General features: G+C 51.7%; 52 protein-coding genes and 1 pseudogene (1 of these 53 cut by a window edge). 43 read left to right on the top strand and 10 right to left on the bottom strand.

The genetic code is table 11. From position 1 onward, the window contains the following. The first annotated feature begins 47 nt into the window (after positions 1-47). The 10 genes from ACR64Q_RS13580 (at position 48) to ACR64Q_RS13535 (ending at position 9,972) form a co-directional block, all read left to right on the top strand. A complete protein-coding gene (locus ACR64Q_RS13580; RefSeq protein WP_313732187.1) occupies positions 48-758 on the top strand; it encodes a hypothetical protein in 711 nt (236 codons plus the stop codon). 74 nt (positions 759-832) lie between these two features. Further along, positions 833-1,177 (top strand): hypothetical protein, encoded by a 345-nt coding sequence (locus ACR64Q_RS13575; protein ID WP_313732188.1) that lies wholly within the window; start codon positions 833-835, stop codon positions 1,175-1,177. Continuing rightward, entirely contained in the window at positions 1,170-1,457 is a 288-nt protein-coding gene (locus ACR64Q_RS13570; RefSeq protein ID WP_313732189.1) for a type II toxin-antitoxin system RelE/ParE family toxin, read from the top strand. The genes ACR64Q_RS13575 and ACR64Q_RS13570 overlap by 8 nt, the downstream gene beginning before the upstream one ends. A gap of 353 nt (positions 1,458-1,810) precedes the next feature. Further along, the gene (locus tag ACR64Q_RS13565) at positions 1,811-3,274 is read left to right on the top strand and encodes an NAD(P)H-hydrate dehydratase (protein WP_313732190.1); all 1,464 of its coding nucleotides are present in this window, start codon (positions 1,811-1,813) and stop codon (positions 3,272-3,274) included. Continuing rightward, entirely contained in the window at positions 3,274-3,744 is a 471-nt protein-coding gene (tsaE, locus tag ACR64Q_RS13560) for a tRNA (adenosine(37)-N6)-threonylcarbamoyltransferase complex ATPase subunit type 1 TsaE (RefSeq protein ID WP_313732191.1), read from the top strand. The genes ACR64Q_RS13565 and tsaE overlap by 1 nt, the downstream gene beginning before the upstream one ends. 44 nt (positions 3,745-3,788) lie before the next feature. Further along, on the top strand, positions 3,789-5,339 hold the full coding sequence (locus ACR64Q_RS13555) for an N-acetylmuramoyl-L-alanine amidase (RefSeq protein ID WP_313732192.1): 1,551 nt from the start codon (positions 3,789-3,791) through the stop codon (positions 5,337-5,339). An 85-nt stretch (positions 5,340-5,424) separates the two neighbouring features. Beyond that, on the top strand, positions 5,425-7,305 hold the full coding sequence (gene mutL, locus ACR64Q_RS13550) for a DNA mismatch repair endonuclease MutL (RefSeq protein WP_313732193.1): 1,881 nt from the start codon (positions 5,425-5,427) through the stop codon (positions 7,303-7,305). Continuing rightward, a complete protein-coding gene (miaA, locus tag ACR64Q_RS13545) occupies positions 7,306-8,244 on the top strand; it encodes a tRNA (adenosine(37)-N6)-dimethylallyltransferase MiaA (protein ID WP_313732194.1) in 939 nt (312 codons plus the stop codon). Beyond that, positions 8,237-8,836 (top strand): 5-formyltetrahydrofolate cyclo-ligase, encoded by a 600-nt coding sequence (locus ACR64Q_RS13540; RefSeq protein WP_313732195.1) that lies wholly within the window; start codon positions 8,237-8,239, stop codon positions 8,834-8,836. The genes miaA and ACR64Q_RS13540 overlap by 8 nt, the downstream gene beginning before the upstream one ends. After that, entirely contained in the window at positions 8,833-9,972 is a 1,140-nt protein-coding gene (locus ACR64Q_RS13535; protein WP_313732196.1) for a type III PLP-dependent enzyme domain-containing protein, read from the top strand. Before ACR64Q_RS13540 ends, ACR64Q_RS13535 begins: the two co-directional genes overlap by 4 nt. Positions 9,973-9,994: 22 nt before the next feature. Here the strand turns inward: ACR64Q_RS13535 and ACR64Q_RS13530 are convergent, their stop codons facing one another. The 5 genes from ACR64Q_RS13530 to ACR64Q_RS13510 are packed head-to-tail and all read right to left on the bottom strand — an operon-like array spanning position 9,995 to position 13,228. Then, the gene (locus ACR64Q_RS13530) at positions 9,995-10,405 is read right to left on the bottom strand and encodes a hypothetical protein (protein WP_313732197.1); all 411 of its coding nucleotides are present in this window, start codon (positions 10,403-10,405) and stop codon (positions 9,995-9,997) included. A gap of 5 nt (positions 10,406-10,410) precedes the next feature. Then, the gene (locus tag ACR64Q_RS13525; protein WP_313732198.1) at positions 10,411-11,328 is read right to left on the bottom strand and encodes a class I SAM-dependent methyltransferase; all 918 of its coding nucleotides are present in this window, start codon (positions 11,326-11,328) and stop codon (positions 10,411-10,413) included. A 56-nt stretch (positions 11,329-11,384) separates the two neighbouring features. Continuing rightward, positions 11,385-11,786 carry a hypothetical protein gene (locus ACR64Q_RS13520; RefSeq protein WP_313732199.1) on the bottom strand — a complete coding sequence of 134 codons (402 nt, stop codon included), beginning with the start codon at positions 11,784-11,786 and terminating at the stop codon, positions 11,385-11,387. Beyond that, positions 11,779-12,534 carry a tRNA threonylcarbamoyladenosine dehydratase gene (locus ACR64Q_RS13515; RefSeq protein WP_026601336.1) on the bottom strand — a complete coding sequence of 252 codons (756 nt, stop codon included), beginning with the start codon at positions 12,532-12,534 and terminating at the stop codon, positions 11,779-11,781. The genes ACR64Q_RS13520 and ACR64Q_RS13515 overlap by 8 nt, the downstream gene beginning before the upstream one ends. Then, a complete protein-coding gene (locus ACR64Q_RS13510; protein ID WP_483823336.1) occupies positions 12,527-13,228 on the bottom strand; it encodes a TatD family hydrolase in 702 nt (233 codons plus the stop codon). Before ACR64Q_RS13510 ends, ACR64Q_RS13515 begins: the two co-directional genes overlap by 8 nt. Positions 13,229-13,321: 93 nt before the next feature. On the opposite strand from ACR64Q_RS13510, the gene ettA reads away from it, so the two are divergent. The 7 genes from ettA (at position 13,322) to ACR64Q_RS13475 (ending at position 21,503) form a co-directional block, all read left to right on the top strand. Then, positions 13,322-14,986, top strand: coding sequence for an energy-dependent translational throttle protein EttA (gene ettA, locus ACR64Q_RS13505; RefSeq protein ID WP_020482488.1), 1,665 nt, complete (start codon positions 13,322-13,324; stop codon positions 14,984-14,986). Between the two features lie 191 nt (positions 14,987-15,177). Further along, complete coding sequence (gene hfq, locus ACR64Q_RS13500; protein WP_020482487.1) at positions 15,178-15,420, top strand: RNA chaperone Hfq; 243 nt, start codon at positions 15,178-15,180, stop codon at positions 15,418-15,420. An 11-nt stretch (positions 15,421-15,431) separates the two neighbouring features. After that, positions 15,432-16,697 (top strand): ribosome rescue GTPase HflX, encoded by a 1,266-nt coding sequence (hflX, locus tag ACR64Q_RS13495; protein WP_313732201.1) that lies wholly within the window; start codon positions 15,432-15,434, stop codon positions 16,695-16,697. A gap of 168 nt (positions 16,698-16,865) precedes the next feature. Continuing rightward, positions 16,866-18,059 (top strand): FtsH protease activity modulator HflK, encoded by a 1,194-nt coding sequence (gene hflK / locus ACR64Q_RS13490; protein ID WP_020482485.1) that lies wholly within the window; start codon positions 16,866-16,868, stop codon positions 18,057-18,059. 1 nt (position 18,060) lies between these two features. Then, positions 18,061-18,915, top strand: a complete 855-nt coding sequence (gene hflC, locus ACR64Q_RS13485) for a protease modulator HflC (protein WP_026146907.1) — start codon at positions 18,061-18,063, stop codon at positions 18,913-18,915. A gap of 71 nt (positions 18,916-18,986) precedes the next feature. After that, complete coding sequence (locus tag ACR64Q_RS13480; protein ID WP_026601332.1) at positions 18,987-20,183, top strand: ATP phosphoribosyltransferase regulatory subunit; 1,197 nt, start codon at positions 18,987-18,989, stop codon at positions 20,181-20,183. Positions 20,184-20,207: 24 nt separating this feature from the next. Next, complete coding sequence (locus ACR64Q_RS13475) at positions 20,208-21,503, top strand: adenylosuccinate synthase (protein WP_026601331.1); 1,296 nt, start codon at positions 20,208-20,210, stop codon at positions 21,501-21,503. 121 nt (positions 21,504-21,624) lie between these two features. Here the strand turns inward: ACR64Q_RS13475 and ACR64Q_RS13470 are convergent, their stop codons facing one another. Both ACR64Q_RS13470 and ACR64Q_RS13465 read right to left on the bottom strand, forming a co-directional pair. Continuing rightward, positions 21,625-22,470: a sulfurtransferase gene (locus ACR64Q_RS13470; protein ID WP_026601330.1), complete on the bottom strand. Its 846-nt coding sequence runs from the start codon at positions 22,468-22,470 to the stop codon at positions 21,625-21,627. Positions 22,471-22,472: 2 nt separating this feature from the next. Continuing rightward, positions 22,473-23,450: an NAD(P)H-quinone oxidoreductase gene (locus tag ACR64Q_RS13465; RefSeq protein WP_313732202.1), complete on the bottom strand. Its 978-nt coding sequence runs from the start codon at positions 23,448-23,450 to the stop codon at positions 22,473-22,475. Between the two features lie 78 nt (positions 23,451-23,528). Here ACR64Q_RS13465 and argC point away from each other — a divergent pair, with 78 nt between their 5' ends. Continuing rightward, a complete protein-coding gene (gene argC / locus ACR64Q_RS13460; RefSeq protein WP_313732203.1) occupies positions 23,529-24,557 on the top strand; it encodes an N-acetyl-gamma-glutamyl-phosphate reductase in 1,029 nt (342 codons plus the stop codon). A gap of 83 nt (positions 24,558-24,640) precedes the next feature. On the opposite strand, the gene xdp1 is transcribed toward argC, so the two are convergent. After that, complete coding sequence (gene xdp1, locus ACR64Q_RS13455; RefSeq protein WP_313732204.1) at positions 24,641-25,486, bottom strand: exosortase-dependent surface protein XDP1; 846 nt, start codon at positions 25,484-25,486, stop codon at positions 24,641-24,643. A gap of 153 nt (positions 25,487-25,639) precedes the next feature. Beyond that, positions 25,640-28,441, bottom strand: coding sequence for an XrtA/PEP-CTERM system TPR-repeat protein PrsT (gene prsT, locus ACR64Q_RS13450; RefSeq protein WP_313732205.1), 2,802 nt, complete (start codon positions 28,439-28,441; stop codon positions 25,640-25,642). Positions 28,442-28,648: 207 nt separating this feature from the next. On the opposite strand from prsT, the gene ACR64Q_RS13445 reads away from it, so the two are divergent. The 24 genes and pseudogenes from ACR64Q_RS13445 (at position 28,649) to ACR64Q_RS13330 (ending at position 53,139) form a co-directional block, all read left to right on the top strand. After that, positions 28,649-29,854, top strand: a complete 1,206-nt coding sequence (locus tag ACR64Q_RS13445; protein ID WP_313732206.1) for a sensor histidine kinase — start codon at positions 28,649-28,651, stop codon at positions 29,852-29,854. Continuing rightward, entirely contained in the window at positions 29,841-31,223 is a 1,383-nt protein-coding gene (locus ACR64Q_RS13440) for a sigma-54-dependent transcriptional regulator (RefSeq protein ID WP_313732207.1), read from the top strand. The genes ACR64Q_RS13445 and ACR64Q_RS13440 overlap by 14 nt, the downstream gene beginning before the upstream one ends. Before the next feature lie 55 nt (positions 31,224-31,278). Further along, positions 31,279-31,590 (top strand): flagellar hook-basal body complex protein FliE, encoded by a 312-nt coding sequence (gene fliE, locus ACR64Q_RS13435; RefSeq protein ID WP_026146905.1) that lies wholly within the window; start codon positions 31,279-31,281, stop codon positions 31,588-31,590. An 18-nt stretch (positions 31,591-31,608) separates the two neighbouring features. Next, positions 31,609-33,360, top strand: coding sequence for a flagellar basal-body MS-ring/collar protein FliF (gene fliF, locus ACR64Q_RS13430; protein WP_313732208.1), 1,752 nt, complete (start codon positions 31,609-31,611; stop codon positions 33,358-33,360). Then, a complete protein-coding gene (gene fliG, locus ACR64Q_RS13425) occupies positions 33,353-34,363 on the top strand; it encodes a flagellar motor switch protein FliG (RefSeq protein ID WP_313732209.1) in 1,011 nt (336 codons plus the stop codon). The genes fliF and fliG overlap by 8 nt, the downstream gene beginning before the upstream one ends. Continuing rightward, the gene (locus ACR64Q_RS13420) at positions 34,350-35,054 is read left to right on the top strand and encodes a flagellar assembly protein FliH (protein WP_313732210.1); all 705 of its coding nucleotides are present in this window, start codon (positions 34,350-34,352) and stop codon (positions 35,052-35,054) included. The genes fliG and ACR64Q_RS13420 overlap by 14 nt, the downstream gene beginning before the upstream one ends. Next, a complete protein-coding gene (fliI, locus tag ACR64Q_RS13415) occupies positions 35,051-36,400 on the top strand; it encodes a flagellar protein export ATPase FliI (RefSeq protein WP_313732211.1) in 1,350 nt (449 codons plus the stop codon). The genes ACR64Q_RS13420 and fliI overlap by 4 nt, the downstream gene beginning before the upstream one ends. Further along, the gene (gene fliJ / locus ACR64Q_RS13410; RefSeq protein ID WP_313732212.1) at positions 36,400-36,852 is read left to right on the top strand and encodes a flagellar export protein FliJ; all 453 of its coding nucleotides are present in this window, start codon (positions 36,400-36,402) and stop codon (positions 36,850-36,852) included. Before fliI ends, fliJ begins: the two co-directional genes overlap by 1 nt. A 27-nt stretch (positions 36,853-36,879) precedes the next feature. Further along, positions 36,880-38,244 carry a flagellar hook-length control protein FliK gene (locus tag ACR64Q_RS13405; RefSeq protein WP_026601318.1) on the top strand — a complete coding sequence of 455 codons (1,365 nt, stop codon included), beginning with the start codon at positions 36,880-36,882 and terminating at the stop codon, positions 38,242-38,244. A 141-nt stretch (positions 38,245-38,385) separates the two neighbouring features. Beyond that, a complete protein-coding gene (rpsF, locus tag ACR64Q_RS13400; RefSeq protein WP_020482465.1) occupies positions 38,386-38,811 on the top strand; it encodes a 30S ribosomal protein S6 in 426 nt (141 codons plus the stop codon). A 25-nt stretch (positions 38,812-38,836) separates the two neighbouring features. After that, the gene (gene rpsR, locus ACR64Q_RS13395; RefSeq protein WP_020482464.1) at positions 38,837-39,067 is read left to right on the top strand and encodes a 30S ribosomal protein S18; all 231 of its coding nucleotides are present in this window, start codon (positions 38,837-38,839) and stop codon (positions 39,065-39,067) included. Between the two features lie 65 nt (positions 39,068-39,132). Continuing rightward, complete coding sequence (locus ACR64Q_RS13390; protein WP_231499591.1) at positions 39,133-39,996, top strand: hypothetical protein; 864 nt, start codon at positions 39,133-39,135, stop codon at positions 39,994-39,996. A 46-nt stretch (positions 39,997-40,042) separates the two neighbouring features. Next, positions 40,043-40,489, top strand: coding sequence for a 50S ribosomal protein L9 (gene rplI, locus ACR64Q_RS13385; RefSeq protein WP_020482462.1), 447 nt, complete (start codon positions 40,043-40,045; stop codon positions 40,487-40,489). A 4-nt stretch (positions 40,490-40,493) separates the two neighbouring features. Continuing rightward, complete coding sequence (gene rfaD, locus ACR64Q_RS13380; protein WP_026601316.1) at positions 40,494-41,435, top strand: ADP-glyceromanno-heptose 6-epimerase; 942 nt, start codon at positions 40,494-40,496, stop codon at positions 41,433-41,435. 136 nt (positions 41,436-41,571) lie between these two features. Further along, complete coding sequence (gene nosP / locus ACR64Q_RS13375; RefSeq protein ID WP_026601315.1) at positions 41,572-42,732, top strand: nitric oxide-sensing protein NosP; 1,161 nt, start codon at positions 41,572-41,574, stop codon at positions 42,730-42,732. Then, positions 42,725-43,861 (top strand): sensor domain-containing diguanylate cyclase, encoded by a 1,137-nt coding sequence (locus ACR64Q_RS13370; RefSeq protein ID WP_026601314.1) that lies wholly within the window; start codon positions 42,725-42,727, stop codon positions 43,859-43,861. The genes nosP and ACR64Q_RS13370 overlap by 8 nt, the downstream gene beginning before the upstream one ends. A 309-nt stretch (positions 43,862-44,170) precedes the next feature. Then, positions 44,171-44,608: an RNA polymerase sigma factor gene (locus tag ACR64Q_RS13365; protein ID WP_483823335.1), complete on the top strand. Its 438-nt coding sequence runs from the start codon at positions 44,171-44,173 to the stop codon at positions 44,606-44,608. Between the two features lie 12 nt (positions 44,609-44,620). Next, positions 44,621-44,725, top strand: a pseudogene (locus tag ACR64Q_RS13360) (sigma factor-like helix-turn-helix DNA-binding protein); the annotation flags it as partial. 86 nt (positions 44,726-44,811) lie between these two features. Then, complete coding sequence (locus tag ACR64Q_RS13355; protein ID WP_036276984.1) at positions 44,812-45,777, top strand: FecR family protein; 966 nt, start codon at positions 44,812-44,814, stop codon at positions 45,775-45,777. 95 nt (positions 45,778-45,872) lie between these two features. After that, on the top strand, positions 45,873-48,314 hold the full coding sequence (locus ACR64Q_RS13350) for a TonB-dependent siderophore receptor (protein ID WP_483823334.1): 2,442 nt from the start codon (positions 45,873-45,875) through the stop codon (positions 48,312-48,314). Between the two features lie 476 nt (positions 48,315-48,790). Further along, a complete protein-coding gene (locus ACR64Q_RS13345) occupies positions 48,791-49,000 on the top strand; it encodes a ribbon-helix-helix domain-containing protein (RefSeq protein WP_026601309.1) in 210 nt (69 codons plus the stop codon). After that, positions 48,997-49,239, top strand: a complete 243-nt coding sequence (locus ACR64Q_RS13340) for a hypothetical protein (RefSeq protein ID WP_020482454.1) — start codon at positions 48,997-48,999, stop codon at positions 49,237-49,239. The genes ACR64Q_RS13345 and ACR64Q_RS13340 overlap by 4 nt, the downstream gene beginning before the upstream one ends. Positions 49,240-49,447: 208 nt before the next feature. Continuing rightward, positions 49,448-51,841, top strand: a complete 2,394-nt coding sequence (gene ppsA / locus ACR64Q_RS13335) for a phosphoenolpyruvate synthase (RefSeq protein ID WP_026601308.1) — start codon at positions 49,448-49,450, stop codon at positions 51,839-51,841. 389 nt (positions 51,842-52,230) lie between these two features. Further along, positions 52,231-53,139 (top strand): hypothetical protein, encoded by a 909-nt coding sequence (locus ACR64Q_RS13330; RefSeq protein WP_020482452.1) that lies wholly within the window; start codon positions 52,231-52,233, stop codon positions 53,137-53,139. 485 nt (positions 53,140-53,624) lie between these two features. Here ACR64Q_RS13330 and ACR64Q_RS13325 read toward each other — a convergent pair whose 3' ends face one another. Then, the gene (locus tag ACR64Q_RS13325; RefSeq protein ID WP_313732214.1) at positions 53,625-56,399 is read right to left on the bottom strand and encodes a methyl-accepting chemotaxis protein; all 2,775 of its coding nucleotides are present in this window, start codon (positions 56,397-56,399) and stop codon (positions 53,625-53,627) included. Positions 56,400-57,036: 637 nt separating this feature from the next. Here ACR64Q_RS13325 and waaA point away from each other — a divergent pair. After that, positions 57,037-57,671, top strand: partial view of a lipid IV(A) 3-deoxy-D-manno-octulosonic acid transferase gene (gene waaA, locus ACR64Q_RS13320; protein WP_313732215.1) — the 5' portion only. 625 nt of this gene lie beyond the right edge of the window; only the first 635 of its 1,260 coding nucleotides appear in the window; the start codon lies at positions 57,037-57,039; the stop codon falls past the right edge of the window.

Below are 57,671 nucleotides of genomic sequence, written 5' to 3'. Positions count from 1 at the left end.
ATGCTCCGACTAAATCGGCGAACAGCCGACGGGAGCCAGAAACCTGCATGACGTTACAATATAAGAAACGATTAAATGAGCTTGCCAAAGTAGGCCAGGCTTTTGGTCCTTACCGCTTCAATCGAATTGATCTTTACGAGGCGCAACAGGTAACTGATTCAACTGATACTACTGGAAACACTGAAGGTTTTTTCACTAAACACGCTGCCTATCCACAGATAGACAATGTCGAGTCCGCAGAAGCATTAGCTTGGAATAAGCAACAAGTTACCGTTTTGCCTAAAGGGGGTGACTGCGAAAGCGATGGAGATTACGATGCTGATTATGAAATCGGCTACGCCAACAAACAAATTATCAGCAAGCTACAGACTTGGAGTCAATATTGCCATGGCACCCCGCATGGTTTGTTCAGCTCGGAAAGCCAAAATCTCATTGTTTCCCCCGAACAACGAACGCTGAAAGCTGAAGATATATTTATAGCGGACGGCCAATGGCAGAACAAATTGCAGATTCTGTTTGGGGAAGCCCTTACTGCCCAGGGTTGGATGCCGCTAGAAAATCAATTACAAAAGGTGGATTCCGAGATCAAAAATATCGTAATCCGCCCAGAAAGGTGGCTATTTACCGACCAAGGCATCAAGATTCAGTTCGACGCTTATGAAGGGGGTTGTTACGCTTGTACCCCGCAACCGGTCTTGGTAAGTTGGTCTAATCTGAAATCGATCTTACGCCCGAATTCAATAATGCCATCACTCTGAGCAGGACGGGATTTGTAAACCCGTCCTGAACGTTTCAATAATGTGTGAAAGTTTGGTAAAACGTTTGGAGCGGGTTGAACAACCCGCCCCGTCTCTCTGCCGAATTGGCTATGCAATGGTTTGGCGTTATGCTTTACAAAATCTTTACCGGCTGGGACGTCATGGGCCTGGAGAATTATGCCGCAACTAAATCTTTGGATTTCATTATGTTAAACATCGAAATCGATAACCCTGAGCTGGAAGCCAGTTTGCAGCAGTTGTTTGGCAATAATCAGCAGTCTATTGCCAGTGCCTTCGCCGAGTTTGTACAGCATCGCAAAATCAAGCAGGACATCGGCGTGTCGATTACTCAATTGGCTGCTGGCGAAGGCCTGCCGCTGCAAGAGGTGATGCAGGACATTCGCCGGAAATATGAGTGAGTACCGCATTGTCTTTTCGCCGCGCGCCGGACAGCGCTTGGCGGAAATAGCCGACTATCTTTATCGGCAAAACCTATCGCAGCGCTTTGTGCTGGATTATCTGCAACGCTTTGAAGATTGGCTGAATACCTTGCTGGTGCAGTTTCCCGAGTCGGGTACACCGATGCCGGAGTTTGGTGACAACATTCGCCGTGTGGTCTATCAGCAATACAGCTTTGTTTACCGTCTAAACGGCGACGTCATCGAGATATTAACCGTGTACCGCGAAAATCAACCGTGAACGCCGAGTCGATTTTATCCAAACGGTAGTACATTGGACTTTAGGTAGATTTGCCGGCAGGCAATCCATCCAGTTTGAGTGAAACCAGGATATGCACCTGACCGGATTATGAATGCTTTCCGTTCTTAACCTTTTCGCATCATGATATTTGCTTGCCAGGTTGTGCAAAACGCTCTCAGACATTGAAGTCAATTACTTTGGCTAAACTGAAAAGCCGGTATGTATTCTATGGTGGTCTGCCAAGGTCAAAATTTCGTTAGCCGAAATTGGCCGATAGGTGTTGGCGCAACCCCTTTAAGTAATCCCGATAAGATTGGTAACAAAAACCCTATCGACTTTCCCAAGGTCACCCCATGCAAACACCCGCAAGCAAGCTCTACTGCACCGCCCAAATCCGCGAAGTCGAGCGCTATGCGATCGACGAATTGGGGATTCCGGGCCGGGAATTGATGCGCCGGGCTGCTTACGCACTATTCGAGCAGTTAAGACAGAGCTGGCCGGAACAACAAGCAGTCACAGTGTTTTGCGGCGCCGGCAATAACGGCGGCGACGGTTACGATGTTGCGACCCTTGCCTTGCAGGCCAATTTTCAGGTAAGCGTTTATGCCTTGGCCGATCCAGACGGTTTGCCGGGTGACGCTCTGAGTGCCTATCAAGATTTTTTACAGGCTGGTGGACGTGTCAGCGACTTCGAAGCCGGGCAATCCAAGCTGCAAGGTGTAATAGTCGATGCTTTGTTCGGGATCGGTTTGAGCCGTGAGGTCGGGCAAGATTACGCGTTAGCCATTGCGGCGATCAATGCCTCCGGCTGTCCGGTGATTGCGGTGGATGTGCCGTCCGGCTTGCACGCCTACACCGGCTCGGTACTTGGGTGCGCAGTCAAGGCTGATGTGACGGTGACCTTCATCGGTTTGAAGTGCGGCTTGTTTACCGGCGAAGCAGCCGAATATTGCGGCAAGATTATTTGCAGCTCCTTGGATATCGACGCAGCTGTGTTGGCGGCGATGCCGCCGTTTGCGCTGTTGCTGGAAAAGTTAGATTTGCCGCGCCGCGCACGGGTTGCTCACAAAGGTCGTTTCGGGCATGTGTTGTTGATTGGCGGCAATCTGGGTTATACCGGGGCGATACGTTTGGCGGGCGAGGCGGCCTTGCGTTCCGGCGCCGGTCTGGTTAGCATCGCCACCCGCGCATCGCATAGCGGGTTGATCAACATCGGTAGGTCGGAGTTAATGTGCCACGGCGTGGAATGCGGCGAAGCGCTACATGCCTTGCTGGAGAAGGCCAGCGTCATCGTGATCGGGCCCGGTCTGGGCCAGGACGATTGGGCCAGGGAGATGTTCGGCGCGGCGCTGGCCATTGACAAGCAGTGCGTGATCGATGCCGACGCCTTGAATCTGTTGTCCTTGCAACCCAAGCGGCGCGCGAATTGGATATTAACGCCACACCCCGGCGAAGCCGCGCGCTTGCTGGGTTGTAGCGCCGGGCAAATCTCCGCTGACCGCTTTGCGGCGTTGGCGGATTTGCACAGTCAATACGGCGGCACTTGTTTGTTAAAGGGCGCCGGGACCTTGATTACCTGCGACGACACGGTCTATGTCGGCACTACCGGCAACCCCGGCATGGCTAGCGGCGGTATGGGCGATGTGTTGTCAGGTTTGATCGGCGGCTTGCTGGCGCAGGGTTTGAGCTTGGATGAAGCGACGCGGCTGGGTGTCTATGTGCATGGCGAAGCGGCTGACAGTTTGGCTTTGGAATTTGGTGAGCGTGGCTTGCTGGCCGGCGATTTGCCGGCACGAATCAGGAAATTATTGAATTAATGAACATTACTCTGGAAACCCCTGAAGATACCGAAGCGCTGGCGGCCGCGCTCTGGCACGCCCTGCCGGAAAAATGTCTGCTGTTTTTGTACGGCGAATTGGGTGCCGGCAAAACCACGCTGGTGCGCGGCTTATTGCGCGCAGCCGGTCATCAAGGCGCGGTGAAAAGCCCGACTTACACCTTGGTTGAAGAATACGAAGTCAACGGCCGGCGCTTGTTTCATTTTGATTTGTATCGGTTGAGGGATCCGGAAGAGCTGGAATGGATGGGCATGGACGATTATCTGAATCAAAACGCGTTGTGCTGCATCGAATGGCCGCAGATGGGCGCGGGATTTTTGCCTACGGCCGATCTGGAAGTAAGGTTGAATTATTTTCAGCAACAACGTACCGCTGAAATCAATGTGTTAGCAAAAAATCGGCTAAGCGATATAAAACTAAACTGGAAAAACAATAACCTACTGCTATAATTTCAACGAAGTTGTCACTAGTGGAAATGTGGGGTATGCAGCAGATGTCTAAAATTTTCTGGATATGGGGTTTGTTATTGCCCACGTTTTCCGCATTCGCGGCTCAGACTGAACTGGGTGCGGTCACTTATTCATCGGCCAATCAACTGCTGGTCAATTTGCCGAGCACGGTCAAGCATCATGCGTTTGTGTTGAAAAGTCCTAACCGGTTGGTCGTGGATTTTGTCGATGCCAAAATGGCGCAGGGTTTGAATCAACCTGCCGCGGATCATCCTTTGTTCGGCTTTGCCCGCAGCGCGATGCGGAACAACAAAGATTTGCGTATCGTCGTTGAATTGAAAGCCGATGCGGACGCCAAGGTGGCGATGGTCGGCAAGAATTTGCAGATCGATTTAGCGGCAAAAGACCAGCCGGTGCAACCTCAGTTGGCAGCCAAGCCAGCGGAAAGAGCGTTTACTCCGGTTGCGGCGCTTAAAACTGAAAAGCCGGCAGCTACCCCAGTGGTTGCCGTTGCCGAAAAAGTCGATAAACCCAGCAAGAAATCCGAGACCATTGCCAAACCTGTCGCGGTTAAATCCGTCCCCAAAGCCAAAGGTCGTAACATCATCGTCGCCATCGATGCCGGCCACGGCGGTAAGGATGTCGGTGCTCAGGGCGCAAACGGCACTCAGGAAAAAGATGTGGTGTTTGCGATTGCCAAGAGTTTACAAGGGATGGTTAACAGCCAGCCGGGCATGAAAGCGGTGATGATTCGCGACGGCGATTATTTTGTGAAATTAAACGAGCGTCGCCGCATTGCCCGGGCCGCCAAAGCCGATTTGTTCGTGTCCATCCACGCCGATGCATTTAGCGACAGTCAGGCCCATGGCGCATCTGTCTATACCTTGGCCAGCAATGGCGCTTCCAGCGCTGGCGCGGGATGGTTGGCAGCCAGCGAAAACGCAGTCGATGGCGGCGGTGCCGGCGAGGACAGGGATGACACCTTGACCTCGGTATTGATGGACTTATCTAACAAGGCCGCAAAAGAAGCGAGTCAGAATGTCGGTAACAAGGTGCTGAAAAGCGTGAAAAGCGTCGGCCATCTGCACAGAAGCGCGGTGCAAAAAGCCGGCTTTGTGGTGTTGAAGTCTGCGGAGATCCCGTCGATTTTGGTGGAAACCGCCTTCATTTCCAATCCGGAAGAAGAGCGTCGTTTGAACACCAAGGCCTATCAAAACAAAATGGCTTCTGCTGTGTTTAGCGGGATAGTGGGCCACTTTAAACAATATGCGCCGGCCGATACGATGATGGCGCAGCTGAATCGTTCCGGCAAATCCAAAGCCGTGCAACTGGCTGCGTTGGATGTGGATGACAAAGAACCGGTGGCGAAAGCGAAAACAGAGCAAAAACCGGTATTGGCGGCTAGAGAGCAGGATGCTGCCCCGACCATGGTGGCGAGCAATGCCGGGACTCATCATGTGATCAACCGCGGCGAAACGCTGTCCGGCATAGCCCAGCAATACGGCATCAGCATGCGGGCGTTGCGTATGGCCAATGCGATGAACGACGGCAACGTACGTATCGGCCAAGTATTGCAGATTCCGCGAGACAGCTAATCCAACTATCTTAAAGCGGGGCGAATCATTTCGCCCCGTTTCATTTTCATCCGCTAAAATACGCGCTTTTGTTTGAGCGCGGTCGATGCGGATTCATGCTTTACCTACCCAATTAGTCAATCAAATCGCCGCCGGCGAGGTGGTCGAGCGGCCGGCGTCCGTAGTCAAAGAACTGGTGGAAAATTGTTTCGATGCTGGCGCCACTCAGATTCAAATCGATGTCGAGCAGGGCGGGGCGCGGCAAATCAGGATTCGCGACAACGGTTGCGGTATCGTCAAAGATGACTTGGCGTTGGCTTTGTCCCGGCATGCGACCAGCAAGATTGCCTCGTTGGATGATTTGGAACATGTGATTAGCATGGGCTTTCGCGGTGAGGCCTTGCCCAGCATCAGCTCGGTGGCGCGTTTGACCTTGATTTCCCGCACCTCTGACGCCGAATGTGCCTGGCAAGTCAGTGCCGACGGCACCGAGCAAAACTTCGACCCGCAACCCGACCCGCATCCGCCCGGCACGACTGTGGATGTGCGCGATTTGTTTTACAACACCCCGGCCCGCCGCAAGTTTTTAAAGGCTGAGAAAACCGAGTTTGTCCATATCGAGAGTTTGATCCAGAAACTGGCGTTGGCGCGTTTCGATGTGGGTTTTGTCTTAAATCACAATCAACGCGAAGTGATCAATCTGAAACCGGCGGTGACGCAGGAAGCCCAGGAAAAACGCATCGCTGCAATTTGCGGCTCAGCGTTTGTCGAAAACAGTGTGAAGATCGACTTTGCCGCCTCCGGTTTACATCTGCACGGCTGGGTCGGCTTGCCGACCTTTTCCCGCAGCCAGCAGGATATGCAGTTTTTTTACGTCAATGGCCGATTGATCAAGGATAGGCTAGTCGCCCATGCGGTGAAACAGGCTTATCAGGATGTGCTCTACCACGGCCGGCATTCGGTGTTTGTCCTGTATCTGGAACTCGATCCGGCCTTGGTTGACGTCAATGCCCACCCGACCAAACTGGAAGTGCGTTTTAGGGAAGGGCGCATGGTGCACGATTTTCTGTTTCAGGCGTTGCATCGTAGCTTGGCGGATCAGCGACCGGGCGGCGCTGGCGCGGCGCAACAGATTGAATCAGTCGCTGATTTTTCAGAAACGCAAACCAATGTAACGCCGGTGCGGATGCCGTTAAATCAGCAAACTTCCTTGCCGCTGACTTTGCCTGAACCCGGTTTGGATAGTGTTCAACAACGATCCGCACCCGAGGCGTTCGGTGCGTATCGCTACCCGTCCGAACGAGCGAATTTGTCCGATGTCGCTGAACAAATTAAAGCTTACGGAAAACTGTATCCGCAATCGGACCGCGTCAACCCAACCCAGCCAACCATCGAATCAGCGATCCCTCCCTTGGGTTTTGCGCTGGCGCATATTCACAATATTTACATCCTGGCGGAAACCGCCAACGGCATTATTTTGGTCGATGCCCACGCCGCCCATGAACGAGTGACCTATGAACGGTTGAAACAGCATTATCACCATCGGGCCATTGTCTCCCAGCCCTTATTGCTGCCGATCAAATTACAGGTGACCGCTGCCGAGGCCGACTTGGCGGAGCAAGAGCATGAATTTTTTACGGGTTTGGGTTTTGAAATAAATCGCTCCGGCCCGGAAACCGTGGTGCTGAGAGCCACGCCGGCCTTGCTGGCAAAAGCCGATTTCGATCAGTTGGTGCGCGATATTTTGGCCGATCTGGCCACCCACGGCGTCAGTCATAAAGCCCAGGAAAGTCTTAATGCGATTTTGGCGACCATGGCTTGCCATAGCTCGGTGCGCGCCAAACGCAAACTCAGCATCGAGGAAATGAACGCCTTGTTGCGCGATATGGAACAGACCGAGCGTATCGGTCAATGCAACCATGGCCGGCCGACCTGGGTGGCGCTGAGTCATCAGGATTTGGACCGGTTTTTCATGCGCGGCCAATAAATGACTGGCATAAACAAACCCACGGCCATCTTATTGATGGGGCCGACTGCATCCGGCAAGACCGCGCTGGGCGTGGCGATGGCGCAAGCCTTGAACGCCGAGATTATTAGCGTCGATTCGGCCTTGGTCTACAAAGGCATGGACATCGGCACCGCCAAGCCCACGCTGGCGGAGCGAGCTGGAGTGCCGCATCATTTGATCGATATTCTCGATCCCCGCGAAGCGTTTTCCACCGGCCAATTCCGCAACCGCGCTTTGGAGTTGATGGCAGATATTACGGAGCGCGGCAAATTGCCCTTGTTAGTCGGCGGCACCATGTTGTACTTCAGTGCCTTGACGCAGGGCTTGGCGCAATTGCCTGAAGCCGATCCGGAGATACGCCAGCGATTAGATCAGGAATTGCAAGACTTGGGTAAGGAGGTGTTGCATGCCCGCTTGGCGCAAGTTGATCCGCAAGCGGCGGCGCGGATTCATGTCAACGATCCGCAACGCATTCAGCGGGCCTTGGAAGTTTATGAAATCAGCGGCCGGCCGTTATCCAGTTTTTTCGATGCTGATCAGCAGGCTGAGCATCCCTTTCGGTTTATCAAACTCATCGTCGCGCCGGAGCAGCGCAGTACCTTACACGCCAAAATCGCCGAACGCTTCGATCAGATGCTGACGCTGGGCTTTCTCGATGAGGTCCAGGCGTTATGGCAGCGCGGCGATCTGGATGAAAGCATGCCGTCGATTCGCTGCGTCGGTTACCGGCAGGCTTGGTCCTATCTGAGCGGCGAATACGACCTGACTACAATGCGGGACAAAGCCATTATCGCCACCCGGCAACTGGCGAAGCGCCAATTTACCTGGTTGCGCAAGGAGCAGGATGCCCATCATTTGATCACTGGCTCTAAAGACCTAGTCGAACAAGCCTTGGCCTATTGCAGCGCCTATGAATAAAGCCGAACAGCGCCAAATCGCCTACGCGGCGCGTAATGCTCAGGCCGATAAGGATGCGATCAGCGCCGAAATTTGCCGGCGTGTCGTCGAGCAGCCATGGTATCGCGCCGCGCGAACGGTCATGTGGTATCTGCATTGTCGTTCCGAAGTAAGGACCCTGCCAGCCGTTGCTACGGAATTAAAAAGCGGCAAGCTCATTGTCATCCCTTATTGTACGGTCGATAACGAGGGCCATAAGCAACTGGGTTTGTGGCAGTTGGAAGCTATCGACGAATTGCAACCGGGCATGTGGAATATTCTCGAGCCGCCGCGGGCACGTTGGCTGGAGCCCGCAAAGCAAGTTGGCGCGGATGAGCTAGATGTGGTCATTGTGCCCGGCGTGGCCTTCGACCGGCAAGGCGGGCGCTTGGGCAACGGTGCCGGCTATTACGACAGGCTGCTTGAAAAGGTGCGTGCCGATGCGGTGCTGGCGGCGGTGTGCTACGAAGCGCAATTAATGCCGCACGTCGCGACGGCTGCTCATGATGTGTTTATGGACTATGTGGTTACCGAGCGCGCGATTTATGCGGGCAACAGGCATGCTCGGCGATGAAGTGGGACGAGTTAAAACGACAGATTCCCACCAGCCCTGCCTTGGTGTTGGACGAAGCGCGAATTCTTGCCAATCTAAAACCTCTGAAAACGATAAGGCAAGCAAGCGGCTGCAAAATTTTGTATTCGATGAAGGCGTTGCCTCTGGCGGCATTGCTGGCGCTGATAAAAGATCAAGTCGACGGCTTTTCGGTCAGCTCCCTGTTCGAGGCGCGATTGGCGAACGAGGTGTTGGCAGATGCGGGGGCTAGTATCCATTTGACCACGCCCGGCATGCGTCCTGACGAATTTCCTGAGCTGAGCAAGCTTTGCAGTCACATCAGCTTCAATTCGCTGTCGCAGTATCAACGTTTGCACGGGTTGGCTGACGGCTATTCGAAAGGCTTGCGAGTCAATCCCAAGCTGTCGTTTGCCAACGATCAACGCTACGATCCGTGCCGGCTTCATTCCAAATTGGGTGTCGATATTGAGTTACTACAAACCGGTTTGCCGGCGGGTATCGAAGGGCTGCATTTTCACACGGTGTTCGCTTGTCTGGATTTCGCACCGTTGCAACAAACCCTGGAAAAACTGCTGCCGATTCTGAAACGCAGCCAGCTTAAATGGTTGAATCTGGGCGGCGGTTATTTGTATCACGACATCGCGAACCAGGCGCAAATCGTCGAATTGATTAAGAGGCTGAAGGCTGAGTTTGGTGTGGATGTGTATGTGGAGCCGGGTAAGGGGGTGGTCGGTAATGCCGGTTATTTGTTGACCACTGTGTTGGATCGGTTTGTCAGTGACGGCAGGGATGTGTTGATTTTGGATACCTCGGTGAATCATCACCCGGAGGTGTTCGAATATCAGATGAAACCGCGGTTGCTGGAAGAAGATGGTGCCGGTGAACAGTCGGCAATTTTGGCGGGCTCGACCTGCCTGGCCGGCGATGTGTTCGGCGAATATCGGTTTGGTCGGATTCCCGAGGTTGGCGAGCTTTTAGTGTTTGCCGATGTGGGGGCGTATTCGCTGATTAAGGCCAACCGGTTCAACGGTTATAAGCTGCCGGATGTTTATGGCGTCAATCCGGCCCGCTGGGTGCTGCAAAAGCGTGATAGTTATGCCGATTATCGCCGGCAATGGACGAACAGCGACGACTAGCGTTTCGCTGCCGGTTTGACGTTTAAGGGTGGGCGTGCGGGGGCGCTGGCTCTTGGTCCAGGCCGGTCATTAGCGCTTCCATCTTCTGAATGCTGGCATCGCAGCCTTCGATGCTGGCTTGCACTTTGGCCTTAAAGCGCAAGCCCATGTGTTCGCCATCGCTTTCCCGTTCCGCGTATTCGTTCAACAGATGACAGGCATCGTGCATGGCTTGTTCGGTATTTTCGAAGGCCTCGTTATCCGGCAATTGCTCGGCTTCACTGAGCATCATGAGTCGACTTAATACCGTGCTCTGGTGACGGAATACCGATTCGGCGTAGTCGGCAAAGCTGTCATGCTGGCTATTGGCTGGTACGCTGGCGCAACCGATTACGCCGCAGCTAACCAGTGTAAACAGAGTCAGAAACTTCAAACGTGGTAAGACCGTCGGCATCGTGTTTAAGCCTTTTGCGCAGTAAAAATGCAATATTCGGTGAGTTTTTCGGTAAACAACTGATGTTGGGCCAAGCCGACCAAATAGTTGGCGGTTTGTGCCTTGGAACGCAGTCCCAGCCATTGGCTGATAGTCTGTACCGGTTTCAAGCGTTTGGCTACTTTGTACATATGCTCCACCGAGGCATGGGTTTGCGCGGTGATGTCGTGGCAAATGATGTCTTGAAAACCTTGTTGTGCCAACAAGCCGCTGAATTCATCCCGCGCACACAGATTCGGCACGGCCCAACCGTTCAAACAGGTGACTACCGCCTGCCATTGCTGTTCGTTAAATTGCCGCTGCAATACAAAGCCGTCGCAGACCACAATCCGGCCGCCGGGACGCAATACCCGCCAAGCCTCGCGCAAAAAGTCGCCTTTGTACAGCGCATGACATGAGCTTTCCAAAGCCCAGACTACATCAAATGACGCGTCGGGGAAGGGGGTGGCGCAAAAGTCGGCGATTTCGAAATCGACCCGTTCCGCAACGCCGTGGCGTTTAGCGTGTTGGCGGGCATAATCGGCTTGTTTGGCGCTGATGGTGATGCCGGTTACCCGGTTGCCATGCTGTTTGGCCATCCAGATCGTGCTGCCGCCGATACCGCAGCCAGCGTCCAGAACTTTATCGCCGGCTTGAATGCCGGCCTTTTCATAAAGAATCTGATTTTTGTTCAGCAAGGCTTGATGCTGATCATAGGGCTTGGTCTCGTCCCAATAGCCGTAATGTAAGGCCAAATTGTCACGGTTGCACCAGGCCACCAGATAATCGTTGTAGCAATCGTCGTAGTGTTTCGCGGCGTCCGCTTGCAGTTCGGTGCTGGATAATTCGGCGTTATCGCGCAGGCTTTGGTCGCGGTAATCTTGATTGGGTTCTAGGTTGTACATCGTAGCGGGAATCGAGGAACGGGACGACTGAGCGTAAGGCAAGGTAAACGGCCGGATTAGTTGGGTTGCCGGCCATTATAATTCAGATCGGCGATTCGCTTCATGCTAGCCGACAGATTGTTTAGTTGCGGGTGATTGATTTCCAGCGCGGCGAATATCTGTTTTATGGCTAACTCTTTGATTTTCTCGGGTTCCATGCCAAAGCGAATCTTGAACAAGCGCCGCTGTTTGCCGACCGGTAGTGTTGCCAGAATTTCGCTTAAACGTTGATCGATCAATTGACGAGCTAGAGCAAGTTCGGGACTTAAACCTTCGTCCTTGGCTTGGAAAGCGGGTTGGGTGGGCACGGGGATTGGCTGATTTGCCGTGGCCGCGCGCTGGCGCATCTCCTGCAAACGTGAGCTTTTGCCTGGATTGACCAGCAGCGAATCCGCTGGACGGGTGGGTGATTTATCCATGATGTTTGTTGTGGGTTGAATGCGCGGGATCGTGAATCAAATTGCGTATCACCACCGAGGCGCAGACGCCGCCGAAAGCCGCCGGCAAATAAGAAATGGTGCCGTATGCTGACTTTTTATAATTGCTGCCGTCGGTAAACATTAACGAATCCTTGTTGACCACTTCCGGGGAAAACACCACCTTCACACCGCGGCTGATGCCGTGTTTGCGCAAACGTGTGCGAATGAATTGCGCAAACGGGCAGTTATACGTTTTGGAGATGTCCACGACCTTGAGATGCGTCGGATCCATCTTGCCGCCGGCGCCCATCGAGCTGACGATTTTCATGTTGCGGGCCTTGGCGGCGCGGATCAGCGTGATTTTTGGCGTCAAGCTGTCGATGGCATCGACCACATAGTCGTAATGCTGGCTCAATAGCTCGTCGGCAGTATCGGGTGTGATGAATTCGTGCTTGATGGTCAGTTTTAAGTCCGGATTGATCGCCAGTAAGCGTTCACCCATGATGTCAGCCTTTGACTGGCCGTGGGTGGTCGATAGCGCCGGCAACTGCCGATTGCGATTGCTGGGATCGACTACATCGCCATCGACGATAGTCATCTCGCCAACCCCGGCCCGGCAGATAAATTCAGCGGCAAACGAGCCCACGCCGCCCATGCCTACTACCAGCACATGAGATTGCTGGAGCTTATCCAGTTTGGGCTTGCCTATCAGCAGTTCGGTGCGGGAGAGCCAGCTTGTATCAGTCATTCAGAAATACTCGTTTGAAATTGCTCAGGATTTGTTGGCGCAAGGTCGCGATGTCTAAGCCAAGCATTTTAGCCGCAGCGGCGTATATTGCGTCAATGGATACGTTTGCGGCGTCGGTTTCTAGGAACAAGTGATCAGCGGGCGTGCAGCTGAGCGCTTTGCCGGCATGGCTGCGAGGATTCAGCAACGCCGCGCCAAAGGAAAGATAAACCCCGTGTCTTAGTAATTGTTCAGCCAAGGCAGGTTTGCCGCTAAAGCCGTGGATGATCCAGGGTGTCTCGGTGTTTGGTGTGGATTTTTTAATCTGAATCAGCTCGTTGAAGGCGCGCACACAATGGATGATTAGCGGTTTGCCGAGTTGGTTCGAGAGTTCGATCTGGCTGACGAATGCTGCGGTTTGTAGCGTCAAAGGCGCAGCAATCGCATTATCCAGTCCGCATTCGCCGATTGCCAGTAGGTGTGGATCCTGGCTTGCCGCACGGATTTTCCCTAAAGCTGTTTCGGCGTCTTCTTCGCCGAGGTGCCAGGGATGTAAACCCAAGCTGTAAAAAACGTTGTGTGTTGCAGTGACGTCGAAATCCTGGGTGGTGATGCTGAGTATTTCAACGGTCTGAAGGGCGCCGGTTTGGTGGCAATGGATGTCAATGTAGGCATCGGCCAAGCTCAGCGCCTGGTTAGCTGTTTCAATTTTCACTGAATTACCATCTGTTACTCGATAAAAATTAACACCCTTAAAAAACCGTTATCGCACGGTATAATGCTATTTTATTTCTTCAGCAGAAAAACAATGGCGCAATATATTTTTTCGATGAACCGGGTCGGCAAGATCGTACCGCCCAAAAAGTACATCCTTAAAGACATTTCTTTATCGTTTTTTCCTGGCGCCAAAATTGGTGTGCTCGGTTTGAACGGCTCCGGTAAATCCACGCTGCTGCGCATCATGGCCGGCATCGACAAGGAAATCGAAGGCGAAGCGATTCCGCTGAAAGGCACCAAGATCGGCTATCTGCCGCAAGAACCGCAACTGGATCCGAATAAAACCGTGCGCGGCAATATCGAAGAAGCTGTCGCGGAAATAAAGGATGTATTGGCCAGATTGGATGCGGTCTACGCCGCTTACGCCGATGCCGACGCCGATTTCGATGCGCTAGCCGCCGAGCAGGCCAAGCTGGAAGATATTATCAACGCTTGCGACGGGCATAACCTGGATCGCACGCTGGAAGTTGCGGCTGACGCCTTGCGATTGCCGGATTGGGATGCCGACGTTACCAAATTATCCGGTGGTGAAAAACGCCGGGTGGCGTTGTGCCGTTTGTTGCTGTCCAAGCCTGACATGCTGCTGCTGGACGAGCCGACCAACCACTTGGATGCCGAATCGGTGGCGTGGTTGGAGCGCTTTCTGCATGACTATCCAGGCACGGTGGTAGCGGTAACCCACGATCGATACTTCCTGGATAACGTTGCCGGTTGGATTTTGGAGCTGGACCGCGGCATGGGCATTCCGTGGGAAGGCAACTATTCGTCTTGGCTGGAACAAAAGGAAAAACGCTTGGAACTGGAGGAGAAACAGGAATCTTCTCGGCAAAAAGCCATGAAAGCCGAGTTGGAGTGGGTGCGTTCAAACCAAAAAGGCCGGCACGCGAAGAGCAAGGCGCGTTTGGCGCGCTTTGAAGAATTGTCGTCAGTCGAAACGCAAAAACGTAACGAGACCCAGGAAATTTATATTCCACCCGGTCCACGTCTGGGCGATGTGGTGATCGACGTTGAGAACATCAGTAAGGGATTTGGCGACAGACTTTTGATCAATAATTTGAGCTTCAAATTGCCGCCGGGCGGGATTGTAGGCATCATCGGTCCTAACGGTGCCGGTAAAACCACCTTGTTCAGGATGATGGCTGGTTTTGAAAAACCGGATGCCGGCGACATCAAATTTGGTCAAACCGTGCAGATGGCCTATGTCGATCAGTTGCGCGACGACATGGACAACAACAAAACGGTTTGGGAAGAAATCTCCGACGGTCTGGACATGATTACAGTCGGCAAATATGAGACGCCGTCCCGGGCGTATATCGGCCGCTTTAACTTTAAGGGTGGCGATCAACAAAAACGCATCGGCGAATTATCGGGCGGCGAACGCAATCGTGTGCATTTGGCCAAGCTGTTGAAAAGCGGCGGCAACGTGTTATTACTTGACGAACCGACCAACGATTTGGATGTGGAAACCTTGCGGGCACTGGAAGAGGCTTTATTGGCTTTCCCCGGTTGCGCAGTGGTGATCTCGCATGATCGCTGGTTCCTGGATCGTATCGCCACGCACATGCTGGCATTCGAAGGCGATAGCGAAGTGGTCTGGTTTGAAGGTAACTATGCCGACTACGAAGCCGATAGGCATCGCCGCTTGGGTACGGATGCGGATAACCCGCATCGTCTCAAATATAAAAAAATCGGCTAAGCTGAACTTAAGCGGCCGTTGTTATTTTCGCAACGGCTTTGCTAATAAAGATCTGATTGAACTTGAAATAGCGCAAACCAGTCCCAAAGTCATTAACAGTTTTTTATTGATCCGCAGCCCGCGTGTTGAAATTGGTGGGTGTAGCGGGTAATGTATTAATAGCGCACCGAACAATAATAAGGAGAAATAGGATGTCGAAAGCACAAAACTTGCAGGACAACTTTTTGAATGCCCTCAGAAAAGAACACACCCCAGTGTCGATTTTTTTGGTTAACGGTATCAAACTGCAAGGCCGCGTCGATTCTTTCGACCAATACGTGGTGATGCTGAAAAACACTGTGAATCAAATGGTTTACAAGCATGCCATATCCACTATCGTTCCCGGCAAAAATGTCACGATGCACCGTGATCCCGACGTTAGCGATGAAAGCTAAGAGGTTATTTTTTGTTTGAACGTCCCGATGCGGGTGAACGAGCTATTCTCGTTCACCTCAATTTGCAAGCTGGTCAGGAAGACCTCGACGAGCTGAAAGAACTAACCAAATCCGCAGGCGCTCAGCCCACCCATGTAGTTACCGGAAGCCGTTATCGGCCAGATCCGAAATATTTCGTTGGTACTGGCAAGGTAGAAGAAATCAGGTCGGCGATTATCGAGCACGAAGCCAATATCGTTATCGTCAATCATCCGCTAACACCCAGCCAAGAGCGCAATTTGGAAAAAGCGCTGGAAGTCAGGGTGGTGGATCGTAACGGTCTGATCCTGGATATTTTTGCGCAGCGGGCGCAAACCTTTGAAGGTAAATTGCAGGTCGAACTAGCGCAGCTCAAACATCTGTCTACCCGCTTGATTCGCGGCTGGACGCATTTGGAGCGGCAAAAGGGCGGTATTGGTTTGCGTGGTCCCGGCGAAACCCAGTTGGAAACTGACAGGCGGTTGTTGGCGGTGCGTATAAAGCAAATTCAACAGCGCTTGGGGAAGGTTGAAAAGCAGCGTCATCAAGGTCGTAGCAAGCGCAAAAAAGCCGAAATTCCTACCGTATCTTTAGTTGGCTACACCAACGCCGGTAAGTCGACGCTGTTCAACACCTTAACCGGTGCCGGTATTTATGCGGCTGATCAATTGTTTGCTACGCTGGATCCTACCTTGCGGCAATTGTCGCTCAGTAATGGCGGCGAAATCATTTTGGCGGATACCGTCGGCTTTATCCGGCATTTGCCGCATGAATTGGTGGCAGCATTTCGTTCCACTTTGCAGGAAGCCAGCGAAGCGGATTTGTTGTTGCATGTGATCGATGCGGCTGCCGAAGATCGTGAAGACACGATCTATCAGGTAAACCAAGTCTTGAGCGACATCGACGCCGCTAAAATCCCCCAGTTGATGGTGTTCAACAAAATTGATTTGCTCGAGGATGTGGCGCCGCATATTGATTACGATGCTGACGGGAAACCCGTCAGCGTCTGGATTTCCGCGCAAAACGGGGTAGGCTGTGATTTGTTGCAGCAAGCTTTGTCCGAGTTATTTGCTAGCAGCAAGGTGATTCGAAAATGCTATTTGCCAGCCGGCCAAGCGGGATTAAAAGCAAAGTTATTCACTTTCGTGAAAATAATCGACGAAGTCAATAACGATAGCGGCGATTGCGAATTGACGATAGAAATCGACAAAAAGCATTTGGGCTTGTTGAAGGGTATTGATGTCCATGAGCAGGTTTGATCGGCCGATTGCCGGAACAATCACCTAGTTATTTGCTCGGAAATGGCTAACTTACGATAGAATGGCGGTTTTTTCGGATAGACAAGCCAACGCTTCGAGTCATCGAACAGGCTGTCCATACGAGATGCAGCTTTAGAGTTTTCAAATCCAATTTTTGGAGTGTTTGGTATGTCTTGGAATGAACCCGGCGGTGGTAAAAAAGACCCCTGGAGTGGTCGTAATGATAAGAATGATCCACCCGATTTGGACGAGGTAATTCGTTCGCTACAGGACAAACTCGGCGGTATTTTCGGCGGCGGTTCCAAAGGCGGTCTCGGCAGCGGGCCGTCAATGAAAGGCGTGGGTTTACTGGCTGCAGGCGCCGTTATTCTCTGGGGTTTGAGCGGGTTTTATACCGTGGACGAAGGTACGCGTGGCGTGGTCACCCGTTTCGGTGCCTATGTCAATACCACTCAGCCGGGTCTGAACTGGCATATCCCGTCACCTGTAGAGCAGGTAGCCGTCATCAATGTCGAGCAACAACGCTTTATCGAAGTGGGTTACCGTTCCGGCGGCGGGCAGGGTATGGGCTCAGTGCCGAAAGAAGCGATGATGCTGACCAAAGACGAAAATATCGTCGACGTCCGTCTGGCTGTCCAATACCAAGTCAAGGATGCCAAGGATTATGCGTTTAACGTGCTGGATCCCGCCTCAACTCTGAAACAAGTCACCGAAAGTGTGCAGCGTGGCGTGATCGGTCGTAGCGACATGGATTTTGTGCTGACCGAAGGCCGTAGCGACATCGTGCTGGCGATCAAATCGGAAATTCAGTCGGTAATGGATGCTTACAAAACCGGCATATTGATCACTAGCGTCAACTTGCAAGACGCTCAGCCGCCCGAACAAGTGCAAGGTTCTTTCGAAGATGCCATCAAGGCGCGGGAAGACAAACAGCGCTTGATTAACGAAGCGGAAGCGTATTCGAATGACGTGGTGCCTAAAGCCCGCGGTGCGGCTTCGCGTATCGTGCAAGAATCCGAAGGTTACAAAGAAAAAGTCATTGCCCGCGCGAACGGTGATGTCAGCCGCTTCTCGCAATTGCTAACCGAATACAAAAAAGCGCCGGCGGTAACCAAGCAGCGGATGTATATTGAAGCGATGGAGTTGGTTTTGGGTCGCTCCAACAACGTACTGGTTGATGTGAAAGGCGGCAATAACATTATGTATCTGCCGCTGGAGAAGTTGGCGAATAAGGCCGTCGAGGACGCCGCGCCGGCACCAGTAATCAGCCATGAACCGGTTTCTTTGCCTTCGCAGCCTGTGAAAGAAATTAAAACCGATGTGCGCGCGTCAAGCCGTGAACGCGATGTGAGAGGACGCTAAGATGGGAAATAAGATTTTAGTCGCCGTTGGCGCAGTAGTAGTCTTGCTCTCGATGTCGGTATTTACCGTGGCCGAAACCGAGCGGGTAATTAAATTTCAGTTGGGCGAGATCGTGGGAGCCGATTTCCAACCGGGCATGCATTTTAAATTGCCTTTCATTAACAACGTTAAAAAATTCGACGCCCGAATCCTGACCATGGATTCGACGCCTGAGCGCTTTTTGACAGCGGAAAAGAAAAACGTTATTGTCGATTCTTTCGTGAAATGGCGGATTGGCGATGTTAAAACCTTTTATACCACCGTTGCCGGCGATGTGAATCAGGCCAATATCCGTCTCGATCAAATCATCAAAGATTCCGCGCGTAGCGAGTTCAGTAAACGCGAGATCAAACAATTGGTTTCCACAGATCGTAGCGCGATTCGTGATGCGTTGATTACCAATGTGTCGCCGCATGCCGCGAAACTGGGTATCACTATCGTCGACGTGCAAGTAAAACGCATCGATTTGCCTGCTGAAGTCAGCACCTCGGTTTATCAAAGAATGGAAGCCGAACGGGCCCGGGTTGCTCGCGAGTTTCGTTCGCAAGGTTCTGAAGCCGCCGAGCGGATTCGCGCGGATGCCGATAAACAGCGGGAGATCATTTTGGCGAATGCTTACCGCGATTCCGAAGTGATGCGCGGCGAAGGCGACGCTAAAGCAGCCGATATTTTCGCTAAGGCCTACAGCGAGGACAGCGATTTCTTTGCTTTCTATCGCAGCCTGATAGCTTATAAGGAAAGTTTGGGTAAATCCGGCAACATCATGGTGCTGGAACCCAATTCCGACTTCTTCAAATATTTCAAGAATCAGAAATAAACTCCTTTTGGATTATGTATAGTCAAACGCCCCGCCTCGCGGGGCGTTTGCTGTGTTTGAGATAGACAAAAATGCAAAAAAAAGACACCTGGCTGTTGCCGGAAGGGATTAGCGAAGTATTGCCGGAACAGGCAGCGCACCTCGAGACCTTGCGTAGAAAACTTTTGGATACTTTTGCCTGCTGGGGCTACCAGTTGGTTATTCCACCGTTCGTAGACTTTCTGCAATCCTTGCTCATCGGTTCCGGGCACGATCTGGATTTGCAGACTTTTAAGCTGACCGATCAGTTGAGTGGAGAAATGTTGGGCGTGCGGGCGGATATGACGCCGCAAGTTGCCAGAATCGATGCACATCACTTTCAGCACGATGGCCCGACCCGGCTGTGCTATGCCGGTACCGTGTTGCACACCTTGGGTGATCCGTTGGAAAAGAGCCGTAGCCCGATGCAGATCGGCGCTGAACTATACGGTCATGCAGGCCTGGAAAGCGATTACGAAGTCATCCAACTGATGCTGGAAATGTTGGCAATTAGCGGTCTGCAGAATGTGCACCTGGATTTAGGGCATGTCGCTATTTACCGGGCCTTGGCTGAGCATGCCGGTCTCAATCCGCAGCAGGAAGCCGAATTGTTCGATGTTCTGCAGCGTAAGGCCAGAACCGAATTGGCGGAATTGCTTGCCGAGTTTGAGATTGACGCACGTTACAAAGACATATTCAATGCCTTGCCGAAGCTGAATGGCGGTAGGGATATACTGGACAAAGCCAAAGCATTATTAACCGGTTTTGCCGGTGCCGATGAGATTGTCGGCGCTTTGGCCGATTTACAAGGTATATCCGATAAATTGCGCCGCGATTTTCCGGCGTTGACGGTGAGTTTCGATTTGGCCGAGTTACGTGGTTATCACTATCACACCGGCATGGTGTTCGCGGCTTTTGTGCCTGCTCTGGGCAAAGAAATCGCCCGTGGCGGCCGTTACGATAACATCGGCGAAGTGTTCGGCCGAGCGCGAGCCGCTACGGGTTTCAGTGCGGACTTAAAAGTATTGGCCAGTATGTTTAAAGTTGATGATGAAGCGGCTCAGGTGGTGTTTGCGCCCTTTGCGGAAGACGCCGATTTGCGGGAAGCGGTCAGAGATTTACGCGCGCAAGGCGTGGCGGTGATTCAACATCTGCCGGAACAACAAGGCGGCGCCGAACAGCAGGGCTGCAACGCTATTTTAGAAAAACACAATCAACAGTGGGTCGTTAGATCAATAAGCTGTCGTTAAACCACTAGTTTAAGGTTAGATAATATGGGAAAGAATGTTGTTGTTATTGGCACGCAATGGGGCGATGAAGGTAAAGGTAAGCTGGTCGATCTTTTAACCGAACAAGCTGCTGCGGTGGTGCGCTTTCAAGGCGGTCACAATGCCGGTCACACCTTGGTGATTAATGGCGAAAAAACGGTGTTGCATCTGATTCCTTCCGGGGTTTTGCGCGAAGGCGTGCAGTGCATGATCGGCAACGGCGTGGTGCTCTGTCCGGAAGCTTTGTTGAAGGAAATCGAGATTCTGGAAAAATCTGGAGTGCCGGTTCGGCATAGGTTGCAAATTAGCGAAGCCTGTGCCTTGATTCTGCCGATACACGTCGCTATCGATCAGGCCCGCGAAAAAGCCAGGGGTAGCAAAGCTATCGGTACTACCGGGCGCGGCATTGGGCCTGCTTACGAAGATAAGGTAGCCAGACGTGGCCTGCGAGCGGGCGATTTGCGCAATAGCGAGGAATTTGCCGCGCGCTTAAAAGAGCTGGTTGAATATCACAACTTCATGTTGACTAATTATTATCATGCCGAGCCTGTGGATTATGACGCGGTGCTGGCGAATACCTTGCGCTTGGGCGAGATCATCAAGCCGATGCTGACCGATGTTGGGGAGGCTATCTACAGCTATCAAAACCAAGGTGAGAACGTGCTGTTCGAAGGTGCGCAGGGCGCACTGCTGGACATTGACCACGGTACTTATCCCTATGTCACTTCGTCCAATACGACGGCAGGCGGCGCTGCCACCGGTACCGGCGTGGGACCTTTGGCGCTGGATTACGTGTTGGGTATTACCAAAGCCTATTCCACCCGAGTGGGTAATGGCCCGTTCCCGACCGAATTGCTGGATAACTATGGTGAACATCTTGGTGTGAAAGGCCACGAGTTTGGTGCCACGACAGGGCGTAAGCGCCGTTGTGGCTGGTTCGATGCGGTATCAATGCGCAAATCAGCCCAATTAAATAGCTTGAGCGGTATTTGTCTGACCAAGCTGGATGTGCTGGATGGCCTGGACAAAATAGGTATCTGCACCGCTTACAAGATTAACGGTCAAATTACGGAAACCGCGCCGTTGGGTGCTGATCAATACGCTGCGTGTGAAGCGGTGATTGAGGAAATGCCGGGTTGGACCGGTACTACGGCCGGCGTCACCGATTTTGCGCAATTGCCGGAAAATGCCAAAGCCTATATTGCGAGGCTGGAACAACTGGTCGGTGTAAAAGTAACGATTTTGTCCACGGGCCCGGACCGGAACGAAACTATAGTCTTGGAAAATCCATTCCAGGCCTAACGCTTAAGTATTAAACCTTCGTTTAAGACGCTGAATTTATTCAGCGTCTTGTCTTTCCGCTCAATTAATAACTGGTTTAGAGAAATCCTTTAAACACGTTTGTTGTCTTTGATGGCGCCACTCAATCGGTTGCGACCGGTCTATTTCGGTTGGTAATCCATTCGCTCCATGAGCCGGCGTAAAGTTTCGAGCCGCTTAATCCTGCAATTTCCATCGCTAACAGGTTGTGACAGGCGGTCACACCGGATCCGCACATATGTACTACGTGCTCGGCAGGATAAGGAGTAACTAGCGCGCTAAGTTGTTGGCGCAACTGGTCGGCGGGTAAAAATAATCCCGATTTGTCCAGATTAGTTTGCAGCGGCCTATTTAGCGCTTTGGGTACATGGCCGCCTACTGGGTCTATGGGCTCTTGCCAGCCATAAAAGCGTTCAGGTGTTCTGGCATCTATCAAGGTGATTTTTCGTGTCGCCAAACCGTTTGCTACTTGTTCGGCGTCCAGCCATTCTTTGTTGTCCAGATAGACGCGGAATTGGCTGGCTGTAATTTTCGGAAGCGCGGTAGTGACCGGCAAGTCTTGCTTTTGCCAGCGCGCAAATCCGCCATCCAACACAGCGACCTGAGTATGACCCATCGTGCGTAGCAGCCACCACATCCGGCCGGCAAACGCGCCGCCGGCATCGTCATAAACCACGATTTGACTACGATTGTTAACGCCCCACTCGCCCAGCTTTTTGCCTAATAATGCAAAGTCCGGTAACGGGTGGCGGCCGGTGTAGGATCGCACAGGCGAAGACAAATCCTGGTTTAAATCAGCATAGCGGGCGCCGGGAATATGGCCTTGTCGATAGGCTTTATGCCCAGCTGTCACCTCAGCTAGCGAGAATCGGCAGTCGAATATTCGCCAATCCGGATTGTTCAGGTTAGCAGCTAAAATGTCTGTGGAAACCAGCGTGGTGTAGGACATGCTTATACCTCCAAAATAATTTTACCGATATGTTGGCTGCTTTCCATGCGCTCGTGGGCCTGGGAGGCCTGATCTAGCGGAAAAACCGAATCGATGATGGGTTTGAGTTGGCCGGATTCCAGTAGCGGCCAAACCTTTGCAAAAAGTTGTTGGGCTATTTTAGCCTTGAACTCGTCGTTGCGGGGGCGCAAGGTCGTGCCGGCAATGGTAAGGCGTTTCATCAGCACGGATGCTAGATTGATTTCGCTCTTGCCGCCGTTCTGGATGGCAATCTGTTGTAGTCGGCCGTCCATAGCCAGGCATTTCAAGTTACGGGGCAAGTAGTCGCCGCCGATTATGTCTAAAACGACATTAACGCCTTTGCCGCCGGTGTGATGCATAACGGCTTCGACAAAGTCTTGTTGCCGATAATTGATCGCAAGGTCTGCGCCCAATTTTTGGCAATGCCGGCATTTTTCTTCGTTACCCGCCGTGACGATGACTCGGCCGCCGAAGGCTCTGCCGAGTTGAATCGCGGTCGTGCCGATGCCGCTGGTGCCTCCATGTACCAATAAGCTTTCACCGACTTGCAGTTTTGCACGGTCGAAAATATTGCTCCAGACCGTAAAAAAAGTTTCCGGCAACGCGGCGGCTTGAATAAAACTCAAGCCTTTCGGTAATGGTAGGCAGCAACAGGCGCTTGCCAAGCAATATTCAGCATAACCTCCGCCGGTTAGTAAGGCGCAAACCGGGTCACCAATATTATATTCGCTTACTTCGTTGCCGAGTGCGACGATAGTGCCAGCGACTTCCAATCCGAGAACGGTGGATGCGGCAGGTGGCGGCGGATACAATCCTTTACGTTGCATGAGGTCGGGTCGATTTACTCCGGCGGCCACAACTTTTATCAGCACTTGATGGGCGGCGGGAGTGGGTTGCTGCTGATCAACGACAATTAAATTGTTGAACTCGGCGGAGCGATAAATCTCGATGGCGCGCATGGTGTTAAGCTTTGCGGAGAGAGTGTCGTATTATATGCGCCGCATTTGACTAACAGTATTTTTTCAACGAGAGCATTCATGATACGTGCAGGCATTGTCGGCGGTACCGGGTATACCGGCGTCGAATTATTAAGAATTTTGGTATTGCATCCTCAGGTCGAGGTTAGCGTAGTGACTTCTCGAGCTGATGCCGGCTTGCGAGTGGATCAGCTATATCCAAGCTTAAGAGGCTACTGTGATGTGAAATTTACGTTGCCGGAGTTGGATAATTTAAAAGACTGCGATGTAGTGTTTTTCGCCACGCCAAACGGCACCGCAATGTTGATGGCTGAGGCGGCGCTGGCACTCGGTATCAAGGTTATCGATTTATCTGCCGATTTCCGGATTAAAGACCGGCAGGAATGGGAAAAATGGTATGGCATGCAACACGCCAGTCCGGATTTGATCGGCGAAGCCGTCTACGGTTTGCCGGAAGTTAATCGCGAGCAAATCAAGCAAGCGCGTTTAATCGCTTGTCCTGGATGCTATCCGACTGCCGTGCAACTCGGCTTTTTGCCGTTATTAGAGTCCGGAGCGATAGATAAGCAGCACTTAATCGCCGATGTAAAATCCGGTGTCAGCGGCGCCGGGCGCAAGGCGGAGATTTCTTCTTTGATGAGCGAGGCGGGAGAGAGTTTTAAGGCCTACGCGGTTGCCGGGCATAGACATTTGCCGGAAATTACTCAGGGTTTGCAAAATATCGCCAAGCAGGCTGTTGAGCTAACTTTTGTGCCGCATCTGACGCCTATGATTCGGGGGATTCACGCCACGCTCTATGCGCGTTTAAAACGAAAGCTGGATTTGCAAAGTCTGTTTGAAGAGAGGTATCGGGAAGAAAGATTTGTGGACGTGTTACCGACTGGCAGTCATGCCGACACACGCAACGTACGCGGCAGTAATCGCTGTCAAATTGCGATACATCAGCCGCAAGGCGGCGATACGGTGGTGATTTTGTCCGTGATTGATAACTTGGTGAAGGGCGCGTCGGGGCAGGCAGTGCAAAATATGAATCTGATGTTCGGGTTGCCTGAGCATGAGTCGTTAGAGACCGTTGCTTTATATCCTTAAGTTGCATTAAAACGTGTGACATAAAAAAACCGCCTTCCGGTTTTATTCGGTAGGCGGTTTTTTATTCTGGATCCTAAGTCGTTTTATGCAGCCAAAGCCTGATTTTTGCGGTTTATTCTCCAGCCCAAAATGCCGCTAGCCAATAACAACAAGCTGGTTGGCTCTGGAACGCTGCCGACGCCACCGCCACCGCCTGGAGTTCCTGCTGTGCCGACAAGCTGGGTAAGCTTGAAGTAGTCGTTGCTGTTATTCAACTGGCTGGAAGGATCACCTTTACCTGAACCCCAGCTGCTGCTGTACGCGCTAATCAACCAAAGACTTGAAGACAGGTTGCTCGGGTTGATGTCTTCAGCCACGTCTCCGACTGTATTGTAACTACCTACGAATTCCCAGCTGTTGCTAAGGAGACCGGAAATACTTTTTCCGGAAATATCTGCTGCGCCAGTAAGTGGACCGCTAGCTGGTACTGCACCGGTATACCTAAGAACCGAAATATCCGAATCGTAGGCCGTGGTATCCGGCCAGCCGACAGTTAGCTTGTCTAAAATGGTGCTGCCATCAAACCGAAATAGTACGGCTTCGATTCTGCCGTTGTTATCAACCGCATGGTCCGGAAAGCTGCTCGTCGTCTCTGAGCCGCTTAATACACCCAGGCCGTTAGCACTACCGTACCAAGCCAGTGTGGCTGTAGAAAAAGTTGAAGTACTTGTAGTCCCGACTGAGTATGCTCCCATACTCTGAATGCCCGCCGGTGTCACTGAACTAGTACTGTTTATAGTCCATACCGTGGCGTTAACCGACCATGGGGCCAGCAATAGAGTTGCTATAGCCAAGAATTTTGGGGTCATAATGTCCTCACATTTTTTTCGAATTTTACCTTCCGCTATTGTCTTCGCCGGTCTGGAAATAACCATTGTACTATTGGTCATAAACAAAGAATTACGGTCTGTTTATTTGTAAGCACTTAATGGGCCATAGTAAAATTATTATTTGAATACAATGGTTTAATTGCTCATTTGTGAATAAATAAGATCGGCAGTTGTGCGCGGTGTAAAAAATTACGACATATTTTAAAAAATCGACTACCTGCTGAGCTTTTCAAGCAGTACTTTGGCTTGTTCACGGCCATTGAAAATAGCGTCGCCTTTTAGCGCTTCTTGCAATTCTTGCTTAGCCTCTTCCTGGCGTTGCAACTGATTGAGGGCAACAGCGATATGGTAGCGTATCTCAGGATCTTGCGAGAGTAGTGAGTGTGCGTTTCGTAAGTAATGAAGCCCCTGTTCTATTTGTCCTGTGTTAACGAGAATCCAGCCCAAGGTGTCGTTCGTTGCCGGCTGGTCAGGGGCCAATTTATGGGCCTTTTCGGCAATGGATAAGGCTTTGTTGTTGCCGGTATTGAGATACACATAAGCAAGGTTGTTCAGAAACTGTGGTTCGTTGGGGAACTGTTTCAATAGCTCGACGTAGTATTTTTCTGCCTCTTTAAACTTTCCGCTTTTCAGTAATTCGTTCGCAAAGGCAGCCATCGGTAGTTGGTCTTGAGGATGCTTTTTGACCCACTGATCCAGTAAATTAAAGGCTTTGTCCGACTGATCGATTTTTTTCAAGTTTTCATAGAGCAGCATCAATGATGTTGTATCCGGCTCCAGGTCGAAAGCCGCTTGGTAATGGCTATTGGCCAAACTAAGGTTTTTGTCATGATCGGCAATGTTTCCCAACAGTCGGTGGGGAAAGGCGCGTTTTGGATATTGTTTTAGCAGGCTTTCTGCGCGGTTCAATGCAAATACTGGTTTCCCATGGATCAGTTCCATTTCCACCAAGGCAATTTGCGAAGGTATATGATTTTCGTCAACCAATACTGCTTTTTTCAAGGTCTTTATTGCTTCAAAATAATCGCCTGCATCTATTTGGTAACGAGCTGCTTTGTAAAGTTGTTTGACATTAAACCGTGCTTGGTCGGCCATGCGGATAAATACACCTAAGGCTTTGTCCTTATTGTTGTTAGCTAAGTAGCTTCGAGCCAGGGCGTCGATAACCTGGGGGTTGTTCTTATCGATCATTTCCGCCGCTTGTGCTGCGGCATTAGCCTCTGCAGCTTTGCCCATCTTCAGATTCAGCTCAACCAAAGCCAAAAGTGTCGGTAATGATTTTTGGTCTATCATCTTCGCTTTTGCTAGCCAATCATTGGCTGCCTGATAGCGCCCGGCGCTTTGTTCGACTTTGGCCAACTCAATAAGAATATCTATGTCACCCGGGTGACTTTGCTGCAAGGTTTGTAGGCGCTGTCTGGCTTGATCAAATTTGTTCTCGCCAACGTCCAGTTTACTTAGGTTAATTTGCGCGTCGAGAAAATTGGGGTTGAGTTCAATCGCCTTCTCGAAACTTTGCCGCGCCTGTTTATACTGCCCAGTGCTAACTTGGGCCGTCCCCAGTAAATTTAATAGTGTAAAGTTTTTCGACGCTTTCTCATGTAGCGCTTGCGCGGTTTTTAACGCTTTTTCCGGTTCACCACGGCTCATGTAAAGTGCCACGAGAGGAATACCTGCTTGGATAGCATCCGGGTTTTTTTTGAATGCCACTTCAAGGTCTTGAACTGCCGCCTGTTCCTGGCCCATTGCTAATCTGTTAAGTCCTATTTCGGTTTGCAGGCTAGCGCTGTCACTGCCTAACGCAGCGGCTTTTCCAAACATATTATTGGCCATATCGTGTTTGCCGGCCTTCATGAAAGCGCTTCCCAATAAAAATGCCAAACGCTGATCCTGGGGATTGCGGATTTGCATAGGGCGGAGCAAATCAATAGCTTGTTCGGGTTCGTTTTTCTCTAAAAGTATGGTGGCTAGCAATTTATAGGTACCTGATTGTTCCGGGTATTGCTTAACATACAGACGCAAATACTCTGCTGCCAAGTCGAATCTTTGCAGGCTGTAGTTAACCAAGCCGGAGAGCATTAAAGTCGGACCATGTGCCGATAAATATTCCGGTTTGATACCGGTGATGATGTCGGCTGCCACTTCCAATTCTTTGGTCGCCGCTTCTTTCTGGTTATTGCGCTCGAGTAAAACCGCATGTAGATAGGCTGCTTTCGGTTCAAAAGGATAAGCCCTGCGTACATATTCCAAATCTTGCTGTGCCCGCTCGTCTTGTTTTAAGTCCATTAAAAGGCCCGCTCTGGCAAGTCGTGTGTCTACATGATCGGGGTTAAGCTCTATCGCCTTGTCGTAAAATTTTAGAGCTTCGTCCAGTTCCATGTTGGCATGCTTGATCGAGCCTTTTGCATACCAAACGCCGGCATCGTTGGCTTGCATTTGTATAGCTTTCTCGGCGGCTTGATCGGCGCCTTTAATGTCACCACGTTTTAACAGTGCATTCGCGCGCCCAATTGCGGCATTAACCTGGTTGGGAGCAATTTGCAAGGCAATGTCGAATTCATTCAGCGCTTCGCTGATTAAATTGAGTTGCAGATATGCGTTACCCCGGTAAACATGCAAAATCGGGCGCAAACCAGTGTTGAACTGCGCGGGATCGATTTCCTTCAGCAGGTCGTTGTAGCGGATTTGGTAGGTATAGAGCTTGGCCAAGTTTTCAGCTATTAAAGATGGATCCGCGCCTAATTGTTTGGCTAAGCCAAGTTGGACTTCTGCTTCCGTCAACGATTTCTGTTGCAAGTAAATTTCACCAAGCAGCATGTGAGCCGAAACATACCTTTCATTTTGCTGTAGCGCATTCTTTAACTGGATGATGGCTTCGGCGTTATTTTGATTTCTGTAGGACTGTAACGCGGCTTCGTAAAACTTGCCGGCCTGAATGTCATCGGCAACGCTTATCTGCACGGGGTTAAGCGCCAGAATCAGCAGTAGTTTATTTAATGGGAAATTGGGTTTCATCGGATTTTTGCGCATAGCGAAGATGGGGTTGCTCAAGTGTGCACATAGCATAGTCGCAAAGCCAATTCGTCACCAGTCCGGAGCTAACAGCCTGCCTCTTTTCGTCAAAAACTTGACAACTCTTATTTAAGCATCTGTTTTTAAATAAAAATTTAAATGGTCTAAATTTTGCTTCTAGCGTCTAGACAATCAATTAGGCGACTAAATATGGGTACTTTAGAGCTGCATCAACAACAAAAAACCGAGCGCTTGACCGATGCATTCCGGATCTTTAACGAACTTTCGGAGAATCTGGCGCATTCCTATCAGGGCTTGGAAGAGCAAGTAGCCAAGCTCAATCGCGAGTTGCAGGCCGCGCGCAGCGAACGGTTGAACACGCTGATCGAGAAGGAGAAGCTCGCCAGTCGCTTGCAACAGATTCTGGCAGCTTTGCCGGCGGCGGTGGTGGTGCTGAATGCGCACGGCATGATCGTCGATTGCAATGTTCATTCCGTGGACTTTTTGGGCGAACCCTTGCTAGGCCAATTGTGGTCGAATGTAGCGGCGCGCAGTCTGCAACCAGTGTTCGAATCGCCGCATGAACGCCAACTCAGAGACGGCCGTAAAGTGAATATTACCCACAGCTCGTTGGGTAACGATGCCGAACAAATCATTCTGTTGTCGGATGTCAGCGAACTGCGTTCCTTGCAAGATACGCTGGCGCAGCACAAACAACTGAGCGCTATGGGGGAAATGGTGGCCGGTCTGGCGCATCAGGTCCGTACACCGCTGGCGACCGCGATTTTGTATGCGTCACAAATGAGCAAACCCTCGATTCCCGACGAAAAGCGCCAACAGTTCTCCGAGAAAATTTTAGAACGTCTGCATTACCTGGAGCGCCAAGTTAACGACATGCTGATCTTTGCCAAGCAGGGTCGGATGGCGATGCAAAGTTTTTCATTACAACGGCTGCTAATACATCTCGCCGAAGCAGCCGATAGTTTTGTGGGCGAATTCAGCATCGAAAACCGCATCAGCACCGATCAGTTGCTTGGCAATGAAGATGCATTGCGCGGGGCAGTATTGAACTTAATCAATAACGCGGCCGAGGCCGGCGCGCACAAAATTGCATTAACGGTCCGTCGGAGCGATTCAGGCTGCATAGACATCACCGTGACGGATGATGGGCCAGGTATCGTCGAAGCGCAGCAAACTAAATTATTCGAACCGTTCTACACCACCAAGTCCAATGGCACCGGCTTGGGTTTGGCGGTGGTCGATAGCGTGGCGCGCGCGCACGGCGGTAGCGTCAAATGTCGTTCGACGCCGGGGCAAGGTACAAGTTTTACCTTGAATCTGCCCTGTACCAGCCAATACACCCTCGGCTTGTCCGCCGGTATTGCCACAATGGAGCAAAATTATGAAACAGTATGATGTGCTTATCGTCGAAGACGACATGGCTTTATGCGAGGCGCTATGCGATACCCTGGAAATTGAAGGCTATCGGGTAATCTCCGCTAAAAACGGTATTGAGGCACTGAGCCAGTTGGCCAAGTATCAGGTCAGGCTGGTGGTCAGCGATGTGCAAATGCCGGTGATGGACGGTTTTCAGCTGTTGCAGAATATTCAGCAAAAATTCGAGCAGTTGCCGGTGTTGCTGATGACGGCTTACGGCACCATCCCCAAAGCGGTGGAAGCCATGCAGTCCGGTGCGGCCGACTATCTGATCAAACCGTTCGAAGCGGGCATGTTGGTCGATAAGGTAGCATCATTGATTACGCTGCAAGCCCCAATAATTAACGAGCGCGTAGTGGCTGACGAGAGTATGAAAAAGCTTTATGCATTAGCCAGCAAAGTAGCCAAAACCGATGTGACCATGCTGCTGGAAGGCGAGAGCGGTACCGGTAAGGAAGTGCTGGCCCGTTATGTTCATCGGAACTCGCATTATCATGCCGGCCCGTTCGAGGCCATCAATTGCGCGGCGATTCCGGAAAACATGCTGGAAGCGATGTTGTTCGGTTACGAGAAAGGCGCATTTACCGGTGCTGTGCAATCGGCGCCTGGTAAATTCGAGCTGGCGCAAGGCGGCACCTTATTACTGGACGAGATTTCCGAGATGGATATTTCGCTGCAAGCAAAATTGCTAAGGGTGTTGCAGGAAAAAGAGGTCGAGCGTCTGGGTAGCCATCGCAAAATCACGCTGAACGTCAGAATTTTGGCGACTACCAATCGCAAACTAAAAGAATATGTGCAGGATGGCCGGTTTCGCGAAGATCTGTATTTTCGCTTGAGCGTATTTCCGCTCAGAATTCCGCCGCTGCGGGAGCGGCCTGGCGATATTTTGCCGCTGGCGCTGGAGTTGTTGAGCAAGCATAGTCCGGCAGGGAAAGCCGCTTGCAGCTTTGATGATGCGGCAATGACTAAGTTATCTGCATACAATTGGCCAGGTAATGTCAGAGAGTTGGAAAACGTGGTGCAGCGGGCGTTGATCCTGCAAAGCCGGAGTCAAATCGGCGCCGACGACCTGATTTTTGAGGAAGATATGTTGGTTTTGCCGAGTTTGCCCGCTGCTGTGCAAAGTCTTGCCGTAGAATCGCGGCAAACCGATAGCGACAATAGCCAATTCGAGCTCGGCAGCTTGGGCGACGGCGTGCGTTCGGCCGAGGAAAAAATTATTTTGCAAATGTTACGCGATGTCAGCGGCAGCCGGAAAACCACAGCCGCCAAGCTGGGTATCAGTCCGCGTACCCTGCGCTACAAAATTGCGCGGATGAAGGAAGCGGGAGTGATGGTACCAGGTTAAATCTTGGCTTGAAAAATGCTTGTGCTAAGCAAGGCAACCTAAAAGAGTCATTATCATGTCAGATATGAATGTTAACCAAGTGCTCGCGCAGATGCGGGCAATGTCCATAGAGGCCGGCGCCAAGCCACAGCCTAGCGACACGTCCGGCGATTTTGCCGCCATGTTGAAACAATCCATCGACGCCGTAAACAATACCCAGCAAACCGCCAGCGGTATGGCTAAATCGTTTGAGATGGGTCAGAGTGACGTCAGTTTGGCGGAAGTGATGATTGCCTCGCAAAAAGCCAGCGTTTCTTTTCAGGCCATGCTCCAGGTGCGTAATAAACTGGTGGATGCCTATAAGGACGTGATGGGCATGTCAATGTAGGCTAGCGGAATATAAGCCATGAGCGAACTAGACAGAAATCTACCGATGGAGGCCCATAGCCAATCAAGTATGGCAAACGCCGACAAAATGCACCCTGCTTTGAAAAGCCTGAGCAAAATGCCGATGCTTCGTCAGCTTGTTCTAATGTTGGGCTTGGCGTTCAGCGTTGCGATGGGCGTGGCCGTGGTGTTGTGGTCGCAGGCCCCGTCTTACGATTTACTGTTTTCCGGCGTGGCCGAAAAAGATTCCGCGGAAATTCTCGATGCGTTGACCAAGTTAAATGTCGATTACAAGGTCGAAACCGGCTCCGGCGCGATCATGGTGCCGGCCGATAATGTCCGGGAACTGAAATTGAAATTGGCCGCACAAGGCCTGCCGCGCAGCGCGAGTCTGGGTTACGAATTGCTGGATAAAGACAACGGCTTCGGCGCCAGCAAAAATGTCGAGCAAATGCGGTTTCAACGCGCATTGGAAGGCGAAATTGCGCTGACTATTCAAACCATTCAAAACGTCAAATCCGCGAAAGTGCTGCTGGCTATTCCGGTCCAATCGGTATTTGTCCGCGAACGTAAAAAGCCCAGCGCCTCGGTAGTGGTGGAGCTGTATCAAGGCCGCACTCTCGAAAAAGAACAAATCGAATCCATCATCCATTTGGTTGCCTCCAGCGTACCGTTAATGGAAGCCAGTCAAGTGACGGTCGTGGATCAAAAAGGTCGTTTGTTGAACAGCAAGGAAGGCGGCGAAGATATGTCCTTGTCCAGCAAGCAATTCGAATATAAGAAAAATATAGAAGAACACCTGCGTGGACGGATCGAAAATATCCTGACGCCACTGGTAGGCGGTGACGGCATGCGGGCGCAAATTTCCGCCGACGTTGACTTTACCGTTACCGAAAAAACCCAAGAAATGTTTAACCCGGATTTGCCTGCCTTGCGTAGCGAGCAAACCCAGGAAGAAAATAACTCCTTATCCAAAGTGCAAGGTGTGCCCGGAGCCTTATCGAATCAACCTCCACCAACGGGTACCGCGCCGGAAGTCGCCAGCGGCCAGGAAAAACAAGCTGCTGCGGAATCGGGTTCCGCCTCGTCCAACAAAACCGCCACCCGTAATTACGAACTGGATAAAACCATCACCCATACTAAACTCGCCACAGGTGCCTTACGACGCTTGTCGGTGGCGGTCGTGGTTGACGATAAAAAAGTGGTGCAAGCCGACGGAAAAGCTACGCTAGTTGCTTACTCGCAAGAAGATCTGAATCAACTTCGCGACTTGGTCAAACAGGCCGTCGGTTATGATAATAGCCGCGGCGATCAGGTGACGGTAACCAATGTCGCGTTCAGATTGCCCGATGCAATGGAAGAAGTACCTTCCGAACCTATCTGGGAACAACCCTGGTTTGCCAGTGCACTGAAACAGTTGGCGGCGGTTGCTGTAGTCTTGCTGCTGATCATGGGGGTATTGCGGCCAGGTCTGCGCACCCTGATTGCCAAGGAAGAACAGTTAGAAGCGCTTGAACAAGCCAAGGCAATCGCGGAAGCAACCGGTGGTGTGGTGCGTTTCGATGAGACCGGCAAGCCGGTGGCTGTCGCGGTCTCGGTAGATGAGGAAACCGGCGAAGTACGCACCATCACCACTGGCGTGGAAGATTTATTGTTACTCGAAGCCCCACAAAGCTACGAAAAACGTTTGGAATATGTCCAAAAACTGATCGACGAAGATCCTAAATTGGTCGCGCAAGTGATCAAAACCTGGTTAAAAGACGATGGCTGAGCAAGAGAAATTAACGCATGCACAAAGAGCTTCGCTGCTGCTATTGGCGGTGGGACAGGATAGAGCGGCCTCGGTGTTGAAGCATATGGGACCGAAAGAAGTGCAATTGATCGGTTCGAACATGGCACAACTCGGGCCGATTAGCTCGGGTATGGTTGATGAGGTGCTGGAAGAATTCATCATCGAAATCAAAAACGAAACCGGCCTGGGTCTGGATTCCGACGAATACATCCGTAATATGCTGACCAATGCCCTGGGCGCGGATAAAGCCGGCAGCATCATCGACCGGATTTTGTTGGGTGCGAACAGCAAGGGTATCGAACAGTTGAAGTGGATGGATACGCGTTCCATCGCCGATTTGATTCGCCTGGAACATCCGCAAATCATCTCTATTATTTTGTCTTTGCTGGATGCCGATCAGGCCGCCGACGTACTGACCTTATTGCCGCAAAATATGCGTTCGGATATTTTGATGCGCATCGCTACTCTGGAAGGCGTGCAACCCGCCGCTTTGCGTGAGTTGGACGATATCATGGAGAAACAGTTGACCGGCAGCGACGGCGTGAAGTCCTCGCAAATCGGCGGTATCGACGCGGCGGCCAATATCCTCAACTTTATCGAAAGCGGTATCAGCGATCCGATGATGCAAGACATCAACGAAGCCAACGCCGATTTGGGTCAACGTATCCAGGATAAAATGTTTGTGTTCGGCGATTTGATCAACGTCGATGATCGCGGTATTCAAACACTGTTGCGCGAAGTGTCCACCGATCAGTTGTTGCTGGCCCTGCGTGGTGTGGAAACCGGTTTACGCGATAAAGTGTTTGCCAATATGTCCAGACGCGCGGCGGAAATGTTGCGCGACGATTTGGAAGCCGCGCCGCCTGCGCGCTTGAGTGAAGTGGAGGCCGCGCAAAAAGATATTCTGGCGATAGCCAAACGCTTGTCCGATGCGGGTGAAATAGCTTTGGGCGGCGGTGGCGGTGGCGATGAGTTCGTCTAAGAGCAATAAATTTTCCGAGGCCGAACTTCAGGCTCTGGATCGGTGGACTAATCTGCAGGATTTCAGCACGCCGCGCTCCGAATCGGTCGAATTGGAAGAAGTCACAGAGGTTCTGACCGCCGAGCAGATTGAAGAAATTCAGAAACAGGCCTACGCCGAAGCCTTCGAACAAGGTAAGCAGCAAGGCTACGCGGACGGACAAAAAGAAGGCTTTGAGGCCGGGCGCAAACAAGGCTATGAAGAAAGTTTACATTTGCTGCAAAAACAGGCAGCCGAACTCACAACTTTGCTGGAAGCGCTCAGCGAGCCCTTCAAGCAACTCGACGAATCGGTCGAGCAGGAGTTGGTTAAATTAACCATCGCCATCGCCAGTCAATTGATTCGCCGGGAATTGAAGTTGGAACCCGGCGAGATCGTCGGTGTGGTGAGAGAGGCGATCAATGCCTTGCCGCTGGCGTCGCAGAAAGTCACCGTGAACTTACATCCCGAAGATGCGGCCTTGGTTCGCACCGCGTTAAAGCTCGATGAAAACATGCCGCCCTGGCGCTTGCAGGAAAACCCTTTGTTGAGTCGCGGCGGTTGCACCGTCGAAACCGAAATGTCCAGAATCGATGCCAGCGTCGAAAGCCGTGTGGCCGCTGTGATTGCCACGGTATTGGGCGGCGAGCGCCGCGAGGATTTTGGCCGATGATCCCCAATGCCGACCGTTCCGATTTGTGGTTGGCGCGCTTGCAACCGTACCGGGAAAGACTGGCAGCCGATCCTTTGGAGTTGGTCGTTGAAGGGAAATTATCGCGCATGGTGGGTTTGACGTTGGAAGCAGAAGGCTGCCGGGCGGCCATCGGTTCGTTGTGTCAAGTGATTACCAAATCCGGCAAGATCATTACGGCTGAGGTCGTCGGTTTTGGCGGATCCCGCTTGTTTTTGATGCCGACCGGCGATACGCATGGTCTGGAACCCGGTTGTCGTGTCATTCCTATGGGCAAGAACAGTCTAGCCAACGTCGGTTTTGGTCTGTTGGGTAGAGTGCTCGACGGCGCGGGCAAACCCCTGGATAGTAAGGGTCCGCTGGATACCGATGCCAAAGTTTCCTTATCCGGCACCACCATCAATCCGCTCAGCCGCAAACCCATTCGCGAGGCCTTGGATGTTGGGGTGCGGGCTATCAATGCCATTCTCAGCGTCGGCCGCGGGCAGCGTATGGGTTTGTTTGCCGGTACCGGTGTCGGCAAAAGCGTGTTGCTGGGGATGATGACCAAGTTTACCAATGCCGACGTCGTCGTGGTGGGCTTGGTGGGTGAGCGGGGCAGGGAGGTTAATGAGTTTGTACTGAAAATCCTCGGTGAAGAAGGGTTGCGCCGAGCCGTAGTCGTTGCGTCGCCGGCTGACGATTCGCCGTTGATGAGGGTGCATGGCGCCTTGTTGGCGACCAGTATCGCCGAGTATTTTCGTGACCAGGGCCTGGACGTGTTGTTGCTGATGGACTCTTTGACTCGATATGCTCAGGCGTACCGGGAAATTGCTTTGGCGATAGACGAGCCGCCGGCAACCAAGGGCTATCCGCCTTCGGTGTTTGCGAAATTGCCGCAATTGGTGGAGCGCGCCGGCAATGGCGACGAAGGCGGCGGTTCGATTACCGCGTTTTATACGGTATTGGCGGAAGGCGACGATACCAACGATCCGATTGCCGATGCGGCGCGAGGTGTGCTGGACGGCCATGTGGTGCTGTCGCGTTCCCTGGCCGAATCCGGTCATTATCCGGCAATCGACATTGAAGCGTCGATCAGTCGGGTGATGCCGGACATCATAGAGCCGGAACATCTGCAAATGGCGCGGGATTTGCGGCGTTTGTATTCCACCTATCAACAGAACAAGGATTTGATCAGTGTAGGCGCCTATCGGCCGGGAGCTGATCCGCGCATTGATAAAGCGATAGAAAAAAATCCGGCGATCATGGATTTTCTGCAACAAAGCATGGATGAATCGGTGGACTTGAGCCGGAGTCTGAGCGAGTTGGCGCAATTGTTGGCTAGCTGATGAAAAAGTCGCAGCGACTGAAAGTTATTATCGACCTGCATGCGCGTCAGGAACGTGACGCTTTGGAGGCTTTGGGTATCAGTCAGCAAAAGCTGCAAGAGCTACAAGCTCAGCTCGAAAATTTACAAAGTTACCGTCTGGACTATTTAGGTAAATTCGCCGTCAGACAGCAGGCTGGGATCAATATCACTCAGTTGATGGAGTTCAGGGCCTTCGCCGACAAGCTTGATCAGGCTATCGAAAGCCAGCAGCAGACGGTTAGCAACCATGAGCGCGAGGTGCAGCGGGCCCGCAAGCGCTGGGAAGATGCGCATCAGCGTACCAAAAGTCTGCAAAAAGTCAGTGATTTGGCGTTGGTCGAAGAAATGAAAGTCGAACAAAAACGTGAACAGGCCGAGCAAGACGACCGGGCTGCGCGATCAGGACGTAAGGATGGCACGGGAAGTGCTTGATTAAATAAAAATGTCAGGAGAAATGCCATGAATATCCAAGGTTTAAATCCGCTGTCTCTATTAGCCTCTGCCGATAGCGCCAGTGTTGCGACTACAGGTCTATTGGGCGAAGGTGGCGGTGCCGGCGTGTTTTCGGCGACGCTGCTTGAGCAACTGGCACAATTGCAGAATAGTTTATTGAGCAAGGGGGCGGCCGGTGACGCCGGTTTGGCGAATTTACAGCAGCTGGGTGGTTTGGGCGCGGACACCTTGAATAGTCAAAGCATGCAGGATTTTACCGCTCTGTTCGGCAAGAGTTTGCCGACGGCAACCAAGCTCGGTCAGGATATTAATCTGGACGATACCATGCAAGCCTTGGCGGATGTGTTGCAATATCTGCAAGGCTTGGAGGCTGCTACGGTTACCGAACAACAAGCCCCGGTTTTACCGGTTACCTCGGCAAATCAAGATAACTTTGCCGAGATAGCTGCGGAAAATACGGAGACCGCAAATGAGCAGGCAGAGAATGCAGCGATGTTGGCGGGGATGCAGGCTCAGCCCTTGCCGGTTGCGGATAGCGTGAGTGGCGTTAATGAGGTATTAAAATCCGCAGTAGCAACCAGTGAGGCGATGTCTGCCGTCAAAAACAGTCCGGAACTGTTGGGTATGGATGCTAAAAAAGAAGCGTTGACGGCATTGAACGGCACGGATGAAGGGCGGAAGGCCATGGCAGCGGAGAGCGGTTTTGCCAAAACCCTTGCCGCCGAAGAGGGCGCGTCCCAGCAATTTGCGCAAGACAACGCGGCCAATGCTTTTCAAACTGAGCAGGGCGACGTGCCGAAGCATCAAATGGGCGGTAGCGAGGCTGACGTGGGCTTGTCCAGAATGACGGCCGACATCGCTCAAATGAATAAATCGGTAAATAATGCCGGGCAAACGCCGGCGCCGGCGATAGAAAAACATTTAACTCATCCGGAATGGAACACCGACTTGGGCGAAAAGTTGCTGTGGATGCATAAACAAGCGGTGCCTTCCGCCGAAATTCGCTTGAATCCCGAGCATTTAGGTCCCATTTCCATCAAGATTGATGTGAATCAGGATCAAGCCAGTGTGGTCTTCACCGCCCAGCATGCGGCGGTCAGGGACGCCATAGAGGCGGCTATCCCCAAGTTGCGGGAAATGTTGGGCGGGCAAAACTTGAATTTGGCGGATGTTAACGTTTCCCAGCAACAATCCGAACAAAGACCGGGACGCGAGTCCTTTCAAACGGCCGGAGAGCAAAATCGCGGCGGCAATAGTCAAGGCCAAGGCCACACCGACAGTGCAGCAACCGATACTTCCAACGCTATTCTCGAAGAAATTGAAGCAGGCCGAGCCATTGCCAGTAACGGTTTATTGAGCCTATTTGCCTAGTCAACTTTAGGCGTTGTTGAAAAATTGCTTTGCAAAAACAGCGCCTATTTCTATAATGCCCAGCTTTTTGGGGAATTTATCCCCGTCCCTTGCTTCACTGTCCTGACGGATGGGAGGCTTTTAAACCCGTAAGGAGAAATCATGCGACATTATGAAATTGTCTTCTTAGTCCACCCTGACCAAAGTGCTCAGGTGCCGGCTATGATAGAACGTTATAAATCCACTGTTGAAGAAGCCGCAGGCAAAATTCACCGTTTGGAAGATTGGGGCCGTAGACATTTGGCCTACCCTATCAAAAAAATTCATAAAGCACATTACGTGTTGATGAATATCGAATGCGATCAAGCCACTCTTGAAGAACTGGAAAGCGGTTTTCGTTTCAACGACGCCATCTTGCGCAGCCAAACCCTGGCGCAAAAAGCGGCCGTAACCGAGCCTTCCGCGATTGCCGTCAGCGGCAACGACGGTCAAAAAGCCGGTAGCCGGGTTAAGGAAGAAGTCGAAGAAGAAACCGAAGAAGCTGAAGTAGAAGTCGTCGAGACTGAAGTCGTAGCGGATTCCGAATAATCAACATTGAACCAAGAGAATTGTGATGGCACGTAATAACATTAGACGCAAAAAAGGTTGCCGTTTTAGCGGCGAAGACGCGATCAAAATCGATTATAAAGATTTGGACTTATTGAGCGAGTACGTTACCGAAACCGGCAAAATCATTCCTAGCCGTATTACCGGTACCAGTGCTAAATATCAAAGACAGTTGACTTCTGCGATTAAACAAGCGCGGTTCCTGGCATTGTTGCCGTTCTGCGACGCACACAAGTGATTTAGCGGGAGGGGTAGCGCGTGCAATTTCTGGCGACTTTCATTATGAAAGGACGGATGCAGGCCATGACGGTCGCATCCAGCCTAGCCTTGCTATCGCTGCTGTTTCCTCCTGTCAGTATCGTAAGTTCAGCCGCTGTCTCATTGGTAACATTGAGGCGTGGGGCTAGTGAAGGCTTGTATGTGCTGATTTGCTCATGTCTGGCTGCCGCCGTATTAAGCACCTTATTGATCGGTAATTACCAGTACGCATTGCTTTACGGTCTGGCCTTTTGGCTGCCGGTTTGGCTGATTTCGATAGTACTGCGCGAGGGCCGTTATCTGACTCTGGCAATTGAAATTGCCGTATTGTTGGGTGTCGCGGTGGTGCTGGGTATATATACGATTCAGGAACAGCCGGTACAGCTTTGGCGCGAAGTGTTGAGCTTCATGCTACAGCCCATGCTTGAAGGTAAAACGGATGTGCCAATGGAGCAAATTAAACAATCTGCGGAACTGTTGGCGCATTTCATGACCGGGGTTGCCGCGGCCGGCAGCGTTTACGGCTTGCTGTTCGGTTTGTTTTTGGCCAGATGGTGGCAAGCGGCGCTATACAACCCGGGCGGTTTCAGAGCCGAGTTTTTGGCGTTGAAAGGGCATGTGCATCTGACATTAATCACCTTGCTGGTGGCTGGCGTAGCGATGATCACTTCCGGCAAGACTGCGGAGTTGTGCTGGAATGTATTGTTGGTGCTGTTGGTGACCTACACGATGATAGGCACCGCAGTCTTGCATGCGGCGTTCTCTGTCATGAAGGGTAGTCGTTTCATGGTGCCGTTTTTATACGTGACCTTGATGTTGATCCCGCATGTCATGGTGGTGATTGTACTTTGCGGGCTTACCGACACCTGGCTGGACTTACGAAATAAACTAAAACCAAATGGGGCGTAAGCTCCGGATTTTTCGACAATCAAGTCGATCTAAGAGGTAGAAAACGATGGAAGTCATTCTTCTGGAAAAAACGGCGAACCTGGGTAACCTGGGCGACAAAGTAACCATCAAAGCGGGTTACGGCAGAAACTATCTGATTCCGCAAGGCAAGGCAGTCCCTGCTACGCCTAAGAAAATCAGAGAGTTTGAAGAGCGTCGCGCCGAGCTGGAAAAACAAGCGGCTGAAAAATTGGCTGCTGCCACCGCTCGTGGCGAAGCGCTTAGCAAATTGAACGTGTCCATTGCCCATAAAACTGGCGACGAAGGCCGTTTGTTCGGTTCGGTTGGTACGCAAAACATTGCCGATGCCATCACTGCTGCCGGCATTAAAGTCGAGAAACACGAAATACGTATGCCTAACGGCGTCATCCGTAACATCGGCGAATACGACATTGCTATCAATCTGCACACCGACGTCGTTATCACGCTGCCGGTAAAAGTGGTAGCCGAGTAAAGCCGTGATCATCGTAACCGGTGGCGCCGGTTTTATCGGCAGCAATCTGGTATTGGGCCTGAATGCCCGCGGTTATGATGATATTTTAGTAGTCGACCATTTAAGCAACGGTATCAAGTACCGAAACTTGGTCGACTGTCAGATAGCGGATTATCTGGACAGAAGCACCTTTTTGGAACGACTGCAACAAGGTGCTTTCCAAGCAGAAACGATAGAAGCCATCTTCCATCAGGGCGCCTGTTCCAGTACGACCGAGTGGGACGGCCGTTATATGATGGACAATAATTATGAATACAGCAAAACGCTGTTTCATTATTGCCAAAGCCACAAAATCCCGTTCATTTACGCCTCCAGCGCCGCTACTTACGGTGCCGATTTAACCTTCAAGGAAGAATTGGCTTACGAAGGTCCGCTGAATGTCTACGGTTATTCCAAGTTTCAGTTCGACCAATATTTGCGCAGACAGCAAAATTTGACCGCGCAAGTGGTTGGTTTACGCTATTTCAATGTCTACGGTCCGCGCGAAGCCCACAAAGGCAGCATGGCCAGTGTGGCCTTTCATTTGAACAATCAGATAAAAGATTCCGACGAATTACGCTTATTCGAAGGTTGTGACGGTTATGGCAACGGCGAACAGCGCCGCGATTTTGTTTATGTCGGCGATGTGGTGGATATTAACCTTTGGTTTCTTGATAACCCCAAAGCATCCGGCATCTATAACTGCGGTACCGGGCGTAGCCAAACCTTTAATGACGTGGCAAATGCGGTGATTAAATTCCACCAGCGCGGCCATATCAAATATATTCCCTTCCCGGCGCACCTGAAAGGCTGCTACCAAAGCTTCACCGAAGCCAATCTGGACAAATTGCGCGCAGTTGGTTGCAGCCATGACTTCAAAACCGTCGAGCAAGGCGTGCAACTCTATATGGAATGGTTGAACGGCTAGTAACGTCAATTTCTGTCATCACTTAAGATGAGAGTTGTAAGTATATCCGCATAGTTTTCGATTTTTTCTACAGCACAGTCGCTAGCCCGGTTGTAAAATATCTGTTCATCCACAACTGCAACTGCCGAGATAGCAGATGAGTCGCCGCACGGCAATTCGCATTGCCCATTCCTGTTTATCTGACCCTCAGCGGGCGGTCGAGGAACTTGCTTTAGGCTTGCTCCACTCCGATACCACCTTGGTCATTTTCTTTTGTTCGAATAGTTATGACCGAACTGTGCTGGCTTCCGAAATAAGACGTCGATTTCAAGGTATGCATGTGGTTGGCTGCACGACCGCCGGCGAAATAGGCGATGCAGGACTGAGTCAACAAAGTCTGGTAGGTGTCGGCTTTTCCGCGCCGGATTTTATTGCGACCAGTGGGCTAATTCCTAACTTGCAACAGTTTCAAATCGCCGAAGGGCATGCGCTTGCCAACGAACTATTGTATGGCTTGCAAGATAGAGTTACGCATCTTAACGCCGAAAATTGTTTTGGTTTTTTGTTGATCGACGGCTTATCGGTGCGCGAAGAGCAGGTTACCCATGCGATACAAGACGCATTAGGCAATATCGCCATGATTGGCGGCTCGGCGGCCGACGACTTGCTGTTCCATAAAACATACGTTTATTGCGATGGTGACTTTCATGCGGACAGTGCCTTGTTATTGCTGGTGCATACGTCGTTACCGTTCAAAATATTCAAAGCGCAACATTTTGTACCGACGGCGGAAAGATTGGTGGTCACACACGCCGATGCCAGACGGCGCATCGTACATGAAATTAACGGGCTACCGGCGGCCCCGGAATACGCCAGACTCATCGGGGTTATGGTCGAAGAATTGAGCCCTGAGCACTTCGCCGCGGCGCCGGTCGTGGTCGCTATCGATGGTAACTATTATGTGCGGGCTATTCGTAGTGCCAACGAAGATCAAAGTCTGACATTTTACTGCGCTATCGAGGAAGGCTTGGTGTTGAGAGTCGCGCGAGGGGTGGATCCTATCGAAAGTCTACAGCAGGCGTTTGCCGAAGTTCGGGCACAGATCGGTCAACCTCAGGTCACGCTAGCTTGCGATTGCATACTTAGAAAGCTTGAGCTGGTACAGCGCGGGTTAACGGCGCAAGCGGAACAAATACTGAGTGATAACAAGGTGATAGGTTTCAATACGTATGGCGAGCAGTTTCGCGGCGTGCACGTCAATCAGACCTTCGCCGCGGTTGCTATCGGTGCAGTTGATAGGTGCGGCGAGGATGATTGACACAGATACACTCGATACAGAGAGCGAATTAAGGGCGGAAATCGTTCGCCTGAATAAGGTTGTAGAAGCCTTGATGAATCGAGTAGAGCATAGTTCCACTCAACACTATTCGGATTTTGATCAATTTCAAACCACGATTATGCTGGAGAATTTGGTACGGGCTCGGACAAAGGAGTTGGAAGCGGCGTTGCGGGAGAACGAGAAGATCAATCGAGCGCTGCAAGAGGCCGAGGAAAAGTTTCACCGGGTTCTGGATCAATCCTTGGTCGGCATAACCATGATTATCGAAGACCGCTTTCATTATGTGAATCCTAAGTTTGCCGAAATCTTCGATTACGAGGTCGATCACCTCTTGAATATGGGCATGATGGAACTCATCAGCGATACCGATCAGCCTGCCTTGCGCGAAGCGATGCAAAAAGCGCTAAACAAAGATATTGCGAAAATCAATTTTATAGCCAACGCCGTGCGTAGGAATGGCCAAATGATCACGGTAGAGGTATCCGCTAGTCCGGCAATTGATATCGGTGGTAAACCTGCATTGATAGCCGTATTGGCGGATATTAGCGAGCGATTACGTTCCGAGCGGCAAGTCAAAGTTCTGCACGAGCAACTCCAATACCAGGCGATTCATGATCCGTTGACCGGGCTGTATAACCGCCTGTTCCTTAACGAAAACTTGGAACGTGAATTGCGTTTGGCTGAGCGGCAAGGCTATGAAGTGAGCGTGGTGATGAGCGATCTGGATCATTTTAAAATGATCAATGATTGTTATGGACACCAGGCCGGTGATGCAGTTCTGAAAGCTTTTGCCGACATCATGAGGCGTCATGCCCGCGCCAGCGATTTGGATTGCCGCTATGGCGGCGAAGAGTTCTTTCTGGTGTTGCCGGATACCTCGCTACAAACGGCTAGTGAACGCGCCGAATTGATACGTTTGGCCCTGGTTGCGCAGCCTATTGCCGTTGCCGACATCTGTATCGGTGTTACTGCATCATTTGGTGTAGCTACATATCCCGCAAACGGCCTATCTTCGGTGGCCTTGATCGGGGCGGCGGATAAAGCGCTTTATCTAGCCAAGGACGCCGGCCGCAATCAGGTCGTCGCAGCTGCCCAGCCCTCGCTGTAGGCGTTTTTTAGCTCACTACCGGAAGGAAAGCCTGACTCGGTTAGTTTCCGCTGTAAAGCGCTGGCCGGTTGCTCGCCGCTGCTGAGGTTGACAGCCTTATATTAGATCAAGCCCCAGCGTCGCCGTGTTTACGCGCCTTGCAGCCAATAGGGGATTCGCCGCAAACGGCTGCGGCATATCACTTATTTTTTCCGCCTGTCATTCCCGGTATGCGCCGGCGAAAAAACTTAATTGCCTGATTTCTATTTGCTTGTGCGATTGGGTGCGTATCGTGCTCGTAACATCTGGACAATAACGCAGCGATGACTCATGTCCGACCAAGTATTTTCCGCAAAACCTTCCGACAGCGGCGAACAATCCGAACCAAGCGCAGAGCAAATTGCGGCATTCATCGATAAACATCGCGATGAGCTCAGTCGTTTTATCGTGCGTAAACTGGTTTCGGAAGACCTGTCCGCGGACATACTGCAAGATGCTTATTTACGGCTGAGCCGCCAGCAAACGCAGGAAACTATCGAGAATCCGCGGGCTTTCGTGTTTCGGGTTGTCGGTAATTTGGTGATCGATTACCAGCGGCTTAGCGTCAATCGGCTCAAGCAGGATGTCGACGACGACACCTACAACGCCGTTCCCGAACAGTCGCCCGGCCCCGAGCAGCGTTATCAGCAGACCCAGCGCTTGCAAGCCATTCGTCAGGCCTTGGCGGAATTACCCGAAGACTGCCGTCTGGCTTTTTACTGGAACTGAGTCGAAGGCCTCAGCCATACCGAAGTCGCGGCCCGCCTGCGCATCTCGGAAAGCATGGTCGCCAAGCATCTGGCGCGGGCCATGCGGCATTGTCGGGACAGGCTCAAGCAACATTGAGGCAAATTGCCGACCGCCCGGAAAATATCAGCAAGAACGGCTGCGTCATCCGTCATAATAGTTTCAACCGTCCAAACCTTATGTCGATGAGTAACGCACCCGTTTCCGAAATCACCACTTTGTCCGATCAGGCGATTGATTGGGTGATACGGCTGCGCGCCGGAAACGTAGGCGAGCAAGAGCGGCGTGCGGCCGCCGAATGGCAAAATCGCAGCCCCTCACACCGTCGCGCCTTTGTCGAAGCCGAACAACTGTGGCTGGACATGGGCGAGGTCTGGTCGGTAACGGATCTGCCGATACCGACGCAAGCCAGGGGCCGCCGATTTAGCCGGCCCGTCTGGCGCGGCTTGGCAGCGGCCGCTGTTGCCTTGGCTCTGGTTTTGCCGTTTTCCGATCTTGGCGACCGCTGGTTCAGCGACTATTACACCGCTGTCGGCGAACAAAAAACCGTGACTTTGGCCGACGGCAGCCAGGTGCTGTTGAATACCGATACCGCATTGACGGTTGCCTATTCGGATACCGGCCGCAAACTGACATTGAAACACGGTCAGGCCTTGTTCAAGGTCGCCGCCGACCGTAAACGGCCGTTTGAGGTAGCCACCGATACTGTAGTGGTCAAAGCCTTAGGGACGGTCTTTGAAGTGCTGCAGCAAGACCACTCCGCCCGCATCACGGTGCAGGAACACGCGGTGTGTGTCAAAGGTCTGCACGCCCCGGATTACCCGCCCGACGCCCGCATTCACGAAGGGCAACAAGCGGTTTACAGTGCCGCCGACGGCTTGCAAGCCGCAGTGGCGGCCGATCCGCAGCAAAACGCCGCCTGGCAACGCGGTAAACTGGTCTTTAAAAATCAAGCCCTGGCCGATGTGGTTGCGGAACTGGACCGCTATTTCCCCGGAAAGATCGTCATCAGCGACGCCAAACTGGCGGCGCTAAGGGTCAGTGGCGTCTTCCCGCTGGCGGACCGCGCCGCCACACTGGCGATGCTGCAACAAATCCTTTCGGTAAAAATCAGTCAAATCACGCCGTGGTTGACCGTGTTGCACGGCTAGCGCAAAAAAAATCCCGCCGCCATTACAAGATTTTTCCGGCCGTCCATCTTAACCGGTACGCGGCAATGGTGCCGCCGCCACGTTAAGGATTACAGATGAAAAACTCACGCGATACCGGCAGCGTCCATCCCGGCCAGGCCCGTATGTTTAAACCCAAGCCTATTGTCGCATTATTACTGCTCGGCACGGTCAGCCTGGCCGCGATGGCCGGCGACGCTGCGCAAGCCTTCAACATCCCGGCGCAAGCCCTGGACAGCGCCCTGACCGAACTCGCCGACCAGACCAACCTGCGCCTGCTCTATCCGGCGGAACTCGTCGGCAAACTCCGCTCCAGCCCGGTGTCCGGCCAATACACCCCGGAGCAGGCCATGCAGCGGATGTTGCAGAATTCGGGCTTGACTGTGCGGAAAACGGCGGACGATACATTTACGCTGGAACCAGCAGCGAACGCCGAGCCGCGCACGGCTACGACGATGCCGGCGGTGACGGTGATGGGGAAGGCGGTTTATGATTCGACCGATCCTTACAACCCGGATTACAGCCTACCTAACGCGGCTACTGCCACCAAAACCGATACACCGATCATGGAAACGCCGTATTCGATTCAGGTCGTGCCGAAACAGGTTTTGGAAGACACGCAAGCTGTCCGTCCGGGCGACGCGCTGAATTATGTCAGCGGTATCTATCAAGGCACTGCAAATTCGGGTGATTGGCTGGACTGGTCAAGACGACGAGGTTTTGATAATTACCCCGCAGGCGATTATCGCAATGGTGCGCCATTTCCGTTGGGAGGGGCTTGGGGTGGCCGGGATTTGGCCAATGTTGAACGTGTAGAAGCTTTGAAAGGCCCAGCTTCTCTACTCTATGGACTGACTGCGCCCGGCGGTGTGGTTAATTACGTCACCAAACAACCGTTGGCAACGCCGTATTATTCCTTACAACAACAATTCGGTTCTTACGACTTCTATCGCACCACTGTGGATGCCACCGGGCCGATTACCGACGACAAATCGTTACTGTACCGTATTAACCTGGCTTATAAGGATGCCAACTCGTTTCGTGACATGGTAAGCAGTGACCGTATTTTTATCGCACCGACGGTTACTTGGAACATTAGCCCTAAAACCCAGGTGAATTTTGAATTGGAATACGATTACGGTCATGTGGTATTTGACCGAGGCATACCTGCAATTGGCAATCGACCAGCCGATGTACCACGCAGTCGATTTTTAGGTGAAGCAGACCCGCGAAGTATGTTCGAAAGGGTTCTGGTCGGCATGAATTGGTCTCATGCCTTTAATGACAATTGGACGCTGAGCCATCGTTTCACCGCGGTCTACAATGGTATAGAGACTTACGCAGCTAATCCGACAGGGTTAAATACTGACAACAGAATGTTAAATATATTTGGCGTGGTCGGACATCGCCCGCCGGAAGATGATGCCAGCTATTTTAATGCGATCAATTTGACGGGGCATTTCGATACATGGGGATTACAGCATACGTTACTATTAGGGGGCGACTATTTTCGTACCTTTAGGCAAGGTACTGAGCAATATTATTTCAATGCCGTCGATATTTATAATCCTACTTATCTTGGAGCTAATGCCATCCAAAATCAAATAGCTAATGCACCCGTTGTTAATAGCTCAGCATTGGAGCAATGGTTCGGCCTTTATCTGCAAGATCAAATCAAATTGCCATTTAACTTTTCTATACTGGCGGGTTTTCGCTATGACGGTGCGGAAAATGAATATATCGATCTTGTTAGTGGGGCGGTTACTGAAAATCCCATGCAGGATAGCTTGACACCTCGCGGCGGTTTGATCTGGCAACCTATTCCTGAATTTAGTGTGTACGGCAGTTACACTGAAAACTTTGTTGGTGTCCAATCTGGTAGATCAATTGGCGGTTCGTTATTAAGTCCTGAAACTGCACAGCAGTGGGAGTTTGGAGCCAAGACAGAACTCTTCGACAAAAAATTGATGGCTACGTTGGCTTGGTTCGATCTGACCAAGCAAAATATGGCAATTTATCAGCCACCGACTTTTATCGACGCAAGAGCGATAGGAGAGGCTAAAACAGCTGGCCTGGAATTCGATGTAAAAGGAGAAATCCTACCCGGATGGAACATAATCGGTGCTTATGCTTATACACCCGATGCGAAAGTTATTAAAGGTTATCCGGGCGAAAATGGTCAACGCTTGCCAGGAGTTCCCAAACATGGCGGCAGTTTGTTTACCACTTACGAGCTACAAGCCGGTACATTGCGAGGCTTGAAGTTCGGTGGTGGGGTACTGGTTCGCGGCTCCCAAACTACCGAAACAAGTAACACTGACGTCGTGCTGCCCGGCTATGCGACGGTAAATCTATTGACCAGTTATTCTTGGAAAGTTGGCGGCAGCAAATTGACTACGCAGTTGAATGTCAACAACCTGCTCGACAAAGAGTATTTTCCCAGCGCGGCTTTCAGCCGTAATGCTATCGAAGTCGGCACACCGAGGACATTTATGGGATCAGTAAGAGTGGAGTATTAGTCTTTCTGGTTCCCAACCTCTAGGTTGGGAACCTCGGCCTTGGAAGCTCCAGCTTTCTAACTCTACAGGAAGCAAGAGCTTCCAAGTGATTGGTTTCCAATCGGGAGCTTGGGAACCAGGGGGACTGTTCTCATTCCCACACGCTGCGTGGGAATTCAAAACCCGGCTGCGCTGCGGCGCGAAATTACCGTACCAAGTACGGTTGGGTTTTAGTCCCTAAGCTCAATGGTTCGGCTTCCGCCTGATGGTTTAAAACCCGTTTCAAGCCCCGCCCGAAACCTTACGGGCGGGGCTTAGGTCAGTGAGTTTGACGCTTGGCTCATACGGTCCGGAAGCGGCTTGGCTTGGCTAAGTGTGCGACAGCCGATCAGGTTTTGAATTGATTAAACTCGACAGTCCGGAGCCCATGCATTCTGCTTGCCTGATGTGTAAATATCCGTATAAAAAACACATCATTTAACCAAGAGGAGGTGTTTATGTCTGTACGTTTCAATGTTGTGTTGTCCGATGACCTGAATCGCGAACTGCACAAGGCCGCGGAGGAAGGCGAAACCAATAAAAGCGAAATTTTGCGCAAAGCGATCACCCTGTATCTGGCGGCTAAGGATGGACGTCGGCGCGGGCTAAAAATCGGTTTGGTCGAACCCGAAACCCAAAAGCTGGAAACCGAAATTATCGGCTTATGAGCCATATCGATCTCAATAATCCACCGCCCAATCATACATTCAGCGTTTCGGTTGAGCGGCAGGAAACCGACGCCGAACGGAATGTCCGCTTATTCAAGGATTTAGCGCTATTCGTTGTTGCGCTCGGCTTTGTGGTTTTAATCGTCTGGTTGTGCTACGCCACCTTGGTGGCAACTACCACCAGCGCGGAAGAGAAAAAGTGGGCGATGTCGATCTTGTCCGCGGCGCAGGCGGGATAATCGGTTATCTGTTGCGTAAATAATTCACCGATTCTTGGCGGGGCGGGGAGTTATCCCCGACCTTCACAATCCACCCGCTTTAAAATTTCGCTAAAACCTCGCTTACCGGAATTACACCAGCCCTAGGCGACAGCTCCAGACCCTTGCCGATTACCGCCAACGGCGTATGCTTATAAGGACAAGCATAACAACAGCCAAGGAGCGCAACATGTCCAAGCACAATCAATATATCCGCTGGTTTGCAGAACTCACCATCCACGATATTCCGCTGGTCGGCGGTAAAAACGCCTCACTCGGCGAGATGTATCGCGAGTTGGCTTCGGAGGGCGTGATTGTCCCCAATGGTTTTGCGATTACCGCCGAAGCTTACCGTTATATGCTGGATCAGGCCGACGCTTGGCCGCATTTGCACGCTTTACTCGATGATGTCGATGCCGACGACGTCGCAGAGTTGGCGCGCCGCGCGCAACAAGCCCGTGATTTGGTTTACGCATCGCCGTTGCCTGCCGATTTGCAACAGCAAATTCTGGATGCTTTCGCGCAATTACAACAGCAATATCAAGACGATTTAACCGTCGCGGTGCGTAGTTCTGCGACCGCCGAAGATCTACCCACTGCCAGTTTTGCCGGTCAACAGGATACCTATTTAAATATTCGCGGCGGCCAATCCTTGCTGGATGCTTGTAAACGCTGTTTCGCCAGTTTGTTTACCGACCGGGCGATTCATTACCGACTCGATCAGGGCTTCGACCATTTCAAAATCGGTTTGTCGATAGGCGTGATGAAAATGGTGCGTTCCGATTTGGCGGCCAGCGGCGTGATGTTTTCGCTGGATACAGAGTCGGGTTTCAATGATGCCGTGTTTATCACCGGTGCCTATGGTCTGGGTGAAAACGTGGTGCAGGGCGCTGTCGATCCCGACGAATTTTACGTGCATAAGCCCACTTTCGCCCGAGGCTATCGGGCGGTATTGCGGCGCACGCTGGGCGCTAAAAAAATCAAGATGATCTATAGCGACGGCCGCACCCGGGAACCGATTCGCAATGTCGCCACCTCAAATCACGAGCGCCGGCAATTTTGTATCGACGATGCGGAAGTGCTGCAATTGGCCGATTACGCCTTGAAAATCGAACGGCATTATGGCCGGCCTATGGATATGGAATGGGCCAAGGATGGATTGGACGGTAAGCTGTATATCGTGCAAGCCCGCCCGGAAACCGTGGCTTCGCAAAAGGTCGGCAATGTCTTGGAGCAATATCAACTCAAACAATCTGGCGAAGCCATCGTCAAAGGCCATGCCGTGGGCAGCAAGATCGCGGTGGGTCAGGCGCGGGTGATAGATAACGTGGCCAAACTCGGTAGTTTCAAGCCGGGCGAAGTGTTGGTGGCCGATATGACCACGCCGGATTGGGAGCCGGTGATGAAAACCGCCGCCGCTATTGTTACTAATCGCGGTGGCAGAACCTGTCATGCGGCGATCATTGCCCGCGAATTGGGCGTGCCGGCCGTGATAGGCTGCGAGAACGCGACGGCAGCGATAACCAGTGGCAGCGTGGTCACGGTATCGTGTGCGGAAGGCGATGTCGGCAAAGTCTATGCTGGCCGGCTGGATTTCGAGGTCAAGCATACTGATTTGTCGCAACTCCAGCGGCCAAAAACCAAGATCATGCTCAATCTGGGCAATCCTGAATTGGCGTTTAAACTCAGCTTTCTGCCCAATGATGGCGTCGGTTTGGCGCGGATGGAATTTATTATTACCGAATACATCAAGGCTCACCCGATGGCTTTGATTCACCCCGAAAAAGTCGAAGAGGCCGGCGAGCTGGAGCAACTTAAGCAATTGACCGAGGGCTATGCCAAGCCGGAAGAGTTTTTCATCCAGCGGCTGGCGGAAGGCGTCGGCACCATCGCGGCGGCGTTTTATCCCAAGCCTGTGGTCGTGCGGATGTCGGACTTTAAAACCAACGAATATGCGACCTTGTTGGGTGGACGTTGGTTCGAGCGCGACGAGGCTAACCCGATGATCGGTTTTCGCGGTGCCTCGCGCTATGTACACCCTGCATATGCCGAGGGGTTTGCCTTGGAATGCGCGGCGATGAAGCGGGTCCGCGAGCAGATGGGCCTCAAGAACGTGGTATTGATGATCCCGTTTTGTCGCCGAATTGATGAAGCCGAAAGGGTTTTGGCTTACATGGCGGAGCTGGGTTTGAAGCGTGGCGATGATGGCCTGGAAATTTATGTGATGTGCGAGATACCGAATAACGTCATCCTGATCGACGAATTCGCCAAGTTGTTCGACGGTTTTTCGATCGGCTCCAACGATTTGACGCAATTGACTTTGGGTGTGGATCGGGATTCGGAAATCGTCGCTAACGATTTCGACGAGCGGGATGCCGGCGTGAAGACCATGATCAAATGGGCCGTGGAAGGCGCGCGCCGCAATGGCCGGCATTCCGGCTTGTGCGGTCAAGCGCCGTCCGATTATCCGGAAATGGCCGAATATCTGGTCGAAATCGGCATTGATTCGATGAGTTTGAATCCAGATACGGTGTTGCAGACTACCCAGCGTCTGCTGGATTTGGAACTTAGGTTGAGACGATAGCGAATTTGGGCTTTTGTTGCTTACCGCTTGATTGCCGACCAGTGTGGGTTAGGGCGAGACAAAAATACTCGGATGGATTGCCGCTGATTTTTGCAATGCAGCGTTACACCTAAATCGGTCTTGCTCAAGAACACAGGCTGGAAAAAGTTGTTCGAGTAAGTGAAAAATCTAAATTATGTTATTTCACCTGTTTTTTGTGAGCTAAATCACGGATTTTGATTAAGCGCTGAGAATAAGTAAACTCTAATTGTTTGTAATTTATACGTTTTATAGGTGGCATAAGGATTGCGTTGTGGACGCAGGCGCCTGTCAGTTATGGCTTACAAGATTGTTAAGTCCTGGGCTCAAGGTGCTTTCTCCCCCTAACTTAAGATTTAAGGTAAAAACGTATGATCAAAACAAAATTGGCTAAAGCTGTTTCCATGGCGGTTGCCGGTGTCGCGCTTTCAGCAGGAGCATCTACCGCTTCGGCGCATGTCATGTACAACACCTTCACGACAGCTGCGGCCAGTGCAACCGATGGTTGGAACTACACTTACGACGGTCCCGATGCCGATACAGTTGCAACCGGCCCTGAGAGCGGTGGCTATCAAGGTACTCAAGTCCCTTGGCTTGGCACAGCAAATGGTGCGTTGCCGTTTGGATATACCGGTCGCGCACATTTGAACTGGGCTGCTGCGATTCACGGGCCAGGAACCTTGGAAGTGTCGGCCGCCGACGCACTGGCTGACTATGGCGTGGCAGCGGAAATCGATACTGGCGCCGGTGCTTGGAAAGATAATGGTCTCGATGCTAATGGCGTGCCTACCGCAACAGGTCCAACCGGTTGGAAACACCAAATTGACATGGGTTTGATTAAATCCGACGTCTCTACTTTATTGAGGCTGAACCTGACCTCTCTGGGTACCATTAACGGTAATTTTGGGGTTACAGTGTTTAAAGGTATGGATACTACCAACTCAGTATCCTACAGCCACCATGGTAGCTGGAATAACGCCGGCAAGCCGGAAACTACCAGCAACCCATTCTACGCCGCAGGGGTTGGTTCCGGTATGGAGTACCTTACTCATGACGCTAGCGTAGACGCAGTTAACTACCTTGAGTTTTTCGCAGAGGCAGGCCAAGTTTATACCATTGCTCTGGGTGGTAATGGCGTTGGGAGATGGAATGCCAATGTCTCCGGCTATGAATTATCCATCGCCGCAGTACCTGTCCCTGGTGCTGTTTGGTTATTCGGCAGTGCGATGGCAGGTATGATCGGTTTTGGCGGTCGTCGTAAAGCGGCGGTAGCAGCTTAAGGCCGGAAATGCCGCGGCAAGTCTAAAAACTTGTAGCGTTAGGATTTGTTTTAGGGATGATCGCCAGGGATGGCGCACCTACCCCGGTGGCTTTCTAACGTCACCGGCTCAATCCATGAGCCAAAGCTGGTTGGTCTTGTCTACCCGTTGCTAATTATTGGGCTGATACCCACGCCACGTTGTTGCTACCTCACGTCAAAGCGTACACGCATGTTTGGTCCGGTCCGCGGTATCTTAGCCAATTGCATCACCGATACCGTTTTGCCGCTGTGCCGATCAACCTAAAAATAGCCGTTGGGGGTAGACTGTTCGTGCTGAGCAAGGTCGAAGCATGGAGGGCCTGCAACATACTCGCCGCCGTGATTGAAAAATCCCGCTTGTCCTTCGACAAAGCTCTCAGGAAACAGTCTTATATGCTTAAGACTTAATTTATGGAGAAAAAATGTTAAAGGATGATCTACCCGGTCTCAGTCACTAACTAATCACTAGAATCGTTCGAAATGGTTAATGTCGTACCCATCAGCATTGTCTGCGTGATTAATATGCGGAGCCGGCACTATTGCCTTTAGCGATTTAGGCGGCGTTCTTGTGGTATTGCGGGAAAGCGTTGGTTGTAAATCTTTGATTTTGAAAAAGCTCATCAGATTCTGTAATTGCAAGGCTTGGCTGGTCATTTCTTCTGCGGTTGCCGCCAATTCCTCGCTCGCAGAAGCATTTTGCTGCGTAATTTGATTCATCTGACTCATGGCGATATTAACCTGCTTTACGCCTGCGGATTGTTCCTGAGAGGCCGCCGCAATTTCTTGCACCAGATCCGAGGTCTTAGCGATGCTGGGCACGATGGCGTCCAGCAATTGGCCGGCGCTTTCGGCGGTCTTCACGCTGTTCCCCGCCAGTTGACCGATTTCTTGTGCCGCTATCTGGCTCCGCTCCGCCAGTTTCCGGACTTCCGCCGCCACAACCGCGAAGCCTTTGCCATGATCGCCGGCCCGAGCCGCTTCAATGGCGGCGTTGAGGGCCAGCATATTGGTTTGATAGGCAATGTCATCGATGATGCCAATTCGGCTCGCGATGTCTTTCATGGCGGTCACCGTCTGTTTAACGGCGATACCGCCTTCGATGGCTTCCTGGTTGGCCTTGCCGGCTATACCGTCGGTGACTTTGGCGTTTTCCGCGTTCTGGTTAATGCTTGCCGCCATTTGTTCGATACTGGCCGTGGTTTCCTCGACGCCGGCCGCCTGTTCGCTGGATGCTTGCGATAAGGATTGCGAGGTGGCGCTGATTTGTCCGGAGGCATTTCCCAACTGATCGGCGGCGCTGACGACTTCGGCGATGGTTTGTGAAAGTTTGGTAATGGTATTGTTGACCGTATCTTTAAAGTCATTAAGCTGGCCTTTGTAGTCACCTTTGACTTTCCGGGTCAGATCGCCTTGTTCAACCAATGTTAGGACTTCTACCGCTTCGTTGAGCGGCAGAATGACGCCGTCCATGGTATTGTTGAAGCCTTCCACGATCTTACGGAAGTCGCCCTGATGTTTGCCGGCGTCGGCGCGGGTTTGTAAGCGGCCTTCCACGGCGGCAATCGAGAGTTTGTCGGCATCGGATACCAAAGCCTGAACATTTCTTTTTAGCAGCATCAGCCATTCATGGATTTGGTCGTCGTTTGATGCCTTGCCCATTTCCGCGGTCATGTCACCGTTGGCGAGCTTGGTAACGTAAGCGATTAAATCCGATAGCCAGCTGTGTACGCCGTTAACGGCTTGTTTCATCTGGTCATGGTCGCCTTTACAGGCGATTTCCACGCGTTGGCGTAAATCGCCGCCCCTGATCATACGTAAAATGCGGTTGCCTTCGCCGATGGGAATCAGGATTGCATCCAGCATATCGTTGACACCGCTAATAATCTCGGCGTAAGCGCCTTTAAACTGCTCGGCTTTGCCTCTTTCTGAGAGTTCACCATTCCCGGATGCTGTGGTTAAACGGCGCAACTCTCTCTGCAGGCCTTGCAAGGTGATTGCCATATTGTTGACCGCTAACTTCATTTTTTCGTGATCGCCCCGGTAAGTTTGCTCGATCAATTCGTCGATTTTGCCGCCGGAAATCTGCGCCAGGATGCGATTGCCTTCTCCGATAGGTAGGAGAATGGCGTCCAGCATTTGATTGACACCGCCGATGACTTCGGAGTAGGCGCCTTTAAATTGCTCGGTGTTGCCGCGTTTGGATAATTGTCCTTCGCTGGAGGCGTCTTGGAGTCTTTGCAGCTCTTTTTGCAGACCTTGTATCGAGATGGCGACGTTGTTGACAGCCAGTTTCATTTTCTCGTGATCGCCTTGGTAGGTTTGTTCGATCAATTCATCGATTTTGCCGCCGGAAATTTGCGCCAGAATTCGATTACCCTCGCCAATCGGTAGCAGAATGGCATCCAGCATTTCATTGACGCCGCCGATGACTTCCGCATAGGCGCCTTTAAACTGTTCGACTTTACCCCGCTCGGTAAGCTGTCCCTGTCTGGAAGCGATGGTGAGACGTTGCAATTCATGTTGCAGGCCTTGCAAGGTGGTGGCGACATTGTTAACGGCCTGCTTCATTTTCTCGTGATCGCCCCGGTAAGTGTCGTTGATCAATTCATCGATTTTTCCGCTAGAAATCTGCGCCAGAATGCGATTACCCTCGCCAATCGGCAGCAGAATGGCGTCCAACATTTGGTTGACCCCGTGAATGACTTCGGCGTAAGCGCCTTTGAATTGTGCCGGGTTACCCCTTTCGGTTAGTTGGCCGTCTTTTGACGCCCCGGTCAGACGCTGGAGTTCGGTTTTCAAGTTCTGCTGCACATCAACGACTTTGACCAAGCTTTTCGCCAGAGCATCGTGTTCGGAACGAATATTGATATGAATAGAGAAATTCCCATCGGCAATGGCCTGGGCGGCGGTTGATTGCTGGGCGATAGCCTCTATAAGCTGATTGAGGTGGTTTTTGAGTGTGTTGAAATCGCCACGGTAATGATCGCTGATTTTAGCCGGAACGGCGCCGCTGGCGATTTGTTCGATGCAATCGGCAACTGCATTGAACGGTTGGGTAACTGCATCCAGGATCTGATTAATCGCATGACCGAATTGCATGCTGTTCTCGGCAAATCCCGCAGTATTGACGCGTTCATCCCATTGCCCGGCGACGATGGCCTGGGCGACCCTTTCTATTTCGAGGGTGGTCTGTTTTTCCGTTGCTTGTTTACGGCTTGAAAACAAATGAGTTAACTTCATCAATCGATCTCCTCGGTTGGTTTTGTTCGAAATTAAAACATGGTTGCAAGATGCCGAATTACTCCTCTTGCTAGATGTAACGCACTTTCAAAAGCAAATTGGATCTGACTTGTTGTTTGGTCTCCGGGTATAAGGGGAAGAGCGAAGGCTATTTGGAAACCGCTGCGCTGCGATCTCGATCCAATGCCAAAACCAGAATTGAACATGAGCGTAAAAAATACTTTGCTGTCAGTTGAATCCAAAAGCCGTCTTTCGGGTATATAACCCTATCGCTCCAGTTAGGTTGACTGATGCGTGAGTCTCTGAGTAGCGAAATAAATTTACCTTGATGGGGCTGGTCCGACGATCAGTATAGACGGGAATAGCTTATATGCAGCGACTAAACAACTGTGTTAGCAATGTGGCTGCGCGACGTAGTTTCGATCCTGACTATGCTTTTAAATATCCGCGGAGCACTAGAGGCTGTCATGCTTGGCGGATGCTTCCGCAAATGAAGGATTGGATGCCGGGTCGTCGTTTTATCTGCACGCTTAAACGATTTCGATGTGGCTGTTAAAGGTAGCTTACGGGCGAAATTGGCCGGTTAATAGTTTAAGATTGCATTGGTTTAACCCAATAATTTGCGAGAACGGATGTAATGCGTAACCTATACACGCTGCTTTATGGATTGTTGTTGCCTGCTGTTTTATTGCGATTGTATTGGCGGGGCTGCAAGGCGCCGCAATACCGGCAACGCTGGTTAGAGCGCTTGGGCTTTTACAAAATGCCGTCCAGGCAGGGGGTAATCTGGATACATGCTGTTTCAGTGGGGGAGGTGGAAGCTGCTTTCCCGTTAATCGCACATTTGCGTCACTGCCATCCGCAGTTGCCGGTACTCGTTACCACCACCACGCCAACCGGTTCTGCCAGGGTGCGGACGGCATTGGCCGGTCAAGTTGAGCATGTCTATCTACCGTATGATCTGCCGTTTGTGGTTGAGCGTTTTTTGAAATGTTTTCGACCCCGACTTGCGGTCATGATGGAAAAGGAAATCTGGCCCAATTTGTTTGCTGCCTGCGCGGCGCAGAACATCCCGCTGTTTATCGTCAATGCCAGATTGTCGGCGCGTTCCGCGCGGTCTTATCGGAAAATTCCCGGATTGGTAAAGCCGGCGTTGACTTGCGTCACCACTGTTGCTGTGCAAACAGAGGAGGACCGCTTACGATTTATCGAAATCGGTGCCGCTCCTCAGCAAGTTCAAGTGTTGGGTAATATTAAGTTCGATGTGACGAT

This window comes from Methylomonas sp. 2F7 (genome assembly GCF_057126975.1).
Note: the sequence above shows the minus strand (reverse complement) of the source record. Positions and strands in the feature narration are given on the sequence as shown.

Bases quoted from the DNA above. Each gene is read 5' to 3' on its own strand.
- ACR64Q_RS13535 (WP_313732196.1), top strand. From the start codon at position 8,833: ATGAAGTGGGACGAGTTAAAACGACAGATTCCCACCAGCCCTGCCTTG.
- ACR64Q_RS13525 (WP_313732198.1), bottom strand. From the start codon at position 11,328: ATGTACAACCTAGAACCCAATCAAGATTACCGCGACCAAAGCCTGCGC.
- ACR64Q_RS13470 (WP_026601330.1), bottom strand. From the start codon at position 22,470: ATGTCCTACACCACGCTGGTTTCCACAGACATTTTAGCTGCTAACCTG.
- ACR64Q_RS13350 (WP_483823334.1), top strand. From the start codon at position 45,873: ATGAAAAACTCACGCGATACCGGCAGCGTCCATCCCGGCCAGGCCCGT.
- ACR64Q_RS13420 (WP_313732210.1), top strand. From the start codon at position 34,350: ATGAGTTCGTCTAAGAGCAATAAATTTTCCGAGGCCGAACTTCAGGCT.
- fliG (WP_313732209.1), top strand. From the start codon at position 33,353: ATGGCTGAGCAAGAGAAATTAACGCATGCACAAAGAGCTTCGCTGCTG.
- ACR64Q_RS13565 (WP_313732190.1), top strand. From the start codon at position 1,811: ATGCAAACACCCGCAAGCAAGCTCTACTGCACCGCCCAAATCCGCGAA.
- hflC (WP_026146907.1), top strand. From the start codon at position 18,061: ATGGGAAATAAGATTTTAGTCGCCGTTGGCGCAGTAGTAGTCTTGCTC.
- ACR64Q_RS13570 (WP_313732189.1), top strand. From the start codon at position 1,170: ATGAGTGAGTACCGCATTGTCTTTTCGCCGCGCGCCGGACAGCGCTTG.
- ACR64Q_RS13445 (WP_313732206.1), top strand. From the start codon at position 28,649: ATGGGTACTTTAGAGCTGCATCAACAACAAAAAACCGAGCGCTTGACC.
- ACR64Q_RS13440 (WP_313732207.1), top strand. From the start codon at position 29,841: ATGAAACAGTATGATGTGCTTATCGTCGAAGACGACATGGCTTTATGC.
- ACR64Q_RS13325 (WP_313732214.1), bottom strand. From the start codon at position 56,399: ATGAAGTTAACTCATTTGTTTTCAAGCCGTAAACAAGCAACGGAAAAA.
- rplI (WP_020482462.1), top strand. From the start codon at position 40,043: ATGGAAGTCATTCTTCTGGAAAAAACGGCGAACCTGGGTAACCTGGGC.
- ACR64Q_RS13345 (WP_026601309.1), top strand. From the start codon at position 48,791: ATGTCTGTACGTTTCAATGTTGTGTTGTCCGATGACCTGAATCGCGAA.
- nosP (WP_026601315.1), top strand. From the start codon at position 41,572: ATGAGTCGCCGCACGGCAATTCGCATTGCCCATTCCTGTTTATCTGAC.
- ACR64Q_RS13540 (WP_313732195.1), top strand. From the start codon at position 8,237: ATGAATAAAGCCGAACAGCGCCAAATCGCCTACGCGGCGCGTAATGCT.
- ACR64Q_RS13340 (WP_020482454.1), top strand. From the start codon at position 48,997: ATGAGCCATATCGATCTCAATAATCCACCGCCCAATCATACATTCAGC.
- argC (WP_313732203.1), top strand. From the start codon at position 23,529: ATGATACGTGCAGGCATTGTCGGCGGTACCGGGTATACCGGCGTCGAA.
- ACR64Q_RS13580 (WP_313732187.1), top strand. From the start codon at position 48: ATGACGTTACAATATAAGAAACGATTAAATGAGCTTGCCAAAGTAGGC.
- ACR64Q_RS13365 (WP_483823335.1), top strand. From the start codon at position 44,171: ATGTCCGACCAAGTATTTTCCGCAAAACCTTCCGACAGCGGCGAACAA.
- miaA (WP_313732194.1), top strand. From the start codon at position 7,306: ATGACTGGCATAAACAAACCCACGGCCATCTTATTGATGGGGCCGACT.
- ACR64Q_RS13520 (WP_313732199.1), bottom strand. From the start codon at position 11,786: ATGGATAAATCACCCACCCGTCCAGCGGATTCGCTGCTGGTCAATCCA.
- prsT (WP_313732205.1), bottom strand. From the start codon at position 28,441: ATGAAACCCAATTTCCCATTAAATAAACTACTGCTGATTCTGGCGCTT.
- ACR64Q_RS13390 (WP_231499591.1), top strand. From the start codon at position 39,133: ATGACGGTCGCATCCAGCCTAGCCTTGCTATCGCTGCTGTTTCCTCCT.
- ACR64Q_RS13530 (WP_313732197.1), bottom strand. From the start codon at position 10,405: ATGCCGACGGTCTTACCACGTTTGAAGTTTCTGACTCTGTTTACACTG.
- ACR64Q_RS13465 (WP_313732202.1), bottom strand. From the start codon at position 23,450: ATGCGCGCCATCGAGATTTATCGCTCCGCCGAGTTCAACAATTTAATT.
- xdp1 (WP_313732204.1), bottom strand. From the start codon at position 25,486: ATGACCAATAGTACAATGGTTATTTCCAGACCGGCGAAGACAATAGCG.
- fliI (WP_313732211.1), top strand. From the start codon at position 35,051: ATGATCCCCAATGCCGACCGTTCCGATTTGTGGTTGGCGCGCTTGCAA.
- ACR64Q_RS13330 (WP_020482452.1), top strand. From the start codon at position 52,231: ATGATCAAAACAAAATTGGCTAAAGCTGTTTCCATGGCGGTTGCCGGT.
- ACR64Q_RS13515 (WP_026601336.1), bottom strand. From the start codon at position 12,534: ATGACTGATACAAGCTGGCTCTCCCGCACCGAACTGCTGATAGGCAAG.
- ettA (WP_020482488.1), top strand. From the start codon at position 13,322: ATGGCGCAATATATTTTTTCGATGAACCGGGTCGGCAAGATCGTACCG.
- ACR64Q_RS13475 (WP_026601331.1), top strand. From the start codon at position 20,208: ATGGGAAAGAATGTTGTTGTTATTGGCACGCAATGGGGCGATGAAGGT.
- rpsR (WP_020482464.1), top strand. From the start codon at position 38,837: ATGGCACGTAATAACATTAGACGCAAAAAAGGTTGCCGTTTTAGCGGC.
- ACR64Q_RS13480 (WP_026601332.1), top strand. From the start codon at position 18,987: ATGCAAAAAAAAGACACCTGGCTGTTGCCGGAAGGGATTAGCGAAGTA.
- rpsF (WP_020482465.1), top strand. From the start codon at position 38,386: ATGCGACATTATGAAATTGTCTTCTTAGTCCACCCTGACCAAAGTGCT.
- hflK (WP_020482485.1), top strand. From the start codon at position 16,866: ATGTCTTGGAATGAACCCGGCGGTGGTAAAAAAGACCCCTGGAGTGGT.
- ACR64Q_RS13355 (WP_036276984.1), top strand. From the start codon at position 44,812: ATGAGTAACGCACCCGTTTCCGAAATCACCACTTTGTCCGATCAGGCG.
- fliF (WP_313732208.1), top strand. From the start codon at position 31,609: ATGAGCGAACTAGACAGAAATCTACCGATGGAGGCCCATAGCCAATCA.
- ACR64Q_RS13405 (WP_026601318.1), top strand. From the start codon at position 36,880: ATGAATATCCAAGGTTTAAATCCGCTGTCTCTATTAGCCTCTGCCGAT.
- fliE (WP_026146905.1), top strand. From the start codon at position 31,279: ATGTCAGATATGAATGTTAACCAAGTGCTCGCGCAGATGCGGGCAATG.
- hfq (WP_020482487.1), top strand. From the start codon at position 15,178: ATGTCGAAAGCACAAAACTTGCAGGACAACTTTTTGAATGCCCTCAGA.
- mutL (WP_313732193.1), top strand. From the start codon at position 5,425: ATGCGGATTCATGCTTTACCTACCCAATTAGTCAATCAAATCGCCGCC.
- ACR64Q_RS13370 (WP_026601314.1), top strand. From the start codon at position 42,725: ATGATTGACACAGATACACTCGATACAGAGAGCGAATTAAGGGCGGAA.
- fliJ (WP_313732212.1), top strand. From the start codon at position 36,400: ATGAAAAAGTCGCAGCGACTGAAAGTTATTATCGACCTGCATGCGCGT.
- tsaE (WP_313732191.1), top strand. From the start codon at position 3,274: ATGAACATTACTCTGGAAACCCCTGAAGATACCGAAGCGCTGGCGGCC.
- ACR64Q_RS13555 (WP_313732192.1), top strand. From the start codon at position 3,789: ATGTCTAAAATTTTCTGGATATGGGGTTTGTTATTGCCCACGTTTTCC.
- ppsA (WP_026601308.1), top strand. From the start codon at position 49,448: ATGTCCAAGCACAATCAATATATCCGCTGGTTTGCAGAACTCACCATC.